At 69.6% G+C, this 55,433-nt stretch carries 58 protein-coding genes, 1 tRNA gene and 1 other RNA gene (1 of these 60 running past the window's edge); 14 read left to right on the top strand and 46 right to left on the bottom strand.

The genetic code is table 11. The annotated features are described in order from the left end of the window. Positions 1-655 carry the 5' portion of a hypothetical protein gene (locus tag ACIBGM_RS13120; protein ID WP_396385556.1) on the bottom strand. Its footprint begins 263 nt before the window's first position, so 655 of the gene's 918 nt are visible here — the first part of the coding sequence; its start codon is at positions 653-655; the stop codon falls past the left edge of the window. A gap of 85 nt (positions 656-740) precedes the next feature. Here ACIBGM_RS13120 and ACIBGM_RS13115 point away from each other — a divergent pair, with 85 nt between their 5' ends. Together ACIBGM_RS13115 and ACIBGM_RS13110 are read left to right on the top strand one after the other, a co-directional pair. Then, entirely contained in the window at positions 741-1,031 is a 291-nt protein-coding gene (locus tag ACIBGM_RS13115; protein WP_396385555.1) for a CocE/NonD family hydrolase, read from the top strand. Next, positions 1,022-1,636, top strand: a complete 615-nt coding sequence (locus tag ACIBGM_RS13110; protein WP_396385554.1) for a CocE/NonD family hydrolase C-terminal non-catalytic domain-containing protein — start codon at positions 1,022-1,024, stop codon at positions 1,634-1,636. Before ACIBGM_RS13115 ends, ACIBGM_RS13110 begins: the two co-directional genes overlap by 10 nt. 76 nt (positions 1,637-1,712) lie before the next feature. Here the strand turns inward: ACIBGM_RS13110 and ACIBGM_RS13105 are convergent, their stop codons facing one another. Genes ACIBGM_RS13105 through ACIBGM_RS13040 form a run of 14 tightly spaced genes read right to left on the bottom strand, consistent with a single transcriptional unit; the run spans position 1,713 to position 17,789 of the window. Continuing rightward, positions 1,713-2,885 carry a glycosyltransferase gene (locus ACIBGM_RS13105; RefSeq protein WP_396385553.1) on the bottom strand — a complete coding sequence of 391 codons (1,173 nt, stop codon included), beginning with the start codon at positions 2,883-2,885 and terminating at the stop codon, positions 1,713-1,715. Position 2,886: 1 nt separating this feature from the next. Then, positions 2,887-5,487 carry a glycosyltransferase family 4 protein gene (locus tag ACIBGM_RS13100; RefSeq protein WP_396385551.1) on the bottom strand — a complete coding sequence of 867 codons (2,601 nt, stop codon included), beginning with the start codon at positions 5,485-5,487 and terminating at the stop codon, positions 2,887-2,889. After that, positions 5,484-6,785 carry a nucleotide sugar dehydrogenase gene (locus ACIBGM_RS13095; protein ID WP_360519062.1) on the bottom strand — a complete coding sequence of 434 codons (1,302 nt, stop codon included), beginning with the start codon at positions 6,783-6,785 and terminating at the stop codon, positions 5,484-5,486. Before ACIBGM_RS13095 ends, ACIBGM_RS13100 begins: the two co-directional genes overlap by 4 nt. Before the next feature lie 25 nt (positions 6,786-6,810). Next, entirely contained in the window at positions 6,811-8,040 is a 1,230-nt protein-coding gene (locus tag ACIBGM_RS13090) for an acyltransferase family protein (RefSeq protein ID WP_396385549.1), read from the bottom strand. Positions 8,041-8,044: 4 nt separating this feature from the next. Further along, on the bottom strand, positions 8,045-9,103 hold the full coding sequence (gene wecB, locus ACIBGM_RS13085; protein WP_360519068.1) for a non-hydrolyzing UDP-N-acetylglucosamine 2-epimerase: 1,059 nt from the start codon (positions 9,101-9,103) through the stop codon (positions 8,045-8,047). Further along, positions 9,100-10,107, bottom strand: a complete 1,008-nt coding sequence (locus ACIBGM_RS13080; RefSeq protein WP_360519071.1) for a Gfo/Idh/MocA family oxidoreductase — start codon at positions 10,105-10,107, stop codon at positions 9,100-9,102. Before ACIBGM_RS13080 ends, wecB begins: the two co-directional genes overlap by 4 nt. A gap of 1 nt (position 10,108) precedes the next feature. Beyond that, positions 10,109-11,200, bottom strand: a complete 1,092-nt coding sequence (locus ACIBGM_RS13075; RefSeq protein WP_396385832.1) for a DegT/DnrJ/EryC1/StrS family aminotransferase — start codon at positions 11,198-11,200, stop codon at positions 10,109-10,111. Next, positions 11,197-11,808 (bottom strand): acyltransferase, encoded by a 612-nt coding sequence (locus tag ACIBGM_RS13070; protein WP_396351961.1) that lies wholly within the window; start codon positions 11,806-11,808, stop codon positions 11,197-11,199. The genes ACIBGM_RS13075 and ACIBGM_RS13070 overlap by 4 nt, the downstream gene beginning before the upstream one ends. Then, entirely contained in the window at positions 11,805-12,989 is a 1,185-nt protein-coding gene (locus ACIBGM_RS13065; protein ID WP_360519074.1) for a hypothetical protein, read from the bottom strand. Before ACIBGM_RS13065 ends, ACIBGM_RS13070 begins: the two co-directional genes overlap by 4 nt. Positions 12,990-12,993: 4 nt before the next feature. After that, positions 12,994-13,704 carry a hypothetical protein gene (locus ACIBGM_RS13060; RefSeq protein WP_360519077.1) on the bottom strand — a complete coding sequence of 237 codons (711 nt, stop codon included), beginning with the start codon at positions 13,702-13,704 and terminating at the stop codon, positions 12,994-12,996. Further along, on the bottom strand, positions 13,701-15,023 hold the full coding sequence (locus tag ACIBGM_RS13055) for a glycosyltransferase (RefSeq protein WP_360519080.1): 1,323 nt from the start codon (positions 15,021-15,023) through the stop codon (positions 13,701-13,703). Before ACIBGM_RS13055 ends, ACIBGM_RS13060 begins: the two co-directional genes overlap by 4 nt. Beyond that, entirely contained in the window at positions 15,020-16,114 is a 1,095-nt protein-coding gene (locus ACIBGM_RS13050; RefSeq protein WP_360519083.1) for a glycosyltransferase, read from the bottom strand. The genes ACIBGM_RS13055 and ACIBGM_RS13050 overlap by 4 nt, the downstream gene beginning before the upstream one ends. A gap of 3 nt (positions 16,115-16,117) precedes the next feature. Next, complete coding sequence (locus tag ACIBGM_RS13045) at positions 16,118-16,936, bottom strand: ABC transporter ATP-binding protein (protein ID WP_360519086.1); 819 nt, start codon at positions 16,934-16,936, stop codon at positions 16,118-16,120. Next, positions 16,923-17,789, bottom strand: a complete 867-nt coding sequence (locus ACIBGM_RS13040) for an ABC transporter permease (RefSeq protein ID WP_360519089.1) — start codon at positions 17,787-17,789, stop codon at positions 16,923-16,925. The genes ACIBGM_RS13045 and ACIBGM_RS13040 overlap by 14 nt, the downstream gene beginning before the upstream one ends. 1,302 nt (positions 17,790-19,091) lie before the next feature. Between ACIBGM_RS13040 and ACIBGM_RS13035 the strand changes: the two genes are divergently transcribed. Continuing rightward, on the top strand, positions 19,092-20,081 hold the full coding sequence (locus ACIBGM_RS13035; protein WP_396385548.1) for a helix-turn-helix domain-containing protein: 990 nt from the start codon (positions 19,092-19,094) through the stop codon (positions 20,079-20,081). 63 nt (positions 20,082-20,144) lie between these two features. Here ACIBGM_RS13035 and ACIBGM_RS13030 read toward each other — a convergent pair whose 3' ends face one another. Then, complete coding sequence (locus ACIBGM_RS13030; RefSeq protein WP_360519095.1) at positions 20,145-21,251, bottom strand: aspartate-semialdehyde dehydrogenase; 1,107 nt, start codon at positions 21,249-21,251, stop codon at positions 20,145-20,147. Continuing rightward, complete coding sequence (locus ACIBGM_RS13025) at positions 21,248-22,516, bottom strand: aspartate kinase (protein WP_360519098.1); 1,269 nt, start codon at positions 22,514-22,516, stop codon at positions 21,248-21,250. Before ACIBGM_RS13025 ends, ACIBGM_RS13030 begins: the two co-directional genes overlap by 4 nt. 239 nt (positions 22,517-22,755) lie before the next feature. Between ACIBGM_RS13025 and ACIBGM_RS13020 the strand changes: the two genes are divergently transcribed. Continuing rightward, a complete protein-coding gene (locus ACIBGM_RS13020) occupies positions 22,756-23,073 on the top strand; it encodes a metalloregulator ArsR/SmtB family transcription factor (protein ID WP_360519101.1) in 318 nt (105 codons plus the stop codon). A 55-nt stretch (positions 23,074-23,128) separates the two neighbouring features. Further along, positions 23,129-23,740 (top strand): dihydrofolate reductase family protein, encoded by a 612-nt coding sequence (locus ACIBGM_RS13015; protein ID WP_396385547.1) that lies wholly within the window; start codon positions 23,129-23,131, stop codon positions 23,738-23,740. On the opposite strand, the gene ACIBGM_RS13010 is transcribed toward ACIBGM_RS13015, so the two are convergent. Beyond that, positions 23,626-24,834, bottom strand: a complete 1,209-nt coding sequence (locus ACIBGM_RS13010; protein WP_396385546.1) for an MFS transporter — start codon at positions 24,832-24,834, stop codon at positions 23,626-23,628. The two genes, ACIBGM_RS13015 and ACIBGM_RS13010, sit on opposite strands and share 115 nt — an antisense overlap. An 80-nt stretch (positions 24,835-24,914) precedes the next feature. Here ACIBGM_RS13010 and dinB point away from each other — a divergent pair, with 80 nt between their 5' ends. After that, positions 24,915-26,114 (top strand): DNA polymerase IV, encoded by a 1,200-nt coding sequence (gene dinB, locus ACIBGM_RS13005; protein ID WP_396385544.1) that lies wholly within the window; start codon positions 24,915-24,917, stop codon positions 26,112-26,114. Here dinB and ACIBGM_RS13000 read toward each other — a convergent pair. From ACIBGM_RS13000 to ACIBGM_RS12965, 8 genes are all read right to left on the bottom strand, one after another. Next, positions 26,111-27,568 carry a serine/threonine-protein kinase gene (locus ACIBGM_RS13000; RefSeq protein WP_396385542.1) on the bottom strand — a complete coding sequence of 486 codons (1,458 nt, stop codon included), beginning with the start codon at positions 27,566-27,568 and terminating at the stop codon, positions 26,111-26,113. The genes dinB and ACIBGM_RS13000 overlap by 4 nt on opposite strands. 23 nt (positions 27,569-27,591) lie before the next feature. Further along, a complete protein-coding gene (locus ACIBGM_RS12995; protein ID WP_360519116.1) occupies positions 27,592-28,245 on the bottom strand; it encodes a hypothetical protein in 654 nt (217 codons plus the stop codon). Between the two features lie 18 nt (positions 28,246-28,263). Then, on the bottom strand, positions 28,264-28,782 hold the full coding sequence (locus tag ACIBGM_RS12990) for a hypothetical protein (protein WP_396385540.1): 519 nt from the start codon (positions 28,780-28,782) through the stop codon (positions 28,264-28,266). 88 nt (positions 28,783-28,870) lie between these two features. Next, the gene (locus tag ACIBGM_RS12985; RefSeq protein ID WP_360519122.1) at positions 28,871-29,515 is read right to left on the bottom strand and encodes a DUF5063 domain-containing protein; all 645 of its coding nucleotides are present in this window, start codon (positions 29,513-29,515) and stop codon (positions 28,871-28,873) included. Then, positions 29,508-30,107, bottom strand: coding sequence for a recombination mediator RecR (gene recR, locus ACIBGM_RS12980; protein WP_360519125.1), 600 nt, complete (start codon positions 30,105-30,107; stop codon positions 29,508-29,510). Before recR ends, ACIBGM_RS12985 begins: the two co-directional genes overlap by 8 nt. A gap of 1 nt (position 30,108) precedes the next feature. After that, a complete protein-coding gene (locus ACIBGM_RS12975) occupies positions 30,109-30,720 on the bottom strand; it encodes a YbaB/EbfC family nucleoid-associated protein (RefSeq protein ID WP_396385539.1) in 612 nt (203 codons plus the stop codon). Positions 30,721-30,919: 199 nt separating this feature from the next. After that, positions 30,920-31,534, bottom strand: coding sequence for a DUF2461 family protein (locus tag ACIBGM_RS12970; protein ID WP_396385538.1), 615 nt, complete (start codon positions 31,532-31,534; stop codon positions 30,920-30,922). A gap of 61 nt (positions 31,535-31,595) precedes the next feature. Then, positions 31,596-32,054 carry a carboxymuconolactone decarboxylase family protein gene (locus ACIBGM_RS12965; protein WP_396385537.1) on the bottom strand — a complete coding sequence of 153 codons (459 nt, stop codon included), beginning with the start codon at positions 32,052-32,054 and terminating at the stop codon, positions 31,596-31,598. A 106-nt stretch (positions 32,055-32,160) separates the two neighbouring features. Between ACIBGM_RS12965 and ACIBGM_RS12960 the strand changes: the two genes are divergently transcribed. Next, positions 32,161-33,045, top strand: a complete 885-nt coding sequence (locus ACIBGM_RS12960) for a sigma-70 family RNA polymerase sigma factor (RefSeq protein WP_396385536.1) — start codon at positions 32,161-32,163, stop codon at positions 33,043-33,045. Between the two features lie 255 nt (positions 33,046-33,300). Here the strand turns inward: ACIBGM_RS12960 and ACIBGM_RS12955 are convergent, their stop codons facing one another. Further along, positions 33,301-36,426, bottom strand: coding sequence for a DNA polymerase III subunit gamma and tau (locus ACIBGM_RS12955; protein WP_396385534.1), 3,126 nt, complete (start codon positions 36,424-36,426; stop codon positions 33,301-33,303). 365 nt (positions 36,427-36,791) lie between these two features. On the opposite strand from ACIBGM_RS12955, the gene ACIBGM_RS12950 reads away from it, so the two are divergent. After that, entirely contained in the window at positions 36,792-38,150 is a 1,359-nt protein-coding gene (locus tag ACIBGM_RS12950) for an aminoglycoside 6-adenylyltransferase (RefSeq protein ID WP_396385533.1), read from the top strand. Positions 38,151-38,339: 189 nt separating this feature from the next. Further along, positions 38,340-38,603, top strand: a complete 264-nt coding sequence (locus tag ACIBGM_RS12945; RefSeq protein ID WP_396385532.1) for a hypothetical protein — start codon at positions 38,340-38,342, stop codon at positions 38,601-38,603. A gap of 18 nt (positions 38,604-38,621) precedes the next feature. Here the strand turns inward: ACIBGM_RS12945 and ACIBGM_RS12940 are convergent, their stop codons facing one another. Continuing rightward, positions 38,622-40,250 carry a long-chain fatty acid--CoA ligase gene (locus ACIBGM_RS12940; RefSeq protein WP_396385531.1) on the bottom strand — a complete coding sequence of 543 codons (1,629 nt, stop codon included), beginning with the start codon at positions 40,248-40,250 and terminating at the stop codon, positions 38,622-38,624. Between the two features lie 122 nt (positions 40,251-40,372). Here ACIBGM_RS12940 and ACIBGM_RS12935 point away from each other — a divergent pair, with 122 nt between their 5' ends. From ACIBGM_RS12935 to ACIBGM_RS12925, 3 genes are read left to right on the top strand one after another with little or no spacing between them, the layout of a single operon-like run. Beyond that, positions 40,373-41,227, top strand: coding sequence for an N-acyl homoserine lactonase family protein (locus ACIBGM_RS12935; RefSeq protein ID WP_396385530.1), 855 nt, complete (start codon positions 40,373-40,375; stop codon positions 41,225-41,227). Then, a complete protein-coding gene (locus tag ACIBGM_RS12930) occupies positions 41,224-41,691 on the top strand; it encodes a winged helix DNA-binding protein (protein WP_360519153.1) in 468 nt (155 codons plus the stop codon). Before ACIBGM_RS12935 ends, ACIBGM_RS12930 begins: the two co-directional genes overlap by 4 nt. A gap of 1 nt (position 41,692) precedes the next feature. Next, positions 41,693-42,091: an SRPBCC family protein gene (locus tag ACIBGM_RS12925; protein WP_396385529.1), complete on the top strand. Its 399-nt coding sequence runs from the start codon at positions 41,693-41,695 to the stop codon at positions 42,089-42,091. 7 nt (positions 42,092-42,098) lie between these two features. Here the strand turns inward: ACIBGM_RS12925 and nadE are convergent, their stop codons facing one another. Both nadE and ffs read right to left on the bottom strand, forming a co-directional pair. Continuing rightward, positions 42,099-42,914: an ammonia-dependent NAD(+) synthetase gene (nadE, locus tag ACIBGM_RS12920; RefSeq protein ID WP_396385528.1), complete on the bottom strand. Its 816-nt coding sequence runs from the start codon at positions 42,912-42,914 to the stop codon at positions 42,099-42,101. A 39-nt stretch (positions 42,915-42,953) separates the two neighbouring features. Further along, an RNA gene (gene ffs / locus ACIBGM_RS12915) (signal recognition particle sRNA small type) lies at positions 42,954-43,050 on the bottom strand. A 57-nt stretch (positions 43,051-43,107) separates the two neighbouring features. Here ffs and ACIBGM_RS12910 point away from each other — a divergent pair. Beyond that, positions 43,108-43,926, top strand: coding sequence for a TIGR03620 family F420-dependent LLM class oxidoreductase (locus ACIBGM_RS12910; RefSeq protein ID WP_396385527.1), 819 nt, complete (start codon positions 43,108-43,110; stop codon positions 43,924-43,926). Between the two features lie 6 nt (positions 43,927-43,932). On the opposite strand, the gene ACIBGM_RS12905 is transcribed toward ACIBGM_RS12910, so the two are convergent. From ACIBGM_RS12905 to ACIBGM_RS12895, 3 genes are all read right to left on the bottom strand, one after another. Next, complete coding sequence (locus ACIBGM_RS12905) at positions 43,933-44,559, bottom strand: CatB-related O-acetyltransferase (protein WP_396385526.1); 627 nt, start codon at positions 44,557-44,559, stop codon at positions 43,933-43,935. A gap of 120 nt (positions 44,560-44,679) precedes the next feature. Next, on the bottom strand, positions 44,680-45,090 hold the full coding sequence (locus ACIBGM_RS12900) for a hypothetical protein (protein ID WP_396385525.1): 411 nt from the start codon (positions 45,088-45,090) through the stop codon (positions 44,680-44,682). After that, positions 45,087-45,611 carry an RNA polymerase sigma factor gene (locus ACIBGM_RS12895; protein ID WP_396385523.1) on the bottom strand — a complete coding sequence of 175 codons (525 nt, stop codon included), beginning with the start codon at positions 45,609-45,611 and terminating at the stop codon, positions 45,087-45,089. The genes ACIBGM_RS12900 and ACIBGM_RS12895 overlap by 4 nt, the downstream gene beginning before the upstream one ends. 93 nt (positions 45,612-45,704) lie before the next feature. On the opposite strand from ACIBGM_RS12895, the gene ACIBGM_RS12890 reads away from it, so the two are divergent. Then, positions 45,705-45,792, top strand: a tRNA-Ser gene (locus ACIBGM_RS12890). A 135-nt stretch (positions 45,793-45,927) separates the two neighbouring features. Here the strand turns inward: ACIBGM_RS12890 and ACIBGM_RS12885 are convergent. The 13 genes from ACIBGM_RS12885 to ACIBGM_RS12825 all read right to left on the bottom strand — a co-directional run bounded on the left by ACIBGM_RS12885 (position 45,928) and on the right by ACIBGM_RS12825 (position 55,300). Next, a complete protein-coding gene (locus ACIBGM_RS12885) occupies positions 45,928-47,223 on the bottom strand; it encodes a tyrosine-type recombinase/integrase (protein ID WP_396385522.1) in 1,296 nt (431 codons plus the stop codon). Positions 47,224-47,235: 12 nt separating this feature from the next. Continuing rightward, the gene (locus ACIBGM_RS12880; RefSeq protein ID WP_396385520.1) at positions 47,236-47,505 is read right to left on the bottom strand and encodes a helix-turn-helix domain-containing protein; all 270 of its coding nucleotides are present in this window, start codon (positions 47,503-47,505) and stop codon (positions 47,236-47,238) included. Continuing rightward, entirely contained in the window at positions 47,502-48,854 is a 1,353-nt protein-coding gene (locus tag ACIBGM_RS12875; protein WP_396385519.1) for a DUF3631 domain-containing protein, read from the bottom strand. The genes ACIBGM_RS12880 and ACIBGM_RS12875 overlap by 4 nt, the downstream gene beginning before the upstream one ends. Next, entirely contained in the window at positions 48,851-49,720 is an 870-nt protein-coding gene (locus ACIBGM_RS12870; protein ID WP_396385518.1) for a bifunctional DNA primase/polymerase, read from the bottom strand. The genes ACIBGM_RS12875 and ACIBGM_RS12870 overlap by 4 nt, the downstream gene beginning before the upstream one ends. Before the next feature lie 2 nt (positions 49,721-49,722). Then, on the bottom strand, positions 49,723-49,968 hold the full coding sequence (locus ACIBGM_RS12865) for a hypothetical protein (protein ID WP_396385517.1): 246 nt from the start codon (positions 49,966-49,968) through the stop codon (positions 49,723-49,725). A 24-nt stretch (positions 49,969-49,992) separates the two neighbouring features. Next, entirely contained in the window at positions 49,993-50,418 is a 426-nt protein-coding gene (locus tag ACIBGM_RS12860) for an RRQRL motif-containing zinc-binding protein (RefSeq protein WP_396385516.1), read from the bottom strand. Then, positions 50,418-50,684, bottom strand: coding sequence for a hypothetical protein (locus ACIBGM_RS12855; protein WP_396385515.1), 267 nt, complete (start codon positions 50,682-50,684; stop codon positions 50,418-50,420). The genes ACIBGM_RS12860 and ACIBGM_RS12855 overlap by 1 nt, the downstream gene beginning before the upstream one ends. Before the next feature lie 15 nt (positions 50,685-50,699). Continuing rightward, positions 50,700-50,960 (bottom strand): hypothetical protein, encoded by a 261-nt coding sequence (locus tag ACIBGM_RS12850; protein ID WP_396385514.1) that lies wholly within the window; start codon positions 50,958-50,960, stop codon positions 50,700-50,702. A 246-nt stretch (positions 50,961-51,206) separates the two neighbouring features. Further along, positions 51,207-53,459 carry a cell division protein FtsK gene (locus tag ACIBGM_RS12845; RefSeq protein WP_396385513.1) on the bottom strand — a complete coding sequence of 751 codons (2,253 nt, stop codon included), beginning with the start codon at positions 53,457-53,459 and terminating at the stop codon, positions 51,207-51,209. Positions 53,460-53,479: 20 nt separating this feature from the next. Further along, positions 53,480-54,436, bottom strand: a complete 957-nt coding sequence (locus ACIBGM_RS12840) for a hypothetical protein (protein WP_396385512.1) — start codon at positions 54,434-54,436, stop codon at positions 53,480-53,482. Then, positions 54,433-54,804, bottom strand: a complete 372-nt coding sequence (locus ACIBGM_RS12835; protein ID WP_396385510.1) for a hypothetical protein — start codon at positions 54,802-54,804, stop codon at positions 54,433-54,435. The genes ACIBGM_RS12840 and ACIBGM_RS12835 overlap by 4 nt, the downstream gene beginning before the upstream one ends. After that, entirely contained in the window at positions 54,801-55,055 is a 255-nt protein-coding gene (locus tag ACIBGM_RS12830; protein WP_396385509.1) for a hypothetical protein, read from the bottom strand. The genes ACIBGM_RS12835 and ACIBGM_RS12830 overlap by 4 nt, the downstream gene beginning before the upstream one ends. Beyond that, positions 55,052-55,300, bottom strand: coding sequence for a DUF6284 family protein (locus ACIBGM_RS12825; RefSeq protein WP_396385508.1), 249 nt, complete (start codon positions 55,298-55,300; stop codon positions 55,052-55,054). The genes ACIBGM_RS12830 and ACIBGM_RS12825 overlap by 4 nt, the downstream gene beginning before the upstream one ends. Between the last annotated feature and the right edge of the window lie 133 nt (positions 55,301-55,433).

The following is a 55,433-nucleotide window of genomic DNA, read 5'->3' as shown; positions in this document are numbered from 1 at the left end:
TCGGCGAGGTGACCGGGATCCGGATCGTGTAGAGCGCGCCGCCCTTGGTGTTCGCCAGGAAGGTGTCGTACCCCGGCCGCTTGCTGATCACGGCCATCGTCTTCACCGCCGAGAACCCGGGGTACGAGCCGGTGGCGCGCCAGCCGTTCTGGGTGACGTGCCAGCGGAACAGCACGCCGTCGGTGCGCAGCGCGTAGAACTCGGTCCGCGAGACGTCGCCCGATTCGATGGTGTCGTACGTCGCCCACTCGATCAGGCTGAACTTCGACCAGCCGCCGCCGATCCGTGTGTACTGCACGGGACCCTCGAGCTCGTTGAGCCCGTTGGTGAGGTAGCCGGCGCTGTACAACGAGTCCCCGATGATCACGTAGCCCGTGTTCACGCTGCCCGCGCCGGACTTCGGGTAGCTCTCCCAGTGACTAGTGAGCCGCACCTTGCCCGGGCTGAACGCGCCCGCCGTCGTGCCGCCGGTGTTGATGGACGGCGGCGCCGTCGCGGTGACCGTCCGGCCAGTGTGTCCGCCGGTAGCAGTCACACCGCCGACTCCCGCCGTACAGGCCTCAGTCGCACTCGTCCCCGTCGCCTGCGCCACCGGTGACGCCAGCCCCAGCGCCAGGACTGCCCCGCAGCTCGCACCCAGCATCCGTCGCCACATGTTCGGTTCTCCCTCGCTTCGCCCGTCTCGCTCACTCGATGCGCGGCGTGCCCGAGAAGTTGCGGCGCGAAGTTTTTCCCGTGCTGTGCACAGGAAGCCCGGCGAGGCGACCGCGGCCGGCGTCGACGTCCCGGTGATCATCCAGGCCTCGCCGTACTACGCGGGTGACAACAAGGCCTACTTCGACGGCAACGGCGTCCGGCAGGTGTTCGGCAGCTGGCTGGACAACTACTTCGTGCCGCGCGGGTACGCCGTCGCGTTCGTCGACATGCCGGGGACCTTCCGGTCGACCGGTTGCAGCGACGTCGGCGCGGACCTCGAGGTGCTCGGCACCAAGGCCGTGATCGACTGGCTGAACATCGGGCGGTGTTCCTGAGCGACGAGCTGGAGAAGGCTGTTCGGGTCACCAGGACCGGGAAGGTGTCGGTCCGGGTCAAGGTCAACAAGGTTGCCGCAGGCATCAAGGCGCGGTTGGTGGACTACGGTACGGCGACTCGCTACACCAACGTCACCAACGTGCCGAACACCTCGGTGTGCTGGGGTGACGGGAACGCCCTCGACACGGGCTGCTACGCCGACACGCAGGTCAACACGGCGGTGTCGGACACGTCCGTCGTGGTGCGGACGCTGGCCGACGTCGGGCACTACAAGTCCTTGTACACCAAGGAATCGCTGCGCTCGGACCAGTGGTACGACCTCAGCTTCGAGCTGAACGCCGACGACGTGGTGTTCGCCCCCGGCCACCGCCTCGGCCTGGTCCTCACGGTCGAACCCGACAACCCTTCCGTTCCCTTCACCGGAGCCACCATCACCCTCGACCCCACCCGCTCCTCCCTGACCCTCCCACTGACGGGCTACACAGCGGCGCTGCAGACCGCGGAAGCCCCGCAGTCCCGCATCCCATCCACCCGCCTGGCCCAACCCGAGCCGGAAAAGGACCCGGCCGAGCTGATGCGCCAAATGGTGGAAACCTCCCGCTAGCCGCCCGAACCATTTCATGGGATAACCCCTTGCCGTGTCCCTTCTCCCCTCGTATTCCCGGGGAGAAGGGACCATTTCAGGGGATATCCCGTGAAATGGGGAGGGAGGCGTAGGCGGTTACGAGGGTGGCTGCGTCCTTTGACCACTTGAGGTCTGTGGCGGCTGAGCGGACGCCGTCGGTGTAGGTGCTGTAGTTGTTGATCAGGTCTTGGACGGCGGTGGTCAGGGAAGCCGGATCCCCGGGTGTGTAGAGGGTGCCGAGTTTGTACTGGGTCACCACGGCACGGAGCTCGGGGAGATCCGCAGCGACCACGGGGACGCCGGCGCGGACGGCGTGGAAGAGTTTGTTGGGGAGCGCCAGACGGTGGTTCTCGCAGGTGTTGGTGAGGGTGACCAGCGAGATGCCGTACGAGCGGAGCGTGTCGTCGACCTCGTCGATCGAGCGCTCGGCAACCGTCTCCACCGGCCCGAGATCCAAGCGGTAGTTGGGATCCACCGACCCCATCAGCACAGTCCGGAACGGCGCCAGCTGACGCGCGGCCGCCACCACCGTCGGCAGATCACGCCCCGCCCCGACGCGACCGGCGTACAGCAATCCCTCCGGCCGGTCCGGCGCCGCCGGCACGTCGTCGGCCTGCGGGAACGTGTTCCGTACGACGCGAACGTCAGCCAGCCCGCGTTCGCGCAACCGCCGCGCAATCCCGTCCGACACCGTGATCACGAACCGCGCCTTCGACGCCAGCGAAACCTCGTACCGCCGCCCACGCGCCCGCCACAACGGCGTCGGCCGCCCAGGCAACGCCCGGTCGAACCACAGCTCGTGGGTGTCGTAAACCAGGTCGGCCGACCACTCAGCGGCAAACGAAGCAGCAAGCTCCAACGTGTTGAAGTCGTGCGCGTGCACCACGTCGAACGGGCCCGCGGCGGCCACTCGAGGTGCCGCCGCGGTTCGCCACTGCTTCTCGGTCCGGTCCCGATGCTCCGGCAGCAGCAGCCACCGGCCGAACCGCTGGACCAGCACCTTCGGCCCGTTCCGACCGTGCCCGACCGCCGGGCCGCCGTTGCTGCCCCGCAGACCGGCCGACCGGGAGACGGACTCGACCGTCACCCCCGGACCGACCTCGAAGCCTTCCGGAACATCGCGGCCGATCACGTGAATCTCGTGACCGGCCGCGACCAGAGCCGTTGCCTCCCGCAGGATCCGCGAGTCCCCGGCGATCGGGGACTGCGCGATCATCAGTACCCGCATGTCACTTTCCGCCGAGGAAGGGCAGCAGCACCTCCACGGACTTGCGCCCGTCGTGCAGCTCACGGACGTACTCCGGACCGGCGTCGGCGATCTTGCGGGCCGTGTCGCGCTCGGCGACCAGCCGCTCGATCACCTCGGACAGGTCGTCCGGGGTCGCCTCCGCGATCGGCAGGCCGGTCGGCAGCAGGTCGCGGACCGGGTCCGCGATGTGCCCGACGGTGACCCGCCCGGCCGCCATCGACTCGCAGGCGAAGACGCCGTACGAGCCGAGCAGCAGCTGGTCGACCACGATGTCGGCGTTGCGCACCATCTCCGCGAGTTCGGAGTGCGGGACGCCCTGCACCCGCTGGTACTTGATCAGGCCTCGCGCATCCAGGTCCGTGAGCACCGGGTCGACGTACACCGACCCCTTCAGCGCGCTGGCCGACGGCGCGTGCAGCACCACCGGCACCTCCCGCTCCAGCACCGGAGCGGTCGAGGCGAACTCCTCGAGGTCGACCGTCAGCGGCAGCCAGATGCCGTTGTCGACGAACTCCAGCAGGTCCGGCGTGGTGACGAAGATCGTCCCCTCGTAGCCCTCCAGGTGCGTCCGCATCAGGTCGTTCGCGGCCTGCAGGCGCGTGGTCAGCTCGTCGTCGGCGTTCCGGAACGGCGACCACTGGTACTGCGCCCGGTGCTGCGCCGGATCGCGGATCTCCGAGCCGTGGAAGACCAGACCGTGCTTGATGCCCGCCTGGTCCAGCATCGGTACGTCGTTCGTCCACATCTGCCCGCGCTGCTGCCCGAACATCGGCCGGCCGGCCTCGAACAGCACGTGGGTGACCTCGCGCAACGCGTACGCCGTCAGCTCCAGCTGCCAGCGCAGGTCGGACCGGTACTGGCGGTAGGTGCCGGTCCGGTGCACGCGGAAGTCGAACGCGCCGCTGCCCGTGGTCAGCGACTCGGCCTTGAGGTTCGGCACCTCACGCTCGAGCGCGGTCGCCCACAGCCACGCCTGGCCGGCGCTGTTGACCGGGCCGAGCAGCAGCCGGCGCTCCTTCTTGATCGCCCGGCCGCCCGGCTGGACGACCTCGAGCTGCTGCCCGACGAGCTCGCCGTACAGGCCGCGCAGCTTGTTCGCCTGGCCGGACCAGGAGACCTCCTGCTGGTACACCGGGTCGGCGACGCGCTCGCGGTAGGTGTCGAGGTCGCCGAGGACCGTGCGCACCTTCGACGCCAGGTCGTGCGCGTCGGCCGCGACGAAGACCTCGCCGATCCGGATCCGGTCGACGAACTCCTTCATGCTCGGCATGTTGCTGACCACCACCGGCAGCCCGGCGAAGGCGTACTCGAACAGCTTGTTCGGCAGCGCCATCTCGTGGCTCGGGTAGCGCAGGATCGGGATCAGGCCGACGTCCGCGGTCCGCAGGAAGGCGACCACCTCGTCCGGCTTCACCGGGTCGAGGCAGTGCAGCCGGTCCTGCACCTCGAGGGTCGCAGCCTGAGCCTGCAGCGCCCGTACGGCGTCGGTCGCGACACCCGGCACGCACACGACGGCCAGGTGCGCGTCCGGCAGGTCCACCAGCGCCTGGACGGCGGTCTCGATCCCGCGGGCCCGGGTGACACCGCCGCTGTAGACCAGCAGCGGGACCTCCGGGCGCAGGCCGATCCGGCTGCGGATGTCGGACACCTCGACCGACACGTCCGCCGGGTTCGGCGTGTTCATGATCACCGCGGGCTCGTGATCGAGGTCGTGGTCCTTCTGCAGCGTCCGCGCGATCGCCGGGCTGACCGTGATCACCCGGTCCGCGTCGCGGATGTACTCGGCCTCGTGGTTGGCCCAGGCCGCGATCGACCGGCGCGTGCGAGCGCCGTACCGGGACAGGCCGGCGACGTACTCGTGCGCGTCGTAGACGACCTTCAGGTGCTTGCCGCGCAGCTTGGCCCGGCCGGCGGCACGGGTGGCGACACCGATCACGTGCATGTCGTGCGCATGCACGACGTCCGGCTCGAGTCGATCGATCAAGTCACCGAAGGCGATCTCGAGGTCCAGCGCCTCGGGGTGCAGCTTGCGCCACGGCGCCGGCCACCCGAGCCGGTGGATCACGCCGTCGTACGCGCGCCAGCCGAACTTGAACGGCACGTCGGCCTTGTTCCCCACGCCCTTGCGGACCCAGGTCGCCTTCTTCGCGGCCTGCCACCTGGACCGCCGCAGCAGCCGGGTGGCCACGCCGGCCTTGAACTTCAGTGGATTGCCCTGGCCCGCCTTGGCCCGCGCGATGGCGTGCCCGGAGTCGGACTTGAGCTCCTTCAGCTCGGCCTGGATCCGCTGGCTGCGGGCGACGTACGTCGACCGGTTCTTGTACCCCACCAAGGGCGGCCGCCAGTCCCGGCGGGCCTTGCGGCTCCGCTTCCGCTCCTCCCGGAGGCTGAACGGAACCGCCACCCGGACGATCAGCGCGCCGTCGAGCATCTCCCTCGACGGCAGGCCGCTGGCCGAGACCCCGAGCACAGTCACCTCTGCTCCGGTCTCGGCCAGTGCTGCGGCCTCCTTGCGGACCCGACTGTCGTTGGTGACGTCGTTTGCGACCATCATCACGACCCGCAGGCCGGCATGTGTCACTGGCTGACCGACCTTCCGATCACGATCCGGCGGACGCCGGCCCAGCGCGCTGGGTCGGTGCGGTCACGGCCGTCCACGAGCACCTGCACGCCCGGCAGCTCGGCCGGGGTCAGCTGCGCGTACTCGGGGTGGTCCGCCTGCAGCACAGCCGCGTCCACCGGCGCGCCCAGCGCGTACGGCGTGAAGCCGAGCTGCCGGAGCTCCTCGTCGGTGTACAGCGGGTCGTGCACGGACACCTCCGCACCACGGGCCTTCAGCGCCTCCACGGCCGGGAAGACCCCGGAGAACGCGGTCTCCTTGACACCACCACGGTACGCCGCGCCGAGCACGACCACCTTGGCTCCGGCCAGGTCGCCGTACGCGCCCTCGAGCAGGCCGACGGTGTAGTCGGGCATGCCGAGGTTCGCCTCGCGGGCGGCCCGGACCACGGTGGCGTCCGGGTCGGTCCACAGGTAGAGCCGCGGGTAGACCGGGATGCAGTGGCCGCCGACCGCGATACCGGGCCGGTGGATGTGGCTGTACGGCTGCGAGTTCGACGCCTCGATCACCTGGTGCACGTCGATGCCGTGCTCACCGGCGAACCGGGCGAACTGGTTGGCCAGCCCGATGTTCACGTCGCGGTAGGTGGTCTCGGCCAGCTTCGCCAGCTCGGCCGCCTCGGCCGACCCCAGGTCCCAGACGCCGTTGCCGCGCTCCAGGTCGGGGCGGTCGTCGAAGTCCAGCACCGCCTCGTAGAACGCGGTGGCGCGCTTGGCGCCCTCCTCGGACAGGCCGCCGACCAGCTTCGGGTACTTGCGCAGGTCCGCGAAGACGCGGCCGGTCAGCACCCGCTCCGGCGAGAACACCAGGTGGAAGTCCTGGCCCTCGGTCAGGCCGGAGACCTCTTCCAGCAGCGGCTTCCACCGGTTCCGGGTGGTGCCGACCGGCAGGGTGGTCTCGTAGCTGACCAGGGTGCCCGGGCTCAGGTGCTCTGCCAGCGACCGGGTGGCGCTCTCCATCCAGCCGAACTCCGGCTCGCCGGTCTTCTCGTCGACGAACAGCGGCACCACCAGTACGACGGCGTCGCTGCCGGGGATCGCGTCGGCGTAGTCCGTCGTCGCCCGCAGGCGGCCGTCGGCCACGGTCTCGGCGAGCAACTCGGCCAGGTGCGCCTCACCCGGGAACGGCTCCTGCCCGGCGTTCACCTGCTCGACCGTCTTCGGGTTGATGTCGACGCCGACGACCTGATGGCCCTTGGCCGCGAACTGGACCGCCAACGGCAGCCCGATCTTGCCTAAGGCAACAACACTGACACGCACAGGAACTCCACTAGGTAGTGATTCTTCATCGGGGGCCTCGGAGCTTCCGTTCCAGCGGGTGCTCGACGAACTTGTAGAGCAGCCACGAGGCGAAGATCGAGAGGACAAGGACACCGGCGTACCAGGTCAGGTTGGACCAGCCGATCGGCCCGGCCACACCGTGGTACTCCTTGATCGCGTACAGGATGGTGGCGTGCACCAGGTAGAACGCGTACGACCACTGGCCGAGCGCGACCAGCGGCTTGCTGCGCAGCCAGGACCGGCCACCGCGGGTGTCCCGGGAGGCGACGGCGAGGATCAGGAAGCCGTACAGCAGGGTCAGGACTTCCTTCTGGCACAGGCTCATGGTGGTCGCGAACGGGACCTGGGTCGGGTGCAGACCGGAGTAGTACAGCGTGTACAGACCGGCGGAGGTGACGAGGAAGGCGAACCAGACCGGGATCCGCGGCTTCCAGCCGGTCCGCAGCGCGATCGCCAGGCCGATCCCGAACAGGAACGCGACCGAGTGCAGGATCGGCTGCGGTAGCACCGGCACGAGGTCCTTGTAGTGGAACAGCGCCAGTCGGTAGGCCCCGCCGAGGACGATCACCGCGACGCACAGGATCAGGCCGCCGGCCACCTTGAGCTTCTTCGTGGCCCGCCAGACGAACGGGAAGTACGCGTAGAAGAACGCCTCGACCGACAGCGTCCAGCCGGCCGGGTTGCCGCCGTACAGCACGACCGGGTTGTTCGACCAGCCCTGCAGCAGCAGGCCCGACAGCACCAGCACGGTGATCGAGACCGGCTTGATCCAGGACATCCCCTCCGGCGGGTCGAACCGGTAGAAGACGAAGATCGCCGCGATCAGGGTGAGGAAGTACAGCGGGAAGATCCGGGCGAACCGGCGCCGGTAGAAGGTGCGGATCTTCGTCCCCGGCTGGGCCGACCAGGTCAGCACGAAACCGGACAGCACGAAGAAGAACGTGACCCCGGACGTCCCGTACTTCAGGAACCTGTGGATCGGCAGCGGGGCCAGCTGGGTCATGTGGTGCGCGAACACGAAGAACGCCGCCCACCAGCGCAGGCCGGTCAGCGACTCCACCCGCGGCAGCCGCTTGCGGGGCTCGGTCGGCGGCGGCCCGGACTCACCCGGGAAGCCACTGACCGGAGCACCCGGAGGCGGCGCGGCCGTGTCGGTGGTGGTAATGGCCGAAGCCGCCGGCCCCGGAGAGCCCGGGGTGGGCGGCTGGCTCTGTTCTTCGGCGGCTTTGGTCACGTAGTTACTCCGTGAGTGCGGCGACGACACGCTCGGCGGCGTGTCCGTCTCCGTAGGGCATGGGGCGGTCGGCTGCCGGCGCCGGCCGGGCGGCCAGCTCGGGCAGCTTGCTCACGTCGGACGTAAGGACGTTCCAGCCGTCCTCCAGGGTCTCGACCCACTCGGTCTCGGTGCGCAGCGTGGTGCAGACCCGGCCGAGCAGGAAAGCCTCCTTCTGCAGGCCGCCGGAGTCGGTCACCACACCGGACGAGCCGAGCACGGCCGCGACCATGTCCGGGTACGCCAGCGGCTCCCGGACGTGCAGCGAACCGTCCGGACGCTCCAGCTTGATGCCGTGCTCCGCGCACTTCGCGACCAGCCGCGGGTGCGCCAGCAGCAGCACCGGGTAGCCGGCGTCGGCGAGACCGTCGACGATCGCGGCCAGCCGGGCCGGGTCGTCGGTGTTCTCGGCCCGGTGGATCGTCGACACGACGTACTCGCCGCGCTTCAGGCCTTCCGGCAGCTGGAACGAGTCGTCCGTCACCGCGTCGCGGACCCGGAAGCACACGTCGGTCATGACGTCGCCGACCAGGCGGGCGCGGTCCTTCAGGCCCTCGTTGGCCAGGTGGTCCATCGCCACCTGGGTCGGAGCCAGCAGGATGTCGGCCGCGTGGTCGGTCAGGACCCGGTTGTGCTCCTCCGGCATCCGCCGGTTGAACGACCGCAGCCCGGCCTCCAGGTGCGCCACCGGCAGGTGCATCTTCACCGCCGACAGCGTCCCGGCCAGCGTCGAGTTGGTGTCGCCGTACACGAGCACCCAGTCGGGCTTGTGCTCGTCCAGTACGGCGTCCATCGCGGACAGCATCGAGCCGGTCTGGACCCCGTGGCTGCCGGACCCGACACCCAGGTGGACGTCCGGGTCCGGGATCCGCAGGTCGGCGAAGAACACGTCGGACATGTTCTTGTCGTAGTGCTGGCCGGTGTGCACGATCACGTGCTGGTGCTCGGTGGCGGCGAATGCCTCCGCCACCGGCGCCAGCTTGACGAACTGCGGTCGTGCCCCGACGACGCTCAGGACCTTCATGACTCGGCGGGCTCCCCGGCGACCTTGATGGTGCGGTCCTCACCAGCGGACTGGATCACGGCCTCGGCCACCCGGACGGTGGTCAGGCCCTGCTGCAGCGTGACGATGTCGGCCTCCTTGCCCAGCACGGCGTCGCGGAACGCCTCGTGCTCGGTGCGCAGCGGCTCCGGCTTGCTGATCGCGTACCGGATCATGTCGCCCTCGCTGACACCGCGGAAGTGCGCGACGTCGTCCCAGGCGGTCTGCACGGTGCCGTTGGCGTGGAAGGACAGGTCGGCCAGCAGCGTGTCGGCGATGAACGCGCCCTTCTCGCCGGTGACGACGGTGAGCCGCTCCTTCATCGGGGACAGCCAGTTGACCAGGTGGCTGGTCACGGTGCCGTCGGCGAGCTTGCCGGTCACCGCGATCAGGTCCTCGTACTGCCGACCGGACTTGTGCGCGCTCTGCGCGGACACCGTGACGAACGGCGACTGGGTCACCCAGGCGGTCAGGTCGATGTCGTGGGTGGCCAGGTCGAGCACCACGCCGACGTCGGCGATCCGGGCCGGGAACGGGCCCTGGCGGCGGGTCGTGATCTGGTAGATGTCGCCCAGCTCACCGGCCTCCAGCCGCACCCGCAGCGCCTGCAGCGCCGGGTTGTACCGCTCGATGTGACCGACCGCGCCGATCACACCGGCCGCCTCGAACGCCTTGGCGATCTCGGTCGCCTCGGCCGAGGAGCCGGCCAGCGGCTTCTCGATCATCGCGTGCACGCCGGCCTCGGCCAGCGCCTTGGCGATCTCGGCGTGGTACTGGGTCGGCACCGCGACCATGCAGTAGTCGATGCCCTCGGCGATCAGCTGCTCGATGTTCTCGTGCACCGGACGGCCGGCGGCGACGTTGAACTTGTCACCGCCCGGGTCCGCGACGGCGACCAGGTCGACGCCCTCGAGGGACGCCAGGACGCGGGCGTGGTGACGCCCCATCATGCCCAGGCCGATCAGGCCCGCTCGCAGGTTCGCCATCTCACGCACCAGCCTTCGCCACGGTGTTCACCGCGGCCACGATCCGGTTCAGGTCTTCCTCGGACAGCGAGGGGTGGACCGGCAGCGAGAGCACCTCGGCCGCGGCCTTCTCGGTCTCCGGCAGGTCCAGCTCACGCCGGAACGAGGGCAGCCGGTGGTTCGGGATCGGGTAGTAGACGCCGCAGCCGACACCGTGCTCGTTGCGCAGCGCGTCGGCGAAGCCGTCGCGGTCCTCGGTCACCCGGATCGTGTACTGGTGGTACACGTGGGTCGCCTCGGCGGCCACCGCCGGGACGGCGACACCCTGCAGGTTCGCGTCCAGGAAGGCCGCGTTCTCCTGCCGCTGCTTGGTCCAGCCGGCCAGCTTGGTCAGCTGCACCCGGCCGATCGCGGCGTGCAGGTCGGTCATCCGGTTGTTCAGGCCGACCAGCTCGTTCTCGTACTGCTTGAGCATGCCCTGGTTGCGCAGCAGCCGCATCCGGCGCTCGATGTCGGCGTTCGCCACCGAGTTCATGCCGCCCTCACCGGACGTCATGTTCTTGGTCGGGTACAGGCTGAACATCGCGAACTCGCCGAAGGTACCGACCTGCGCGCCGTTCCAGGTCGCGCCGTGCGCCTGCGCGGCGTCCTCGTAGATCTGGATGCCGTGCTTGTCGGCGAGCGCCTGCAGCGCGGTCATGTTCGCCGGGTGGCCGAACAGGTGCACCGGCATGACGGCCTTGGTCTTCTCGGTGATCGCGGCCTCGACCGCGGCCGGGTCCAGGCAGAAGTACGTCGGCTCGACGTCGGCGAACACCGGGGTGGCGCCGGTCAGCGCGACGCTGTTCGCGGTCGCGGCGAAGGTGAAGGACGGGACGATGACCTCGTCACCGGGGCCGACACCCGCGGCCAGCAGACCGAGGTGGAGACCCGACGTGCCGGAGTTCGTCGCGACGCACGCACGGCCGGAGACCAGCGCTGCGCCGAACTCCTGCTCGAACGCCGCCACCTCGGGGCCCTGGGCCAGCATCCCGGACTGCATGACCCGGTCGACGGCTTCGCGCTCCTCCTTCCCGATGATCGGCTTCGCGGCCGGAATCGGCTGCACCATCAGTTCTCCTCCATGTCTTCACCGGCCGGCCGCAGCCGCCCGTCGGTTTCGATGTACATCTCGCCCGTGTTCGGGCACTTCCACTCGCCGTCACCGACGGCGAGCAGCGGAACGCCGGCCTTGCCGACCCACTTGATGCGGCGGGCCGGTACGCCGGCGACCAGCGCGAAGTCTGGCACGTCCTTGGTCACCACCGCACCCGCGGCGACGGTGGCCCAGCGGCCGATGGTGACCGGCGCCACGCAGACGCTGCGCGCCCCGATCGAGCAGCCTTCCTTCATCGTCACGCCGACCGGCTCCCAGTCGTGGCCGCTCTTCGGCGACCCGTCCGGGTTGACCGCGCGCGGGAAGTAGTCGTTGGTGAGCACCACGGCCGGGCCGATGAACACGCCGTCCTCGAGCACGGCCGGCTCGTAGACCAGGGCGTAGTTCTGGATCTTGCAGTTGTCGCCCATCCGGACCCCGGTCCCGACGTAGGCGCCACGGCCGACGATGCAGTTCTTCCCCAGCACCGCGTTCTCGCGGATCTGGGCCAGGTGCCAGACCGACGAACCGTCGCCGATCTGGGCGCGGTCGTCGACGTCGGCGGACGGCGCGATGCGGGACGTCACAGGATCTCCTTCGTACTGAGCCAGCTGGTGAGTGCTTCGGCCGAGCGGCGTCCGTCGTGCAGCTCCGCCACGAAGGCGGGTCCGGCGGCCGCCCGCTCGGCGGCGGCGTCACGATCGGCGATCAGGCCGGTGAGAACATCACCCAGAGTGTCGGGATCCGCCTCCACGATCGGCACCTCTCGCCCAGTCAGAGTACGCACCCGTTGGCGCACACTTTCACCGACGTACGAGACGACGATCCGCCCGGCGGCGAGCGCTTCGGCAGCCGCCACGCCGTACAGGCCAATTCTGAGCTGGTCTACAACGATGTCAGCGTCGCCGATGACCCCCGGCATCCCGCTGTGCGGCACACCGGTGATCCGCCGGTACTCCAGCACCCCGCTGTCGTGCAGCTCGGTCAGCACGGCGTCGATCCGGTCGGTGCCCTTGAGCTGCGCGTTCGACGGAACGTGGACGACGACCGGACGCTCGCCGCTGAACAACGGCCGCGCCGCCTGCGCCCACGGCGCCGGGTCGATCGCGACCGGCAACCACTGCGCGTCGGGTACGTCGTCCAGCAGGTCGACCGTGGACACGAAGACCGGCAGGCCCAGGCTCTCGACGAGCTCGGCGTGCCGGCGGGCCTGCGTCTCCAGGCGCTCGGTCAGGTCGTCACCGGGGGCGAACGGCGACCAGCGCTCGCGCTTCGCGTGCCGGCTGGGCAGCCGGATGTCGGAGCCGTGGAACAGCAGACCGACGTTCACGCCGGCTGCCAGCAGCGCGGCGATGTCGGCGGAGGCGTCCGGGAAGCCGCGGGCGCCGAAGATCGGGCGCAGCGACTCCACCAGGACGTGGGTGTGCGAGCCGACGTACTGCTCCTGGGCGCGCTGCCAGCGGGGCTGGCCGAACCACGCGAGCGCGACGCCGTAGTCGGTGGCGAACTGGAACTGGCCCTTGCGGTGCAGGGCGAACGAGACGGCGCCGACCTCGGGCAGGGTCTTGGCAGCCTGTGCCCAGGCGTAGCCCTGCCCGGCGGAGTTGGTCGGTCCGACCAGCATCCGCACTGGGGTCGTCGCCACCGGCGGGAACGCCGGCAGCTGCGCGTACGAGTACCGCAAGCCGCGCAGGCGCCGCCGGACCGCTCCCGCGGTCCGGGCGAGTGGCGCCGGCAGGTGCTCTCGGATCGAACGCGACGCCGTCATCGAATCACCCATTACCTGCCGGTGCCTTCAGCATGTCCAGCTCGCGGCGGGCGGCCGGGATGCCGAGCACCACTGGGGTGCTCGCCTTCCGCTGGCCGAGGTTCCAGCCGGCCCAGATCGCACCGGCGTCCAGGGCGACCACGACGTCGGCCTTCTCGATCGTCGTCATCACGTCCCGGCGACTCAGCACCCGGGCCCAGTAGGTCTTCCCCAGATCGCTGCTGGCCCGCTGCCCTCGCAGGAACTTCACCGGCGCCGACGTCTTGATTGCCTTAGGCAACATCCGCCCGGCGACCTTCTTCCCCTTCCGCGCCCGCCACTGCACAGCCTTGACGACCCGCTTCATTCCAGTGGGCCTGGGCTTCGGAGTGGGCGCAGGTGCGGGACCGGCGTCGGTGACTGCGGCGGCTGCAGGAGCAACCTGAGCTTCGTCCGCGGTGACAGCTTCCGGTTCGGCGACCGCCTCGGGGGCGATGACCGCGTCGGGGGCTTCTTCCGTCGGATCGGCGACCGGCTCGGGCTCGGGCGCGGGAGCGGCGGGCATGCGGCCGGGGCCGATGAGGGTGAAGGAGTTGACCTTGTCGGCCACCCAGCCACCCGGTGCGACCCAGCCGACCACGTCGAGGACGACGTTCGGGTCGCCGAGGTCCTCCTTGACGGTGTCGAAGTACGCCGGAGGCAGCCGGCGGGTGCTCAGCAGTACGACGTTCTTCACGCCCGGACTCCCTTCACGGCGGCGGCCAGCGACTCGATCCGCGGGTCCAGCTGCAGGTCCCGCCGGTAGGACGCGCCGAACTCGCGCGCCTTGGCCCGGATTCCCTCGTCGGCCGTCCGGGCCGCGTGCGCGGCCTCGGTCAGCGCGGCCGCGATCGCCTCCGGCGTCACCTCGGCCACCGGGAACCACAACGGGTGCCCGCGCAGCACGTCGGACGCCGCGTTCTCCGGGTCGTGCACGGACACGACCGGCAGCCCGGTCGCGAGGTACTCGAACACCTTGCCGCTGGTCACGTACCGGCCCTTGCCGAGCATCAGCAGCTGGACGTCGAACTCGTCGTACGCCTTGGCGATCTCGGCCTTGCCGACCGGGCCCTCGTAGCTGACCCCGTCGTCCTTGGCGTTGTTGATGGTCGCCAGCATGTCGGCCCGCGGCTGGGCGTAGTACCCGAGGTAGCCGTGGATCTTCGCCTTCGCGCCGGCCAGCTCCTCCGACGACGAGCGGGCGATCTGCCAGCCCTCGACGAACTCGGCCAGCGGCACCTTCGGCGACACCGTGCCGACGTACCCGAACACCAGCGGGCGGTCGGTGACCGGCCCGCGGTCGTTGGTGTCCGGCACCAGGTCCGGGTCGAAGCCGTTGGCGACGGTGTGCATCCTGGCGGCGTGCGCCGGGTAGAGCTGCTCGTGCCAGTCCTTGATCGGGTCGTTCACGAACCAGACCTCGCGGGCGGACTCGACCAGCTTCTTCTCCCACTTGGCCGCGCGGCTGTTCGGCTCGTGCAGCCGGTCACCGGTGAAGACGTCCAGCAGCCAGGCGTCGCGGTAGTCCATCACGTACGGCACGCCGTGCTTCTGGTGCAGCCGGTACGCGGCGGTGAACGCGACGTGCGGGTTCGCGGTGGCGACGGTCAGGTCGACCTTGTGGGCGGCGTGGATCCGCTCCGCGGCCTTCTCGATGATCGAGCGCCACGGTCCGTATCCGGTCTCCGGGAACGGGATCTGGTCCTGCTTGGTGCGCCACTTGCTCCACAGCTTCGGGTTCGCGGCCCGGCGCTTGGACCACTTGCGCAGGTCGGCTTCCAGGATCGGCCACTCGAACGGGACCCGGACGACCTCGACGGACGGGTCGACCCGCTCCTCGAGGGTCAGGTCGGCGCCGGTGAACCGGTGGAAGGTCTCCCGTTCGGCCGTCAGCACGGTCACCTTCCAGCCGAGCGCGGCGAACCGGTTGGCCGTGGCCAGGGCCCGGTAGACACCGCCGCCCCGGCAGGGCGGGAAGCCCCAGGCGACGTACAGCAGGTGTGGGCGGTCGGTCATGTACTTCCTCTTACCAAGTCGAGAATCGCGTCGGCCAGTTCGTCGTACGGCGTGGTCGTGGGCAGATGGTCCGCCGCCCACTGAAGCGCGTGGTCGCGCAGTTTCTCCAGCTCACCCGGATCCGCGGACCAGCGCCGCAGCGTCTCGGCCGCCTCCGTCACCGAGTCCACCAGGACTCCGCCACCGGACTCCTCGATCACCTTGGACTGCCGGGGCAGCCGGGTGGACAGCACGGGAAGACCGCTGGCGAGGTACTCGTAGATCTTGGACGGCATCGCCTCCACGAAGGCCGGAGTCGGCTGCAGCATGGCCAGGCCAGCCCAGGCGCCCTGCGTGAGCCGCCACGAGTCGGCCGGCGGCTGGCGTCCGTGCAACCGGACCCGGCCGGCCAGGTCGGACTGGCCGATCCGGGCTTCGAGCTGGTCCCGGTCCGAGGGTGCGACCGGGCCGATCAGGTCGAGTGACCAGTCCGCCGCCGCGGCGACGGTCTCGACCATGTCGAACAGGCCACGGCTGGCCCGCAGGTCCCCGACGTACACGGCCCGTGGCGCGCCGGACGGCGGCGTCGGGGCCAGGAACGGCACGTAGGGGAAGTTCTGGACGACGATCCGCCGCTTGGCCTCGTGCGGCGCGAGGTGCGAGTCGGCGACCACGGTCAGGTCGGCCCGGGCGGCCAGCTTGGAGCTGGCCCGGACGATCAGCCGGGCCGGCAACCCGGCCGGGCCCTTCGCCCAGGCGCGGTCGGCGAGCAGCCGACCGTAGTCCTCGTGCACGTCGGCGACCATCTTGCGGCGGCGCACGGCGGTGACGAGCCGGGTGACCGGGATCATGTCCGGGTCGACCGTCATCACCACCTTCGCGCTGGTCCGCCACGGCAGCACCGCCGTCCGGGCCAGCCGCTGGACCAGGTTGCCGCGCGGACCGGCGTGCACGACCGCGCCGGCCGGTCCGGCCTCGGCTTCACCCAGGCCCCAGAGCTCGACGCTGAGCTGCCGGCGCTGCAGCGCCGCGGTGATCTTGTGCAGGCGCGCGTCCGCCACGTCGTGACCGGTCGTGATGATCCCCACGTCCGGCGCCGTGCTGCGTGCCATCGGTCAGAGGTCCTCGAGCGAGACGGATTCCGCTTCGCCGACCTGCAGGAACTTGGTGTACGCCGCGATCACCTCGTCCGGTTGCCCCCGCATCATCAGCTTGCCCTTGTGCAGCCAGATGCAGTCGTTGCAGAGCTCGCGGACGCTGCTCATCGCGTGGCTGACCAGGAACATGGTCCGGCTGTTGGTGACCAGGTCCTGCATCTTGGCCGCGGCCTTGGTCTTGAACTTGGCGTCACCGGCGGACAGCGCCTCGTCGATCAGCAGGATGTCCGGGTCCATGTGCACCGCGACGGAGAACGCCAGCCGGCTGAACATGCCGGACGAGTACGTCCGCATCGGCATCTCCATGAAGTCACCGAGCTCGGCGAACTCGGCGATCTCCTCGTACCGGGCCTGGATCTCCTTGCGGCTCAGGCCGGCCGCCAGGCCGCCCAGCACGACGTTCTCCCGGCCGGACAGCGCCGCGTTGAAGCCGACACCGAGCGACAGCAGGGTGGAGACCCGGCCGTGCACCTCGATCCGGCCGGTGGTCGGCGGCAGGATGCCGGCCACCGCACGCATCAGCGTCGACTTGCCGGCGCCGTTCGCGCCGATGATGCCGATGGTGGTGCCGTGGTCGACGTCGAAGGACACGTTCTGAACGGCCTTGACCTCGCGGACCGCCCGCTCGCCGCGGCCGAACCGGACCAGCGCGCTCTTGAAGGTCGGCACTCGCTCGAACGTGGTCCGGTAGGTGATGGACACGTCCTGGACCTTCACGGCCGGCATGCCCGACGGGGTCTTCTGCATCGGCTTCTTCTCGGTCTCAGAGACGGACAACGAACTCACGCTCCCTCGACATGAAGAACAACGAGCCGATCACGAACGCCGCGATCGCCCAGAAACCGGCGCCGGCCCACATCTCCCAGTTCGGGATGTCGCTGCGGACCAGCAGGTCGGTCCACCCGCCGATCAGCGAGTAGAGCGGGTTGTACTGGATGAAGCCCTTGAACTTCTCCGGCGCCTGCTCGGCGAACCAGAGGACCGGGGACAGGTACAGCCAGATCCGGACGAAGTACGGCAGGAAACTCGTGGTGTCGCGGAAGTACACCTGCAGGGCGGCGAAGATCATGCCCATCCCGGCCGCGAAGATCGTCAGGAAGGCCAGGAAGACCGGAGCCAGCAGCATCTGCCAGCCCAGCGGCTGGCGCATCAGCAGGTGGATCACCAGATACACGCCCAGCGTCGGCAGGAACCGGAAGAACGCCGTCCGGACCGCCGACAGCGGCAGCAGCATCCGCGGGAACGACTGGTTCATCAGCAGCTTGCCGCCGCCGACCACGCTGGCCGCACCGGCGGTCATCGCACCGGAGAAGTAGTAGAAGGCGAACAGCCCGCCGCACATGTGGGCGAACCGCTCCGAGGCGTCGACCTTCGAGCTACCGCCGGCGATGATGTCGACCAGCAGGTAGTACACCGCCGCCAGCAGCAGCGGGTTCAGGACCAGCCACACCTGACCGAAGAAGGTGTTGGTGTTGGCCGCCCGGATGTTCGTCCGGGACATCTCCGCCGCGAACTCCCGGCGCTGCCACAGCGCCTTGAAGTAGGGACGCAGCTTCGGCAGGCCGACCTTGTGCGGTTCGTACACGTGCACCGACGGGTTGAACTCCTCGTCGACGCTTGTCGCGTTCATTCAGGCGACGCCTCTCTCTGCCCGGTATCCGACTGGGGCTCGGCGGCTGCCGCCCGGTACGACGGCGGGCCACGCAGACCGGGAAGCAGAGTAGCGGATCGGCGTCAATACCGACGACACAGTGGTCCTCCATAGTGAGCAACGACGTACAGACGGCTACCAAACGTCGAGCCCTGCACCGAAGCACCGACTGACGGCTCCGTCGCGGTCGCCCATCGCCGATCGTTATCTGGAATATACATTTGACGCCCTCGGACGGCCAAAACGCCTTCCACAGCACGAAAAATCGCGGTCAAATCGCGGCTGCGGCCGGGACGGTGTTCAGAGGTACGACGTCCGCCGTACGCCGGAAGTTCGCAGGCCCCGGAGTGACGTGTCCCACCGCGATTGTGAAGCCGGTGAGCTGTGCGGGCTGCTGTTACCGGTGGGGCCCCAGGGGGTGCTTCCTGGCCGGGGCGAGCCGGGCGGGGCACGTCAGGTCCCCGCTCCCCATGGACAGCCTCACCATCCACGGAGTTCCGCTCAGCACCTCCCTGGGGTCCACCCTGGATCCGGGGGCCTGCCCGCCATGGGCGGAAGCGGGCCGGGCACACGCCGGATCGACGGGCACGATGACCAGGGCGGCGGTCATCGCACCATGGGCCTGTCCCCACATCCCCTGCAGTCGCGAGCAGGTGCTCGGCGGTGTGGCTCGGCGTGCTGGGGCGAAGGTCTCGATGCGGAGCATCGTGGCCTTTGCACCAGTGCGGCGAGGTGCGCCGCCGAGTGCCGCGCAGCACGCAGGGGATGTGGGGACAGGCCCAAGACCGACCGAGGAAGGCAGGTGCGGGTTCGCACCGGGGGCGGCAGCGCCGAAGCGAGCGGCGGCGGGATGCAGAACCGGTCGCATCGGACTCTCCTCCTCATCGGCCTCACGATGGAGATGCACAGTTTGTACACCCTCCAGCACAGCCGGTGATGGCACGGAAGTGCGAGGGCACCGATGCGCCGGGATCGAGACCCAACCGAAACGGGCTCCGCTGACGTGACAGCGAACTCGGGCCAGAATTGGAACAGCAGCCCGGCGGCGCTCAGGTGGTCCGTCGCCGGGCTGCTGGACCTCAATTCTCGCTCACGACTGCGAAGAAGTGGTGGCCAGATGGTGACACGGCACAACAATGCTGACAGGACAACAAACATCGCTGGGTGCGTACAAGTCGCCACGGACAGTGCGTACCTCGCTGACTGTACGGTAACCGCTATCGCCCTACCCTGGAACGGCGGTAGCGGACAGTGACAGCACTCGGAAGGGAGGGGAGGGTTGTGAGCACAACCGACACGGAGCGTGCCGACCACCTGCGCGTCCTCGGGCTCAGCGACGACGAGATCAAGGTCTACCAGCACCTGCTGCGGACCGGCCCGTCGTCGATCACCGAACTGGACGACGCGGTGCCCGACCGCCAGGCCACCATCGACGCGACCCTCGGCGGGCTGGTCCAGGCCGGGCTCGCCCGACGGTCCGGCTCGGACCACTCCCGCTACCTCCCGGTGCCCCCGGACGCCGGTCTCGAGGCGATGACGCTGCGCCGCGAGTCCGAGCTCAAGCAGGCCCGGATCGAGGTCCTGAATGCGTACGACGAGTTCCGCCGGACCGTGCACAACGAGTCCACCACGCACCTGATCGAGGTCGTCACCGGGAACGCGATCGTCGAGCGGATCCGGCAGATCAAGGGCGGCGCCCAGCGCGAGATCCTGGCCATCGACTCCCCGCCGTACTACATCGGCGGCCCGAACCAGGAGGAGATCGACCACCTCAAGCGCGGCGTCTCCTACCGGGTCGTGTACTCCCCGGAGTCGGTCGAGGTGCCCGGCTACCTGACCGAGAACATCCTGCCGTGCGTGGAGGCCGGTGAGCAGGCCCGGGTGCTGCCCGACGTGCCGGCCAAGCTGACCATCATCGACGGCTCGATCGCGTTCGTGTCGATGTCGGTGCGCGACACCGACGTGAACCGGTCGCTGCTGATCATCCGGCCGAGCAGCCTGCTGACCGCGCTGATCGGCATGTTCGAGCTGTGCTGGCGCAACGCGCTGCCGCTGCACGCCTCGGTCGGCGCGGAGGACGACCGGCTGGAGCCGATCGAGCGCCGCCTGCTGGCGTTGCTCGCGACCGGCGCCGCGGACGACACGATCGCGCGCACGCTCGGCATCAGCCGCCGTACCTTCTTCCGCTACCTCGAGCGGCTGATGAACCGCACCGGCGCCAGCACCCGCTTCCAGCTCGCCCTGCACGCGGCCCGGGAGAACTGGCTGTAAACCCGTTGCTCAACACAACAAAGGGTCCCCGGCAAACGCCGGGAACCCTTTGTTCCAACGATTTCAGGACGCTGCGGCGGTGAACTCCTTCGCGACGACCTCGGCGATCTGCGCGGTGTTCAGGGCCGCGCCCTTGCGCAGGTTGTCGCCGCAGACGAACAGCTCGAGGGCGTTCGGGTCGTCCAGGGACTTGCGGATCCGGCCGACCCAGGTCGGGTCGGTGCCGACCACGTCGGCCGGCGTCGGGAACTCACCCTCGGCCGGGTTGTCGAACAGCAGCACGCCCGGCGCGTCCCGCAGTACCTCACGGGCCTCGTCGGCGTTCACCTCGTGCGCGAACCGGGCGTGCACCGACAGCGAGTGGGTGGTGATCACCGGCACCCGGACGCAGGTCGCGGACACCTTCAGGTCGGGCAGGCCGAGGATCTTGCGCGACTCGTTGCGGACCTTCAGCTCCTCCGACGACCAGCCCTCGTCCTTCAGCGAGCCGGCCCACGGTACGACGTTCAGCGCCAGCGGAGCCGGGAACGGGCCGAGCGCGTTGCCGATCACTCGCCGTACGTCGCCCGGCGTGGTGCCCAGGTCGCGATTGCCGGCCACCTTCATCAGCTGGTCGTAGAGCGCGTCGATACCGTCCTGCCCGGCGCCGGAGGCGGCCTGGTACGACGCCACGACCAGCTGCTCGAGCTCGTAGCGGTGGTGCAGCGCGCCCATCGCCACGATCATCGACAGCGTCGTGCAGTTCGGGTTCGAGATGATGCCCTTCGGCCGGTTCCGGGCCGCCTCGGCGTTCACCTCGGGCACCACCAGCGGCACGTCGTCGTCCATCCGGAACGCGCCGGAGTTGTCCACCACCACGGCGCCCTTGGCGGCCGCGATCGGGGCCCAGTGCGCGGACACCTCGTCCGGTACGTCGAACATCGCCACGTCGATGCCGTCGAAGGCCGCCTCGCTGATCGCGACGACCTCGACCTCCTCGCCGCGGACCTTGAGTTTCTTGCCTGCGGAGCGCTCGGACGCGATCAGCCGGATCTCTCCCCACACGTTCTCGCGGGTGGAGAGCAGGGCCAGCATCACCGTGCCGACGGCGCCGGTGGCGCCGACCACCGCCAGCGCGGGCAGGCCCGTCCGGTCCTCGGTCTGGTTGTCCAAAGCGCTCACAGGGGTCACCGTCCAGTTCCTCCGTACACGACAGCTTGGGTGTGCTCGTCGTCCAGGTCGAATGCAGTGTGCGCCGCGGTCACGGCGGCGTCCACCAGGTTCTCGTCCACCACCACCGAGATCCGGATCTCCGAGGTGGAGATCATCTCGATGTTCACGCCGGCGTCGGCGAGGGCGGAGAAGAATTTCGCGGACACGCCCGGGTGCGAGCGCATTCCGACACCGACCACCGAGACCTTACCGATCTGGTCGTCGTACAGCAGCTGCTCGTAGCCGACCTCGTCCTTCATCCGGGCCAGCGCGGACATCGCCCGGGCGCCGTCGGCACGCGGCAGCGTGAACGAGATGTCGGTGCGGTTGGTGGCGACCGCCGACACGTTCTGCACGATCATGTCGATGTTGGTCTCGGCGCCGGCGACCGTCTCGAAGATCCGGGCGGCCTCACCGGGCTTGTCGGGCACACCGACGACCGTGATCTTGGCCTCGCCGCGGTCGTGGGCCACGCCGGAGATGATCGCCTGTTCCATCTGATTCAGTTCCTTCGCATCGACGACCCAGGTGCCTTCCTTCTGCGAGAAGGAGGAGCGCACATGGACAGGGACGTTGTAGCGCCGCGCGTACTCCACGCAGCGCAGGTGCAGCACCTTGGCGCCGCAGGCGGCCATCTCGAGCATCTCCTCGTAGGAGATCTTCGGGATCTGCTTCGCGGCCGGCACGATCCGCGGGTCCGCGGTGAAGATGCCGTCCACGTCGGTGTAGATCTCGCAGTAGTCCGCCTCCAGCGCGGCGGCCAGCGCGACCGCGGTGGTGTCGGAGGCGCCGCGGCCCATCGTGGTGATGTCCTTGGTGTCCTGGGCGACGCCCTGGAACCCGGCCACGATCGCGATGTGGCCCTCGCCGAGGGCCTCCTCGATCCGGCCCGGCGTGATGTCGATGATGCGCGCGTTGCCGTGCGCCGAGGTGGTGATCACGCCGGCCTGCGACCCGGTGAACGAGCGGCCCTCGTAGCCCAGGTTCGCGATCGCCATCGCCAGCAGGGCGGCCGAGATCCGCTCACCCGAGGTGAGCAGCATGTCGAGCTCGCGCGGCGGCGGCAGCGGGGAGACCTGCTGGGCCAGGTCCATCAGTTCATCGGTGGTGTCGCCCATGGCCGAAATGACCACCACGACGTCGTTCCCGGCCTTCTTCGTCGCGACGATCCGTTGGGCCACGCGCTTGATGCTCTCGGCATCGGCGACCGAAGAACCGCCGTACTTGTGCACGACGCGTCCCACAGGTGTCTCCTCAAACCACTGGTTGCGGTACGCCGTGCGGCGTTGCACCAGGCGTAGTCTCGGGCCCTCATTCTAGCCGTGACTCGTTCGTTGCCTACCCGTTGACCAGCACCCGGGCCGCCCGTCCGGCCGATCGCCGGGGCGCCGGAAGGTTCCACGGCGACGCTCCGGAGCCGCCGGAAAGCGTCCGGCCGGCACCGGGCCTTGTTCATATAAGTCATCACTGAAATACTCGGCCCGTGCACGCGTTCGACATCCTCGGCGACCCGGTCCGGCGCCGGATCCTGGAACTGCTGGCCGACGGCGAACTGCCGGCCGGCAGTATCGCCGCCACCATCGGCGACGAGTTCGGGATCAGCCAGCCGGCCGTCTCCCAGCACCTCAAGGTGCTGCGGGACAACGGCTTCGCCACCGTCACGATCGACGGCACCCGGCGGCTGTACGCCGTCGACCCCGGCCCGCTGCGCGAGATCGACGGCTGGCTGGACCGCTACCGCAAGTTCTGGATCAACCGCTTGGACGCCCTGGAGACCGAGATCCACCGCGGCCGCCGCTGAACCTTCGGGTCGGCCGGTGCATCTGGGTAGGTAAGGAGACCCAGAGGAGTGGTGGATGCGCAACATCGTGGCCCGGTTGTGGATGTCGGAGGACGGCATCGTGGACCGGCCGGAGTACTGGCTTGCGGAACCGGCTCTCGATCGGCTGGCGACAGGCGCCGAGACGGTGTTGCTCGGGCGGAACACGTTCGAGCAGTACGCCGCGTCGGTGGCGCGCTTCCACGATGCCGCCGTACCGCTGGATCGGGTGCGCAAACTGGTGATCGCGTCCCGGCCGGTGATCGCGCGGCCGCACACCGAGGTGTTGCAAGGTGACCCGCACCGGGTGCTGCGGGCGCTGAAGCAGGTGCCTGGCGCCGACCTGCACGTGGTGGGCAGCGTCCGACTGGTCCGGTCGCTACTGCGCTGGCGGTTGATCGACGAGGTGTCCTTGCTCATCCAACCGGTCCAGGCCGGCTTCGGCTCGCCGCTGTTCCCGGACCGTCGTGCGCTGCGACTGATCTCGATGTGCGCGGGCGACTCCGGCGTACTGGAGGCGAACTACCGCGTCGACTACGCGGCGACCGCGACTTCCTCCAGGTCTGCCTCGGCCGGCCGGTGGGGCGGGACGTGGAGCACCGACAGCGTCGCCAGCAGCGCGAGCACGGCCATCAGGACCCACGCGTAGCGGACGCCGAAGGCCTCGACCACGGCGCCGGCGACGGCTGAACCGACCGCGGAGCCGATCATGCCGCCGCTGATCATCCAGCCGAAGATCTCGGTCCGTGCCGAGGCCGGAGTCATCACCCCCAGCCGTTCGTAGATCGCTCCGACGGTCGGAGCGATCAGGCAGCCGGCCGCGAACAGCATCAGCGCCAACGCGACCACTGATGACGTGGCGAAGACACAGCCGGTGACGAGCACGGTCATAGCGAGCATCCGGCGCCAGACGTACGAGTTGCGCCGGCCGGGCAGTGCTCCGCCGACCAGACCGCCGATCAGGCTGCCGAGCGCGGCGACCGTCTCGAGTACGCCGGCGATCAGCCGGTTGCCGTGTTCATCGGCGAACGCGACGATGCCGAGCGACATCGATGCGAAGCCCGTCACCAGACAGGCGAAGGCAAGGAGCAGCCCGAACCGGTGGCGGTGGAACACCAACTGGCGAGCGGTCGGGCGGGGCTGGTCGCTCTCCTCGTGGTGCGCGCCCGGCCGCTGCTTGAGGCCGAACCACCAGATGGCTGCCGCAGCGGTCACGGCACACGCCAGCAGACCGGCACGCGGGCTAGCGAAGCTGACGATCACCGCGCCGACCATCGGGCCGACGACGAACAGGAGCTCCTGCGCGGTCGCGTCCAGCGCGTAGATCGCCCGCAGCCGCGCACCCTGGACCAGCCGCGGCCAGCTGGCCCGCAGCGCTGAGGTGACCGGCGCGACGAACATCCCGGCCAGAGCGGCTGCGATCGGCAGCGCCCGGTACCAGCTGTCCGGCAGCAGGGCGACGACGGCCATCAGGACGCCCCATGCCATCCCGGTGCCGATCAGCACCCAGCGCGCGCCCTTGCGGTCGGCTCTGCGCGACCACACGACACTGGCGATCGCCGTACCGATGGAGTAGGCGCCGGCCACCACACCGGCCCAGCCGAAGTTGCCGGCGGCATCCTTGGCCAGGTAGGCCAGCGGGACCATCGTCGCCATCACCGGCATCCGCGCGATCAGGGCCGACGCCAGCAATGCCATCACACCGTGGGTCTTCCAGAGATCGCGGTACGCCGTCAGGTCCATAGGGCGCATTCTGTCCTGACAAACCGGTTCGCCGCCTCGGGAATTCTCCCTATCCGGACAGCCTGCGGGTATGCGAACATATGTTCGTGTCGAACGGTACGGCGAGCATCCTGCATGCCGACCTGGACGCGTTCTACGCGTCGGTCGAGCAGCGGGACGACCCGCGCCTGCGCGGCCGCCCGGTGATCGTCGGCGCCGGCGTCGTGCTGGCCTGCAGCTACGAGGCGAAGGCGTACGGCGTCCGGACCGCGATGAACGGTGGGCAGGCGCTCCGCCGGTGCCCTGGCGCGATCGTGGTCGACCCGCGGATGTCGGCGTACTCCGAGGCCAGCAAGGCCGTCTTCCGGGTCTTCGAGAACACCACACCGCTGGTGGAAGGGCTGTCGATCGACGAGGCGTTCCTCGACGTCGGCGGGCTGCGGAAGATCTCCGGGACGCCGCTCGAGATCGCGCAGCGGCTGCGGGCGGACGTGATGTCGCAGGTCGGGCTGCCGATCACGGTCGGGGTGGCGCGGACGAAGTTCCTGGCGAAGGTGGCCAGCGGGGTCGCGAAGCCGAACGGGCTGCTGGAGGTGCAGCCGGAGCGGGAGCTGGAGTTCCTGCATCCGCTGGATGTCGAGCGGCTCTGGGGCGTGGGTGAGGTGACCGCGGAGAAGCTGCGGACCCGCGGACTGACCAAGGTCGGCGACGTCGCGATGTTGCCCGAGGCCGCGCTGGTGGCGATGCTCGGGCGCGCGTCGGGGCGACATCTGCATGCGCTGGCACACAACCGCGACCCGCGGCCGATCGAGGTCGGCCGTCGGCGGCGGTCGATCGGCTCGCAACGGGCGCTGGGCCGGTCGCCCAAGTCGCCGGCGACGCTGGACGCCGTGCTGGCCGGGCTGGTCGATCGGGTGACACGGCGGATGCGGACGGCGGGGCGGGCCGGGCGGACCGTCACGCTGCGGCTGCGGTTCGACGACTTCAGCCGGGCGACCCGGTCACATACGTTGCCCCAGGCAACCGATCAGACGCGGGCGATCCTGGTCACCGCGCGGGCGTTGCTCTCGGCCGCCCGGCCGCTGATCACCGCGCAGGGGATCACGATGATCGGCATCTCGGTGGGGAATCTGGAGAACGAAGCGGCCCTGCAGTTGGCCCTGCCGTTCGACAAGGCGTCGAACGACGAGCTCGACTCGGCCCTCGACTCGGTCAAGGACAAGTTCGGCACGAACGCGATCACCCGCGGCATCCTGCTCGGCCGGGACCAGGGTCTGACGGTGCCGATGTTGCCCGACTAATAGGAATTGTCGTGGAGGCGGCCGGCGTACCAGTTGAGGGCGGCTTGGAGCTCGTTGACTTGGTGGGCGCGGTGTTTGGGGGTGCGTTCGTGGGCGACGGGGTAGAGCTTCAGGCCGCCGTGGTGGCGGAGTCGTGGGGTCGGGAGGGCGGATTGGTGTGCGGCGTCCAGCCAGGCGATCAGCCAGGGGCGTTTCAGGTCGCCGACCAGGCGGAGGCGGGTCACGGCTGACCAAGGTACGGCGGCTTGCTGGTAGCCGCGTTCGAGGGAGAGGCCTTCTGGGGTCAGGCGGAGGACGACGCGACGTCTGAGGACCAGGCGCCAGTGCCGGATCGCGAAGTACAGGCTGATCGCGGACACCGTGACGCCGATGACGGCCGAGACTGGGTCTTGCGCCGAGGACTCCTTCGGCCAGAACCCGGCAGCGAGCAGCGTGGTGAGCACGGCGATGATCACCGGCCGCGTCCTGCTGGTAGCGAAGGTAGCCCCACTCCGCCCCGCGGCGGGCTGGCCGGCCGCATGCTCCACGTGCGCCTGCCGCCCTCCCACCTGCTGGACCGGCGCCTCCTGCGCTCCCGCATGCTGCGCCGGCTCCGGCGAGGCGGTCGGGGTTGGGAGGAGTTTGGTGGGGGTGGGTGGGACTAGTAATGCGGTGTTGGCTGGGGAGCCTGCGGTGTGGAGGAGTTCCTGGGGGGTTGGACGGTGGGCGGGGTCTCTTGCCAGGCAACGCCGTACGAGATCCTGGAGTGGATCGGGCAGCGGTGGGATGTGCGGCTGCTCGTTGACGATCCGGTGCAGCAGCGACGCCGGGTTGCCGGTCGCGAACGGACCACGACCGGACGCCGCGAACACCAGTACGGCGCCCAGCGCAAACATGTCGCTCGCCGGCCCGATCGCCGTACCCGTGATCTGCTCAGGCGACAGGTAACCCGGCGTACCGATCACCACCCCGGTCGCCGTCAGGCTCGCGTCCTCCAGCGCCCGCGCGATGCCGAAGTCGATCACCCGCGGCCCGTTGCCGGTAAGCACGATGTTCGACGGCTTGAGGTCGCGATGGATCAGCCCACACGCGTGGATGGCGACCAGCGCCTCGGCCAGCCCACCCGCGAGTGACCGGACCCCGCCCGGCATCAACGGACCGGACGTGTCGATCGCCTTCTGCAGCGTCGGTCCCGGCAGATACTCGGTCGCGAGCCACGGGCGCTCCGCGTCCGGGTCTGCGTCGAGGACCGCCGCCGTGAACGCGCCACTGACCCGGCGAGCAGCCTCGATCTCCCGGGCGAACCGGGCCCGGAACCCGTCGTCACCGGCGAGCTCGTCGCGGACCACCTTGACCGCGACCAGCCGGCCGCCGGGCGACCGCGCCAGGTACACCGCACCCATCGCGCCACGGCCGAGCCGGGACTCGATCGCGAACGACCCGATCGTCGCCGGATCCCCAGGGTGTGTTGTCATCGGGGAGTCAGGCTAACCCGGGTTCAGGAGCGCGGGTAGCCGATCTCGGCGATCCCTTCGGCGAGGTCCTGCAGCCGGCGCCGGCGGTTGAGCGACGTGACGACGTACTCGGTGAGCGGCATCAGCGCGTACACGTGCCGGATCGGCTCGAGGTCGAGCGCCACCTCGTAGTAGTCCTCGGCGAACGTCAGGTATGCCTCGGGCCGGCCATCCGCGAGCACCTCGAACAGCTCGTCGGCGCCGTCCTTCTCGACCCCTTCGACCGGACCACAGCGCCACTCGGTGTCGGCCGCCGTACGCCAGAACGCGACCGTCGCCCGTGGCGCCCCCATCGGCTCCCAGAAAGCCTTGTCGTCCCGCGCCCCGTGGAACACCTCCGGCACCCCGTCGACGAGCCCCGGCCAGGCCCGCATCCCGTTCACGTACGGCGACATCGGCGACTCGTGGTCGAACCCGTACCCGAACGCCCCGTCCGCCGAGAACACGATCGAGTACTCGTCCCCCGACCCGTCCCGCATCAACGCAGCCTCTTCACGGTCCGACCACCGCGCATCGAACGAGAAGTAGTTCAGGTCGTCGACGTCGTTCAGGACAAGATCCAGCACCGCCAACGCCCGGCTGACCCGCTTCACGGTCGGCAGATCAGGCATCCGCGCCAGCAGCTCGTAAACAGACACGACCCCATCCAACCGCCCTCAGACGACCTCGTCGACCCAACGCCGCCCATACCCGATGATCGCCGCGCGGAGCTCACGCAACTTCTGACCGCGCCGCACCACCGACTGCCCGTGCCCGACCGGGAAGAGCAGGTAGGCCCCATCCCGCCGCCGCGCTGCCGGCACGCCACTCGGCTCCTGGCCGGGATCGAACCAAGCCACCACCCACGGCCGCCGGAGGTCTCCGTCGATGCGGATCTGGCCGACCGCGTGCCACGGCACACTCAGCTCGTGACCGCTTCGCTTGACGGTCAACCCCGCCGGTGTCAGCCGCAGCTCAGCTGGCCGCCGGAGGACGAGCCGCCAGCTGCGCACGGCCGTGACCAGGCAGACCAAGCCCACCAGGTTCAGGAACAGCGCGACCTCGAACGTCTCCCGGTCGTACGAGAACCCGCGGGGCAGCAGCGCGTAGGCAAGCAAGGCGGTGATCACCCCGACGACGACCGGGCGTCTCCGGGTGGTGGTGAAGGATGCACCGGCATCCATTTGTTCGTGCACACAGGCCTCCTGACTGCGATGGGGTCCTCAACGTAGTTGTTGAGGACCCCATCGCGGGCCGGTCAGGCGCTTGCCTGTGGATAACTCGTCAGCGGCGTTGGACAGCCTCTTCGGCGACCTCGACGAGCTCACGGTCGGTGGCCTCGGTCTCGGCGTCGTGGGCCGGCTCGAGGCGGTCGTGCGCGATCAGCGACTGGATGGCCCGCAGTACGGCGCTCGCCGCCGCTCCCCACGTGGACACGTAGGAGAACTGCCACCACCACAGCGCCTCGATGATCCGGCCGTCCTCGTAGTGCGCGAGGCCGTGCACGAGGTCGGTGGCGATCGCGGTGAGGTCGTCGGACAGCCGGTTCACGGTGATCTCGGGCGGCGCGGCGTACGGGTCGAAGACCTCGGCGTACTCGTCCAGGCCCTCGAACAGGACCGCCAGCCGGTCCCGCATCGCGTCCAGGTCCGGGTCCGGGCCGGCGTCGCTCTCGAAGCGCTCCTCCGGCACGAAGTCCTCGAACGCGCCGAGCCGGCCGCCGGCCAGCAGCAGCTGGCTCACCTCGAGCAGCAGGTACGGCAGCGAGGCGAGCCCCTCGTCGACACCGTCCTCGTCCGGCTGCGCCGCGATGTCGCGGACCGAGATCAGGAAACTTCGCACCTGGTCGGCGATCTGCTCGGCGAACTCGGTCAGGTCCTCGTTGTCGGTGCCCAACGCGCGTTCCGCAATATCTGTTGGTTCAGTCATCGATCGATCGTCGCCCTTCAAACGCCCGTCCGAGGGTGACCTCGTCGGCGTACTCGAGATCACCGCCTACTGGAAGTCCACTAGCCAAACGGGTGACGCGCAACCCCATGGGCCGGAGCAACCGGCTCAGGTAGGTGGCGGTCGCCTCACCCTCGAGGTTCGGGTCGGTGGCCAAGATGATCTCGGTCACCTCGCCACTGGCCAGCCGCTGCATCAGCTCCTTGATCCGGAGCTCGTCCGGCCCGATCCCCTCGATCGGCGAGATCGCCCCGCCGAGCACGTGGTAGCGGCCGCGGAACTCGCGGGTCCGCTCGATCGCGACCACGTCCTTGGCCTCCTCGACCACGCAGATCAGGGCCAGGTCGCGGCGCGGGTCACGGCAGATCCGGCACTGCACGTCCTCCGCGACATTGCCGCAGATCTCGCAGAACTTGACCTTCTCCTTCACCTGCACGAGCACGTGCGCCAGCCGTCGTACGTCGGTCTCGTCGGCGGCCAGCAGGTGGAACGCGATGCGCTGTGCGGACTTCGGACCGACGCCGGGCAACCGGCCGAGCTCGTCGATGAGGTCCTGTACGGCCCCCTCGTACACGTCAGCCCGAGTCCCGACCGGAAGGCCCGGCCCCGCCACCCGGGTTCGCGAACCCGATCCCACCAGAGCCCTCGGCACCGGAGCCTTCCCCGGCGCCGGCGGTGAAGCCGCTCGCGCTCGGCCCGCTCGCGCTCGGCCCGCCGGTGCTGGAGGTGCCCGGACCGGGGGTGTCATCGTCCGGGGCGTCGTCGGCGCTCGTCGTATTTCCGCTCGTGATGCCCGGGGCGCCCGGCAGCGTGAAGCCGGCCGGCGCCGAGGATCCACCGCCGAAGCCGGGTCCCTCGGACCCGAATCCGGGAATCCCGCCGGCCAGCGGGCCCATCGCCTGCGCGGCGGCCTGCTTCGCGTTCTCCGAGGCGTCCCGCACGGCGGCGACGACCAGGTCGGCCAGCGTCTCGGTGTCGTCGGGGTCGACGGCCTCCGGCTTGATGTTCAGGCTGAGCAGCTCGCCGGTCCCGGACACCAGCGCGGTCACCAGCCCGCCACCGGCCGAGCCCTCGATCTCCTGGCTCTCCAGGTTGGCCTGGGCTTCCATCAGCTGGTTCTGCATCGCCTGCGCCTGCGCGAGCAGGTCGGACATGTCGAAGCCGCCAGCACCGCCACCGTCGAACACCGCGATCTCCTCGTCGAGCCGCTACCTGTTACCGAGCCTCAACCCTATCCGGTCCCCCGGACAACCCCACCCACCCGCCAGAAACCGACCAGTCTCCCCAGCTTGTCCACACTCCTGTGAACAAAGTTATCCACAACCCTGTGGATCCTGTGGAAGCCCCTCCCCGCCGTCCGGCGCCGCGTGTGGGTGGAGTTGTGGACTAGGGCTGTTCCCAGCCGGACGGGGCGATGTAGTCCGTGTACCAGGTGGTCAGTTCCACGAGCGGCCGCAGCGACTTGCGGATCTGCTTGACGTCGGTCGTGTCGAGAGGCTTCTCGGCGTAGACGGCGCGGCGGCGGAGCAGGTCGGCGCGGGGGTGATCCGGTGCGAACTGGGCCGGCACACGGCGGCCGATCGGACCGATGACGTCGTACCCGTTGCGGCCGAGTCGCTTGACAACCGCGTCGAGCTCGCTGCCGCTGGGCTCCGCGTCGACCATCTGCCGGAACAGCGTCACCTGATCACCGGCCGGGCTCGCCGAGCCCCCGCCGAGCGTGAACCCGTCCAGGTCGAACGTGAACGTGATTCGGATCCGCCGCGCGATCCACCACGTCGCGCGCGACTGCTGCCACCCCGCCGCGTGGTCGGACAGCCCGCTCAGCCAGAACGTGCCGAACTCGCCCGTCCCGTTGAGCTCGTCGCAGAGCTGCTGCAACGGCCCGCGGACATGACGCTCCAGGTCGTCCCGATGCGTCTCCAACTGCGCCGGCCCCGGATCCCCTTCGAGATCGACCAGTACGTCGAACGCCGCATCCGTCCACCCTTGAAACGCCATACCCCGCAATCTCCCACCGCCCACCGACAGTCCATCGCTACTTCCAGTGGACTCTCGGCGCTCAGGGCTGCTGCCAGCTGGGCTGGTCGGCCCGCTCGCGGATGGTGACGTTGATGCGGTTGAAGAGGTTGAGCGTGCCGATCATCAGGAGAATCGCGGACAGCTGCCGCTCGTCGTAGTGCTCCGCCGCGGCGGCCCACACGGCATCCGGGACGCCCTCGTCCGAGCGGTCCGCCAAGCGCGTCACCACCTCGGTCAGCTCCAGCGCAGCTCGCTCGGCCGGGGTGAAGTACGGCGCGTGCCGCCAGGCCGCAACCACGGCCAGACGCTCGTCCGTCTCACCCGCCTTCTTCGCTTCCTGGACGTGCCCGAGCGCGCAGGCGCTGCAGCCGTTGATCTGGCTGGCGCGCAGTCCGATCAGCTCCAGCGTCGTCCGCGGCACGCCTCCGGAATTGGTGGCCTTGAGCAAGTACTGGATGCCTTTCATCCCGTCCGGCAGCACGAACGCGGGGTTCTTCATCCGCAGGTCCATCGTCGTTTCCTCCAGCAGAACAAGGCGCCGTTGTCACATCGGCGCGGTTTCACGGGTCAGTGCAATGACCCCACGCGACGAAGGAACGTGACCGATGACCCAAGGCGAGCTTCCGGAACCGCTGCCCGACGACCAGCTGCTGATGCTTCGATTCGAGGACCACCGTGAGCATCTGCGTGCGGTCGCGCACCGGATCCTCGGCTCGGCGAGCGAGGCGGACGACGCCGTACAGGAGACCTGGCTGCGGCTTCATCGCACGGACGCGTCCACGGTGGAGAACCTCGGCGGCTGGCTGACGACGGTGGTCGGGCGCATCTGCCTCAACATGCTGCGCGACCGGGGCAGGCTGCGTGAGGAACCGCTGCCGTCTCAGTCTGTTGGGCTTGCGGCTGAGGCGGATCCGGAGGCCGAGGCGGTGCTGGCGGATTCGGTGGGCGTTGCGTTGGTCGCCGTACTGGAGACGCTTGCGCCGGCTGAGCGACTGGCGTTCGTTCTGCACGATCTGTTCGAGGTGCCGTTCGACGACGTCGCGCCTATCGTCGGCCGCACCCCGACGGCGACCCGTCAGCTGGCCAGCCGCGCTCGACGCCGCATCCGAGGTGCGCCGCCAGCTCCTGCGGCGGCCGATCGGGCCATTGTTCATGCGTTCCTGGCTGCGGCTCGGGGCGGCGATCTCGAGACGTTGGTCCGACTGCTGGATCCGGACGTGGTGGTTCACACGTACGGCGCGCTTCGGCCGGCCGGCGTCCTCCAGGGCCCGCAGGCGGTAGCCGATGGCGCCGCAACCTTCGCCCAACTGGCCGAAATCACTCGACCGGCGCTCCTCAACGGCGCCCTCGGCGCGGTAGCCCTCACCCAGGGCGCACCAACATCGGCCGTACTCTTCACGATCGCCGCCGGCCACGTCGCAGCCCTCGACATCCTCACCGACCACACCCTCCTGACCGGCGTGTCAATCACCTACCTCGACGAGACCTAGCCGAGCCGTACCCGCGACCGGTCGTGGACCCCGCCGTCAGACGCGCCTCTGCGGCCTCCCAGCTCTCGACCACGACCTCACCGATGGTTGCTGCGCTCCAGGGTCATGGTCTGCGCACCGACGGCGTCGCCCAGCAGATCGGTACGACGACCACACACCCCAACAGGACCTAGTCGTTCGGCTCCTCGGCCACGATCAGCGCACCGCGGGCCTCGCTGAGCAGGTCGGCGTGGCGATCACGTACCTCGACGGGGCCTAGTTGTTGGGTTCCTCGGTGATGATTTGGGCGCCGAGGGTGTCGCGGAGGAGGTCGGTGTGGGAGCGGGAGTCGTCTTCCAGCACCACGTCGTCCTCGCCGATCGCGTCCGCCTCCTCCTCAGGCGTCAACGGGACCTCCGGAGCAACCGACGCCGCAGCCGCCCGCCGAGCCTGCTCAGCAGCCACCGCCGCCTCCGCCGCCCGCCGCTTACTCCCCGCCGTCTCCCGCGCAGCCGCGCTGTCCGGCGTGGCTGACGTTGCTGGTACGGCCGGTCGACCTGCGTCTGAGGTTGGCCGCCGGACCGGGCCGTCCTCCCACGGGTCAGGCTCCGGCGGTACCTCGTACTCGTCCGGCGGCTCCTGTACTGCGATGGCCGCACCCGCCCCGTCAGACCACTGACCCGCCCGTGCCGACCCAGATCCGCCCGCCCCCGGACCACCGCCGGCCCGGTCAGGCCCCGACGCCGAAACACCGCCGGCACCTCGTGCCGACGTACCGCCCGACTGGTCTGCGGACAGCCCCTGCGCGGCGCCGCCACCTGGTCCGCTCGCCGCCGGACCGTGCCCACCCGAGCCGGCCGCTTGGGTGCCCGCAGGTCCACCCGCCGCCGGCCCACCGGCCGAAGTCACGTTCGCTCCAGCACCAGCCGCGGGGCCTCCCGCTGCCGCAACACCAGCCCCGGCGCCGCTCGCCTCTGGCCCGCCCCAACCGGCACCGCTCGTCCCTGGCCCGGTCGAACTGGCATCACCCGGTCCTACTCCACCCCGTCCTGTTGGACCGCCGCCGAGGGCGTTAGCCGCGCCACCTGCTCCGGGACCCGCTAGGCCCGTCCCGCTGGCACCTTGCCCGCCGGATCCGCCGTCACCCCAGCCGCCCGCCGTGCCGGCAGCGCCGCCGCCTGTGCCGCCCGCATGGCTGCCGGGTGCTCCGACGCCCGGACCGCCGCCGTGAGGTCCACCGCCCGCGGTACCGCCGTCGGCCGCACCGCCTCCGGGACCGGCGCCCTGGGGACCAACGCCCGGACCGCCAGCTTCCGAACCACCGCCGGGGCCGTGTAGGCCGGCGCTTGGGCCGCCAGCCTGCGCATCACCGCCGGGGCCGCCCTGTGGACCGCCGCTCGGGGCACCGCCTTGCGCTCCGCCGCCGGGGACGCCGTGCGGGCTGCCGCCGGGAGCGCCCTGTGGGGCGCCGCCTTGGGGGCCGGTGGGGCGGGGGGCGGCTTGGCCGCCGGTGGGGCCTGGGTCGGTGGAGGGGTCTACTACGGCTTCTACGCGGCGGTTGAGGCCGATGGTGTCGATCATGGCCTGGCGGAGGATCTCGTCGCTGCCGGAGCGGGCGAAGCTGTCGCGGGCGCCGGAGTTCACCAGGCCTAGGGTCAGGGTCTGGTCGTCGATAGCGACGACCTGTGCGTTCTGGCTGAGCATGATCCAGGCGAAGCGGCGCTTGCTCTTCACCGCCTCGAGGACCTCAGGCCACAAGCGCCGGATGTCCGCCAATCCCACAGCCCCCGCAGACGGAGCCGCCGCCGCACCGACCGCCGGCACCCCACCGCCAGCCCCAGCCGAACCGGTGCCACCTACCGGAGCAGCCGCACTGCCCGCAGCTGGGGCGGACGAAGCGCCCGGAGCGGGTGACGTGCTCGGAGGGGGCGACGCGGGGGCGGGTTGCGATGAAGGTGCGGGTGCAGAGGGTGCGTCTGACCAGGAGCCTGTTCGTGCCGAGGCGGCATCTGCTGGTCGCGCGGCATCTGCGACGCCGCGGTCGCCGCTCGGACCCGCCGTACCACTCCCGCTGGCCGCAGCGTTGCCTTGAGCCCCAGCGGTTGCCGCCACGCCTTCGGCGCTCGGCGCCTCAGCAGCGCCGCCGGCCGCGGCTCGGGCTGCGGCTCGGCTCGTGGCGGCATCTGGGCCTGGGGCCGGGGCGTATTCGGCTGGTTGGGTGCCGGCGGGGGCTCCGATGGTGAGGCGGCGTTCCATGCGGTCGAGTCGGGCCTGGATGCCGTTGGTGGAGTCGTCGGCGCCCGGCAGCAGCACCTTGGCGCAGATGAGCTCCAGCTGCAGCCGAGGCGCCGTCGCCCCGCGCATCTCCAGCAGACCGGCCGCGACGATGTCCGCCGCACGCGTCAGCTCTGCCGCCCCGATCCCGGCGGCCTGCGTCTGCAGTCGCTCGCCCTGGTCCTCAGCAGCCTCGATCAGACCGGACAGGATGGCATTCGGTACGGCGGACAGCACCACAAGATCACGCAGCCGCCGCAAGAGGTCCTCGGCGAACCGCTTCGGGTCCTGGCCGGTCTCGATGACCTTCTCGATCGTCTCGAACACGGCTTTGCTGTCGTGCGCCGCGAATCCGTCCACGCACGCGTCGAGCAGTGAGTCCGGCGTGAACCCGAGCAGCGCGACGGCCAGCTCGTACGTGACGCCGTCCGGTCCCGCGCCACCGATCAGCTGGTCGAGCACACTCAGCGAGTCCCGGACCGACCCGGCGCCGGCCCGCACGACCAGCGGCAGCGCGGCCGGCTCGATCGCGACGCCCTCGGACTCGCACAGCGAGGCCATGTAGTCGCCGAGCACCTTCGGCGGGACCAGTCGGAACGGGTAGTGGTGGGTCCGGGACCGGATCGTCCCGATCACCTTGTCCGGCTCGGTCGTGGCGAAGATGAACTTCAGGTGCGGCGGCGGCTCCTCGACCAGCTTCAGCAGGGCGTTGAAGCCCTGCGTGGTCACCATATGCGCCTCGTCGATGATGTAGATCTTGTAGCGGCTCTCCACCGGCGCGAAGAACGCCCGCTCACGCAGGTCCCGCGCGTCGTCGACACCACCGTGCGAGGCCGCATCGATCTCGATCACGTCGATGCTGCCGGGGCCGCCGCGGGCCAGGTCGGTGCACGACTTGCACACCCCGCAGGGCTCGGCGATCGGGCCCTTCTCGCAGTTGATCGCGCGGGCCAGGATCCGGGCGCTGGTGGTCTTGCCACACCCGCGCGGGCCGGAGAACAGGTAGGCGTGGTTGACCCGGTTGTTGCTCAACGCGTTGCGCAGCGGGGCGGTGACATGGTCCTGCCCGATCACCTCGGCGAACGTCTCCGGGCGATACCGGCGGTACAACGCAAGGGGTGCTTCCACGCCCGCAACCCTAGCGCCGCTCGCCGACAAATCCTCCCCGCGCCCGGTCAGGTACAACTTTGCCCCCGGCCCAGGAGTCGTACCCGTACGACGAAACATCCAGGGGACCATGACAGGACAAGGTTTCGACATACGGCGTCGCACGCGCCGTCGCGCGTCATCAGCGCCGCCGCTGCCGCCACGCTGCTTGCGGGCACAGCCGTCTCGAGCTCGGCAAGTACGACGGACGCCCGCCGACCCTCTGCCGCCACAGCGGCCGCATGCCAGATTGATGCCGGCTCAGTAACCGCTGGCGGCAACCACAGGTCACCGACCGGCCGTACGAGGTCCTCCTGGACCGGATCGGCGGCGGCTGGGACCCGTTCGTGGCGCTCAGCAGTTCACAGCGGGTCGCATCGGACCCCGCCGGCGCCACCGAGCGACTGTACGCGCTGCGCGAAGATGGCACGCTGTACCGCTGGACGATCGAGAACCGTCCCACTCAAGGCGCGGTCTACCGGGCGGCGTCGTACCCGGGCTTCGGCGCTGTGAAGGCGATGGCACTGCTCAGCCGGACTAGCACCTACGACACGCTGCTGATGACGACCCGTGGCGGGGCGCTCTACACCGTGCGGATCCCGTTGACGTCGCCGATGCGCCCGGTGGTGAAGGTGGTCCGCAGCTCCACGTGGCAAGGCTTCGAGTCGCTGATCGGCAGCCGCTGCGGTCAGTCTGGGACGCTGCTGCTCGGCATCGACAAGGGCACCGGCGCGGGTTACCTGTACTCCGTCGGCCACGCCGCCGGGACCGCAACCGTCATCCGCGGACCCGGCAAGGTGCCCGGCACGTTCGGCGATCCGGTCGACTTCCGGTTGGGCCGATTACCACGGGCTGCCGTTGTACGGCGAGTAAGTACGCTGGCGCGGGTGACGATCGGAGACGACAGGCAGCAGCAGGTCATCGAGCGCGCCCGCGCCGTACTCCCCGCCGACGAACGTATTCTCGCCGTCTACCTGATCGGCAGCTACGGCACCGGCCAGGCAGACAGGTTCAGCGACGTCGACGTCCACCTGGTCGTTGCCGACGACACCATGGACTGGTTCGCGGAGCACTGGGCCGACGTACTGCGGTCCATCACCGGACCGACCGTTCTCGTCGACCAGATCCCGGGGCTGGTGGGCGCCGGTCTCGCGATCACGCTCGACTGGTTGCACGTCGACCTCGTCATCCATCCGCTGGCTGCTTTCGATCGCTTCCAGTACGACGGAGTCCGGGTGCTGTTCGACCGGGACGGCACGCTGTTCCCCGATGGCGACCAGCCGGCGACGGGCGGTCGTCCTGGTACGCCGTACTGGCCCGAGCAGACCGTGAATCTGTTCTTCTACTTCCTCGGCAACCTCGTCACAGTGCTCGGGCGCGACGAGCGCATCGTGGCCAACCAGGGCGTCGGTGTCCTCCGCGACCAGCTCATCGCGCTGATGCTGGCTGAGCGAGGAGTACGCCGTACCAGTGGAGCGAAACGCCTCAACGCGTTGCTGTCCAAGGAGCAGCGCGCTGTCCTCGAAGCAATCCCGGCCGCTGGCACCGATCGGGCCGACATCCTCGACGCCAATCGGTACATCGTGCGCGACTTCATCCGCCGCGGGTGCGCGCTGGCCGAGCAGACCGGCGAGCGCTGGCCGGCGGAGCTCGTCCAGGCAACGCTCGACCATCTGCAGCGGCACTTCGGCGCGGACTTCGCCTGAGATCTATGCGAATCGCATGCAATTGGCCGTATGGAGTCTGCCCTGGAAGTAGCAGTCAACCGATGGCACGCGCACTGGGTCGGGCGATCGGGGATCCGGCTCGTGCCGAGGTCGTGGCATCCGGTCAGTGAGCGGCTCATGGTGGTCGAACAGGACGCTACGTGGCCCGGGAGCACGTCCCCTACCCTGGTGGCGACGCTGTTCAGAGTCACCGGCGAGCAGGTCTCGGCAGCGCTTCGGCTTCCGGATCTCAAGTCGGCGCTCGAACTGGCCTACACCCGACGCTGCCACGTCACCGTCACCCAAGCCGGCCTCGACATGCTTGACCACGCGCACCAGTGGCAGGAGGAGGTGTTCGACCACCTGACCACCGGTTGGACCATCCGCCAACGCACCACCTTTCACCAGGCGATGCAATCCCTCCTCAACCGCTCGCACACCCTCCCGCTCTGACCCGGGCGGGCGCAGGCGCTACTCCTCCAGGTGGTAGTCGGCGAACCGCGTGCGCAGGTCCTTCTTGGAGAACTTGCCGACAGAGGTCTTGGGGACCTCCTCGATGAACTCGACGGCATCGGGGAGCCACCACTTGGCCACCCGCGGGCGCAGGTACTCCAGGATCTCTTCGGCCGTGGCGGTTTCGCCTTCGGCGAGAACGACGCAGGCCAGCGGGCGCTCGTCCCACTTCGGGTGCGGCACACCGATCACAGCGGCCTCCTTGACCGCCGGGTGGGCCATCAGCAGGTTCTCCAGCTCGACCGAGCTGATCCACTCACCACCGGACTTCACCAGGTCCTTGGTGCGGTCCACCAGTCGCACCGAGCCGAACTGGTCGATCGCCGCCACGTCGCCGGTCTTCATCCAGCCGTCTTCCGTGCTCAGCTGGACCCCCGCGTCGGGCCGGTAGTAGTCCGCCGCGATCCACGGCCCACGCACCTGCAGCTCACCCGTCGCCTCGTCGTCCCACGGCAACGGCGTGATCGACCCGGGCTCGACGATTCGCACCTCGACACCGGGCAGCGGCTGCCCTTGCCGAGCCCGCAACCGCGCCTTCTGGTCCTCGGGCAACTCCTCGTACCGAGCCGGCACGTGCGCCGCCGTCGCCACCGGGCTGGTCTCGGTCATCCCCCACGCCTGCAGAATCGGTCGCCCGAGCTTCTCCCGGAACGCCTCCGACAAGGCCATCGGTACGGCGGACCCGCCACAAGGCACCCGCCGCAGCTTCGGCAACTCGACCCCGTCCAGCAGCGGCAACAACCCCTGCCAGATCGTCGGCACGCCGGCCGCCAGCGTCACCTCCTGCTCCTGCAAGAGTTTGAGAATCCCCTGCGGACTCATGTCCGGCCCCGGGAACACCAGCGAGGCACCGGCCATGGGCGCCGCGTGCGCAAGCCCCCACGCGTTCGCGTGGAACATCGGCACGACTGGCATCACCGTGTCCGTCTCCGTCAGGCCGATCCCGGCGTTGGTCAGTACGCCGATGGAGTGCAGCCAGGTGGATCGGTGTGAGTACACCACGCCCTTCGGATGTCCCGTCGTACCGCTCGTGTAGCACATCGCGGCCGCCTGGTTCTCGTCGTCGACGTGGAACTCGACCGGGTCCGCAGCGGCCAGCAACTCCTCGTAGTCGTGGAACCGGGGATCGTCGGGCACCTCCGCCCGGGGCGCGCCGGCCGGCAGGTCGTCCATCACGACGACATGTCTGACCAGCGGCAGCCGATCGAGCAGCGGCAGGAAGAGCCCGAGCAGCGAACGGTCGACGAAGACGACCTCGTCCTCCGCGTGGTTCGCGATGTAGACGACCTGGTCGGGGAAGAGCCTGATGTTCAGCGTGTGCAGGACCCGGCCGGTGCAGGGCGCACCGAAGTACAGCTCGAGGTGCCGCCCCGAGTTCCACGCGAAGGTCGCCACCCGGCCGTCCGCGCTGATCCCGAGGGCTTTCAGCACGCCGCCCAGTCGCCTGGTCCGCGCGGCCCACTCGGCGTACGTCAGTCTCGACGGCGCCGGACCGCCGGTGTAGACGATCTTGTCCGGGTAGAACTGCTCAGCCCGGCGAAAGATGGCGTCCAGGGACAGCTGGTAGTTCTGCATCAGACCCTTCATGCCGACACTCTGCCAGCCGCGACGACGCCTTGACCATGACCTCATCCGGACTTTCTCACGCACTCTTCACGCATTCTGGACAGACAGATGACACGACATACATGTCGTGTAATGTATTACCCATGACGACCATCTCCCGAGTGTCCGTGGTGCGCACCGGCACCGTTCAGATCCGGCCCGAGCACGTCGGGCCGACCAAGAAGAACACCTACGTCTGGCTGGCAACCTCGCGACAATGGACGGCCCCGCGCCCGATCAACGCGTACGTCGTCGAGCACTCCGAGGGCCTGGTGCTGTTCGACACCGGCCAGGACCGTGCGTCGGTCACCGACGCCGGCTACTTCCCCGGCGGCCTGAACGGCCTGGTCTACGACCGGCTGGCGAAGTTCGAGATCGGGCCGGAGCAGACGCTGACGCGGCAACTCGCGGCGAACGGGTACGACATCCGCGACGTCCACACCGCGGTCCTGTCACATCTCCACCAGGACCACATCGGCGGGCTGCCCGAACTGACGCGGGCCCGCATCGTGATCAGCGAGCCAGAGTGGAGGTCGATGCGCCGGCCGCTGGCGGCCGCCCGCGGCTTCCTCCGCCGGCACATCGAACTGCCCGGCCTGCGATGGGAACTCGTCCGGCCGGAGCCCCTCGGTGACCCGAGTGTGTCGCCGTTCAGCAGCGGGCACGACCTGTTCGGCGACGGCAGCCTGGTCCTGCTGCCGACGCCCGGCCACACCCCTGGCTCACTGTCCTTGCTGGTACGGCGTCCGGACGCACCTCCGCTGCTGATGGTCGGAGATCTCACCTACGACGCCGAACTGCTGGCGGCGGGCGACATCCCTGGGGTCGGCTCCCGCCCGGCCCTGCGCCAAACCGTTGCCCAGGTCAATGAATTGCGCGCGGCCCACCCCGGCCTCGTCGTTCTGGCCGCACACGATCCAGCCGCGACGTCGGCGCTGGCGACGGCAGGGGCACGATGAGAGCCGCGGAGGAGCTGCGGTACCTGATCCTCGCCATCCAGCGCGAAGGGAACCGGTTGCTGGCCGCCGAACTGCGGGAGATCGGGGTGACCCCCTCGCAAGCCGAGGTGCTGCGCGTCCTCCGCGACCACGGCCCGCTGACCCTCAACGCTCTCGGCGGTCTGCTGGTCTGCGAGACCGGCAACAGCCCGAGCCGGCTGGTCGACCGGCTGGTGACCCAAGGACTGATCCAGCGCGACACCGATCCAGTGGACCGCCGCTACCTCACTCTCAGCCTCACCGCCGAAGGTCGAAAGGTCAGCCGGCGGATCGTCGCCGCGGAGAATGTTCTGCACGAAGCGATCGACGAGCGCATCGCCGGTCAGCCTGTCGACCAAACCATCGAAACCCTCCGCGCGCTGGCCGCCGCATTCCCCGCCGGCGAGGCCCTCGCTCGCCGCCGCGCGGCCGTCAAGGACAGCTGACATGGAGCAAGCGACCATGGTCATCCCGGCCACCCCGAACCGGATCCGCGCCGTACTCCTCGACCCCCGCGCGCTGCCCTTGTGGAACGAGGCCTTCCTCAGCGTCGACGGGCCGGCCCAGCCCGCAGTGGGACAGCGTTACGCCCTCCGTGTCCGGCCGGGCCTCAGCGGTCGGCTGGAGTACGCGGTGATCGAGGCCGACCGGATCGAGTTGCGGTGGGAGGTCCCGGGCTTCCGCGAGTCCGGGACCTGGACCATCGGCGAGTCCGGACTGGTCGGACACGACTTCACGCAGGCCGGACCGCTCGCGACCCTCCTACGGACCGCCTACCGCGGTATCGCAGCCGTCCGATTGGACCGCCTGGCCGACCGTGTTCGTCAGCTACCGCAGGTCGGCTGAGGCCGGATCAGACCGCGAGGGGTACGGCGCGTTTGTGGGCGGTGCGGCGGTGGGTGGCGATGATCGTGGCCGCGGCCTTCTCGCTGACTTCGCGGCCCTCGAGGAAGTCGTCGATCTCGTCGTACGTGACGCCGAGGGCGACCTCGTCCGGGAGGCCGGGCTTGTTGGTCTCCAGGTCGGCGGTCGGGACCTTGCCGGTGAGCTCGTCCGACGCACCCAGGCGGGTGGCGATCGCGCGGACCCGGCGCTTGGTCAGTCCCGACAACGGCGTGAGGTCGCAGGCGCCGTCGCCGTACTTGGTGTAGAAGCCCATCACCGCCTCCGCGGCGTGGTCGGTGCCGACGACGAGCCCACCGCGGGCGCCGGCGACCAAGTACTGCGCGATCATCCGCTGCCGGGCCTTGATGTTGCCGGTGTGGAAGTCCTCGCGCTCGCCGAGACCCGCGTGCCGGACCGACTCGACCAGCGCGTCCGTGGCCGGCTTCACGTCCACCGAGAGCGTGTCGTCCGGCTTGATGAACTCCAGCGAGCGCTGTGCGTCCGCCTCGTCCACCTGGACGCCGTACGGGAGCCGCATCGCGACGAACGTCGCCTGACCGCCCTCGGCCCGGACCCGCTCGACCGCGAGCTGGCAGAGGCGTCCCGCCGTAGCGGAGTCGACGCCGCCGCTGATGCCCAGCACGTACGACGTCGCGCCGGTCCGCCGGAGCTGGTCGGCGAGGAACTCGATCCGGCGCTCGATCTCGGTGTCCGCGTCGAACGATGCGGGGACGCCGAGCTCGGCGATGATCAGTTCCTGCAGGTAGCGGCGTTCCGCGCTCATCGGGCTCCTCGAATGTCTGGGGTTCCGGACCAGCCTAGACATGAGGATTCCCCGCGCACCCGGAAGAGCTCACTTACCCTTGCTGCCTTCCGGCCCTGGGGGAGTTGGGCGAGATACCGCCACGCGGGGAACCAGCCAGAAGTGTACGTGATGCCCGCGTGCGGTCCGAAATCGAGCGGCCTACGCTGGTTACGTGACGAATCATCAATTCGGTCCGTTCGGGATCACCACAGGCCTGACCAGCAGCCCCGAGTCGGTGGCCGCCGCCGCTGCGGCCGAGGAGCTCGGCTATCCCGCGATCTGGTTGTCCGGCGGCCCGCTGCCCGGGCTCCAGACCATCGTCGACCTGGTCGGTGCGACCTCGTCGATCAAGTTCGTCAGCGGCATCCTCTCGGTCGACGAGTACGGCGCCGAGGACGTCAGTACGACGTACGCCGCGCTGGAAGCGTCCGCGCCGGGCCGGTTCACGGTGGGCCTCGGTGGTGCGCGCGGGCCCAAGCCGATCGCGACACTCAACGCCTACCTCGACACGCTGGACGCCGTACCGGAAGAGCGCCGGCTGCTCGCCGCGCTCGGGCCGCGGATGCTCGGGCTGGCCCGGGACCGGTCGGCCGGTGCGTACCCGTTCCTGATCGCGCCGTCGTACTCCGCCGAGGCGCGGAAGGTGCTCGGCCCGGACAAGCTGCTCGCGGTCAGCCATCTGGTCGTCGTGGAGACCGACGCGGAGCGGGCGCGGGCGATCGCGCGCAACACGATCGGCTTCTTCCCACGACTGCCTGGGTACGCCGCCTCACTCGAGCGGCAGGGGTTCAGTGCGAAGGAGCAGGCCGAGCTGCCGGATCACATGGTCGACGCACTGGCCGCGTGGGGTACGCCGGCGGACATCAAGGCCAAGCTGAGCGAGCATCTGGACGCCGGCGCCGACCATGTGGCCGTCAACGTCATCACTGGCGTCACTGGACCGCAGCCGGTCGAGCAGTGGCGCGCACTGGCGAGCACACTACTGGGGTAGCCCGCATCACGCCTCGAGGTCGTCGATGGTGCCGGACATGATGGCGCGGACCTTCGCGGTGACTCGCTCGACGGGCCAGTCCCACCAGGCGATCCTCAGCAGGCGCTCAACGTCGCCTGCCGGGAATCTGGTGCGGATCAGCTTCGCCGGGTTGCCGCCGACGATCCCGTACGGCGGTACGTCGTCCACCACGACCGCACCGGACGCGATGATCGCGCCGTCCCCGATCGTCACGCCGGGCATCACCAGGCTGCGGTACCCGAACCAGACGTCGTTCCCGACCACCGTGTCGCCGCGGCCCGGCAGCCCGGTGATCAGGTCGAAGTGCTCCGCCCAGCCGCCGCCCATGATCGGGAACGGGAACGTCGACGGTCCGTCCATCCGGTGGTTGGCGCCGTTCATGATGAACGTCGTGCCCTCACCGAGCGCGCAGTACTTGCCGATGCGGAGCCGCTCGGGGCCGTAGTGATACAGCACGTTCCTGGTCTCGAACGCGGACGGGTCGTCGGGGTCGTCGTAGTACGAGTAGTCGCCGACCTCGATCAGCGGCGACTTGACCACGCCCTTCAGCAACACCACCCGTTCGACGTCGGGCATCGGGCGTACGACGTTCGGGTCCGGCGCTGCGTCCATCCCGCCGACCCTAGATGAGCAGGCCGATCACCAGCAGCAGAATTAGCGCCGCCGCGACCACGACGGCTCCACGCTTCGTGCCGAACCGTCGCAGCGCAATCGCCAAGGGACCGATCGGTTTCATCCTCGTTGCTCCAATCGCCTTCTGGTGTGCCAGGTGAATGTCAGGAATCCGAGCGCCGCGATCGCGATCGGCAGGCCGAGCAGGCCGCGGCCGGCGAGCGCCAGCCCCACCGCGAGCAGGACAGCGAAGCCGGCCGCGATCCAGCCGGCGATGACGCGATCCCGCGCGAAGAGGTGGCCGCGGCGGCGGAGCGCGCGGGCCGCTCCGAGCATGGTCAGCAGTCCGGTGAGGACGATGGCGGCGAAACCGACCTGTGCCCGGACCGGGAGGCCGTCCTCGGTCAACCAGAGGATCGTGACGAGCGTGACCACCGCCGCCGCGCCGGTCAGTTGCACCAGGGACCGGATCCGTCGCCGCAACGACAGGGCGTCCTGCAGTCCCGCGATCGTCTGCTCTGCCGAGATCACGACTCCGCTCCTTCCCGCAGCATCCGCCGCGCTCGGTGGAGGCGGGACTTCACCGTTCCGACAGGTACGCCGAGCACGTCGGCGCACTCCTCGAGACTCAGGTCCTCTAGGTGAAACAGCACCAGCACCTCCCGCTCGACCACAGGCACCCGATCGACCAGCCGCCGTACGTCGACTCTGTCGACCACCTGCTCCGCCGGGTCCGGCTCGTCGTCCGTCTGCCGCGGTTGGTCGACGTACGGCGTCTTGACGGCGTACTGGCCCCGGAGTTGGTTGACGACGCTGCGGCGGGCGATGGTGAACAGCCAGGCGGCGAACCGCTCCGGCTCCCTCAACCGCGGCAGCCCCCGCACGACCGCCAGCCATACCTCCTGCGACACGTCATCGGCCACGTCGTCCCGGCCGAGCATGCGCCGTACGTAGCCCCACACCGGCTCGTGCCACCCCCGCACCAGCTCGGCCACCGCCTCCCGGTCCCCCACCTGCGCCCGCACCACCACCGCCACCCACTCCCGCTCCACGCTCACCTCCTACAAGCACAGTCGCGCGACGGCCCCACCAGGTTCACGCCCCGATTTCAGGTTCCCGAGCCGTCTCGCGTATCCTCTCCGCTTGGAGGATTCGCCTAGAGGCCTAGGGCGCACGCTTGGAAAGCGTGTTGGGGGCAACCCCTCACGAGTTCGAATCTCGTATCCTCCGCCACTCCCCCAGAGTGAAGAATCCGCAGGTCAGAGCGTGGTTCCAACCTCCGGAGGGACGAACTACAGAGGGGCCGGACGCTCAGCGTCCGGCCCCTCTTCTCGTCCCAGGGTCTCAACGAGGGTCTCAACAGCCCACTCAGGCAGGCACGAGAACCCCACCGGCCGCCTCGTCCGGGTCGTCGTCCTCCCCCGCCTCGGTGGCCGCCCACAGCAGTCCGCCGACACGTTCGGCAATGTCCATTCGGACCGGCGCAGTGACGTGCTGGTACCGCTTGACCATCGATGACGAGGACCAACCCATCACGTCCATGACGGCCCGCTCGGGTACGCCGAGCAGCAGCAGGACCGTCGCGGCCGTGTGCCGGGCATCGTGTAGTCGGCCGTCACGAATCCCGGCAGCAGCCAGCATCGCCTTCCACTCCCGGTAGTCCATGTTCGGGCTGAGCGCCTCTCCGGTTCGCTTGGCGAACACCCAGCCCTCGTCCTTCCAGAGCTGGCGCGCACGCGTCCTCTCGGCGGCCTGCTCCTTCCAATGCTGCTGTAGAACCTTCGTCAGCTCCTTCGGTAGGCCGATCGTCCGGCGACCGGCCCGCGATTTCGTCGGCGCTGTGTCCGGCCTGGCCTTCTGGCGCTTCGGACAGAATCCGGGTTTGCGGCCGCACGGTTTCTCGTCGCAGCCGTGCTTGTACTTCGGCCGATTCAGGCTCCGTCGCACCCGCAGAACTCCGGTCTTCATGTCGATGTCCGACCACCTCAGCCCGAGCGCCTCGCCCTGGCGCAGTCCGAGCGCCAAGGCGATTGCCCACCGCGCACTGTTCCGATGCTTGTTCGCCTCAGCCAAGATCGCCTTGATCTCGTCCACGGTGTACGGCTCGATCTCGTCCTCTTCCTCCAGGTCGAGGCGCGGCGGAATCGCCAGCTCGGCAGGGTTATCCGCGGTCAGCGCACCGCGCTTCTCGGCTTCTCCCAGCGCTCTCCGAATGGTCCGGTGCGCCTGGTGAGCTGTGCCGGCGCTCGATCCGTTGTCCTGCATCTTCGTGTAGAAGCGTTCCAGGTGCTCAGGCAGCAGCTTGTTCAGCTTGTGTGCTCCGAGGCCGGGAATGAGATGGACCCGCACGGCGACTTCATAGGCGTCGTACGCGCCATCCCGCAGCGTCGGCCTAGCGATCGTCAACCAATGCGTAAGCCATTCTGCAACCGTCCACTTCTTCGGTCCGGCCCGGCGAACCTTGCCGCTGTCGCGCTGCTTCTCCAGCTCCTTTACGCGTGCCACCACGTCTTCTTTGCGCCTGCGCTTCACGTGTGGCCGGTCAGGCGTCCCATCGTCCTTTACGCCCATGGTGACGCGGCCGTGCCAGTAACCATCCGAACCGAGGTAGATCGACGACCGGCCGTCAGGATTCTTGTGGCGCTTCGCCTTCTCTTCGCTCATTCGGTCTCCCTCCTAGGCGGCCTGTCGGTTGTCTCGGGCAGCAGCCCGGAGACGATCGATGTATTCGGTGATGCACTCCGCTGGGATCCGCCGCAGGCGACCAAGCGGGATCGATTCGAGTTCGCCCGACTTCAGCAGAGCGAACACGGTTGTCCGCCCGATGCCGAGCTGCTGCGCGGTCTGCTCCACGGTCAGCAATAGCGGCGCGGCGGTGGTGATCGAGTCTTCAGCGATGCTCATCGGGAAGAGATCTCCTTCGGTCAGTCGGTCGCGTTCGCTCATGCGCAGTTGGGGTGTGTCTGGCTGCCGTCGTCGTACGACAGGGGCTGTCGGCAACGGATGCAGGTGGCTTGTGCGGGTTCGTGCGGGTGATCCGTCCCATCCGTCCCAACCGTCCCCGCCCAGGTCAGAGCGGGGACGGATGGATCGTTGGGACGGTTCGATCCGTCCCACGGGACCGATCCGTCCCCGGCGTGACCTGCGATGGGACGGTTGGGACGGTTCGTGACGGTTCCCCCCGCAGAGCCGGTTTCGGCCGGTTCGGGGCAGTACCTTGACCAGGCGTCGGCGAAGTCGTCGCGGGCGTATCCCTTGGACTGGGTGCCGTCTTGCCAGCGCCGATTCTTGGGGGTGATGTCGTACTCGCGCAGCAGCGCGGCCAACCGCCGCACGGTGAGCCCACCGGGAGCGGGCACCTCCTGCCAGGGTGATTCGTCGTCGGCCCGCAGCCGCTGGACGATCACGGCTGACGGCAGCGCGTGGGCTTCCCCGAACGCGGTTCGGCAGTCGATCAGCAGCCGCACCGACTGGGACACCTCGGTGGAGTCGTGCAGCTCAGCCAGCAGCAGCAGCGCGGCCTGACGGGCGTCGGCTGGCCAGCGCCCACCGGCGAGGTCGGCCAGGGCGATCAGGGGTTCCCAGGTGTCGGCCGCGCGATCTTCCAGCGGCATCGCCGGGGCCGCGTTGGTCAGATCGTCAAGGTGCGCGGTGACCCACGCGTGGAGTCGGTCGCGCAGGTCGGCCAGCACCGGCCCGTCCCGCCGTACCCGGTACGGCTGGACGGTCTCACCGGCCGCGCGGCGGCGCATCCGGATCACCGCGGCCCGGTCCTCGATCGTGTCCGGCATGGTCCCGATCCCTGCGAGCGCGGCCATGGCGAACGTCTCGATCCGCTCCACGTTGCGGCTACCGGCGTCGTAGCGCAGTGTCGGACGGCCCCGCTGGTGACCGGCGTTGAGCAGTCCGCGCAGGTCCTCGTTGTCGCCCGCCTTCGGGCCAAAGATCGTGTCGGCCTCGTCGATCAGCAGCGTCGGCGGATCACTCGGTGCCATGCCGATGGACCGGTAGACCGCTGACGGGGATGCGTTGGTGGTCATCAGCGGCCGGTGGACCATGCCGTCGGCCATGTCCAGCAGCCGCGACTTCCCGCACCGCTTCTCCGGTGCACGGATCACCAGCCGGGGGGCGCAGTTCCAGGCCGGGACGGCGTGGGTGGCGGCGATCCACAGCACGACGGCGGTCAAGGCGGCGTCGCTGGGCAGTACGACGTAGCGCGTGATGGTTGCGGCCACGTCGTCGAGCAGCTCGGCACCGTCGACCAGGTCGAGTGTGGTGTCGGTGGGGGTGGTCATGCGGCGATCCCTTCGTCACGGAAGCCACCGGTGATGGCGGCTCGGATGTCGCGGGCGGTTTGCTCGGCTTGCTGCCCCACGTCGGTCAGTGCGGCGATGGCGTCGGCGTGGTTGATCGCACCGGCAGCGACCATCCGCGCGACACCTCGGGCGGCGCCGTAGAGGGTCGTTCTTCGGCGTCCCTCGGGGGCGTTGCGGACGGCGTCCAGGTGCGCGGTGAGCAGGCGTTCGGGGTGGGAGATGCCCCTCGTCTCGGTGGTGGTGATTTGGCCGGCGCACGGCGTCTCGGGCTCTGGTGGGGGCAGGCAAGTGGTGACCAGAGCGGGGGGCATCTCCACCGGTTCGGCAGGACCGGTGCCCCACTCGTACGGGTTCCGGGTGCGGTGGTGGATCGACGGCGGCAGCACGACGTACCCGCCGTCTGCCTTGATGTCGATCCCGGCCCGCTTCGGCATCGGCCGCGACTGCATCTCCCGGCCGGGGTGCCGGTAGTACAGATGCACGCCACCAGATCCGGAGCGGACCCACAGCGTGCGCGGCACCAACTCGTGCGCCACCAGCTCAGCCAGGCTTTGGCTGCCACCGTGCGCGGGGTCCACGTCGACCACCAGCAGCCCAGACGCTGCGCCAGTGCGGACGGCGAGCTGCCCACCCGGCACGGTGGCCACGATCGCGGCGACGCGGGCCAGGTCGGTGCTGGCCGCGTAGAACCCATGGCAGGTCAGATGCCCACACGTCGCCGGGTCGTGCGCGTTCTTCGGGCAGTCGTCGCAGTTGGCGACGGGCCGTTTGGAGCGACCGAGCATGAACACCGGCCAGCCACCTTCGGCGGCGGCCAGGGCGGCGGTCAGGACGGGGGTCGTCATGGTCACTTCCCCAGCCATTGGCCGCCCTTGGTGGCCTTCTTCCACCGCCGGATCGGGACGCAGCCGCGCGAGCTGGTGCCGTCGTCGTGGCGGACCTTGATCCAGTGACATTTGTTGGTGGTCTGGCCGGATCGGCTGGTGGTGATGCCCTTGTCGGTGACGGTCCCGGCCTCCGGGACACCCGGGTTGCAGCCGGTCGCGACGGCCAGGACGACGACGGCGAGCGCGGCGGTGGTGAGGCGGTGCATGGGTGGGTTCTCCTCGAGGTGGCGTCAGGCAGCGTGGGGGTAGGTCGCGGCGGTGATGCAGTCGTTGCATCGGCCGTCTGAGGTCGGGATGCAGTAGTCGGTGACGGCCTGGCAGAGCTGGCAGGTCCGGCGGGCTTCCATCGCCTTGTCCAGGGCGTTGAGTTGGGCCGGTGACGCGACGCGGGACGGGCGGGCGAGGTCGAGCCGGTACAGCCACGCCCAGCGCTTGCCGTTGCGCCAGACCAGCAGCGCGTACGGCTCCTGCCCACCCGGGCACATCCGCATCGCCCGGAGCTGGCGTCGGGTGGCGAGCCCTGCAGGGGCCCACCGAAACCGGAACACCGGGGTCCCGTGCAGGTCCCAGCCGAGAGCCTGTGTGCCGTTCCACAAGGTGATCCAGCGCGACGCGGCCGGGTGCAGGCTGGCGCGGTCGATCGCCTGCGCGGGCATCAGCGACGCCACCAACGGCGCTTGCGGTCGGCGCGGTCGAACCGTTCCCGCGCGGCCAGGGCTTCGGCGGTCTCGTTGTCGGTCGAGTACCGGTTCAGCTCGTCCAGCGCGGCGCGGTACTCCTCGCGCGGCGTCAACGGACGATCCTTCTCGTCGTCGCGTTCGGCGGCGGACTTGGCGTGGTGGAGGTTGGCGAGCTGGTCTCGGAACTCGTCGGATGGGCCGGGGGTGGTGGTCTTGCGGCGTGGCTTGCGTGGAGTGGCCATGGTGGTGTCCTCCGGTCAGCGGTTGCTGTGGTGGTCGAGCAGGCGGCGGCCGATCCGGGTCCGGCGGCCGGTGCCGTTGCAGCGCGGGCAGTTGCGGAAGGCCTTGCGGTTCGGGGAGCCGGACTTGCCGGTGCCGTGGCAGCGCGGGCAGTTGGCGTAGGGCCAGATCCGGCAGCCGAGCAGGTAGCCGACCCCGAGCACGACGGCGACGGCGGCCAGCAGGAGGACGGATGCGGTGGCGACGAGCGCGGCCAGTGGCGGGAGGGACTGAAGCATCTCTGTCACTTTCTGTAGTCGAATCAGGGTGTGACGGGCCGGGGCGGGCACCTGGTGGTGTCCGTCCGGCGTGAGGGGTCGGGACGGTTAGCTGCCGATGAGCGGGTTAGGTCTGTAACTCACCGGCCCAGCGGGGGCTAATGTGGCTCTGACCTGCGGAAAGTTAGCGAGTGAGGCGAGTTAACCCGGGGCCGGAAACCGCTAGTCAGAGCCCGATTCGCGCGGTCTCCGGGCCCGGGCGGTGAGCTAACTTGCGAGCTGGCCGGCGTCGTCGCCGTCCTCGTCAGCGTCGACTGCGTTCTGCTCCCGCCGTACGATGGCGTCACGGACGGTAGCGGGGTCGATGGGGTAGCGGTTCCCGGTCGAGGGGACCTTGATGCCGTGCTCAGCGTGTAGGGTCTCGCGCAGCGCCTTGCCGGTCAGCGACTGATACGGGCTCCAGGTCGGGGCGAGTCGCTTGAGCAGCGCGGGCACGTCCGCACTCGGCACCGGCTCGTCGCCGAGGACTTCGTCCAGGTCGGCCAGCAGGTCCCGGGTCTCGATCTGCACCGGCCGGGAGTCCGGGACGGTCTTGCCGAGCTTGGCGATCGCGTCCAGGGACCGCTTGATCAACGGGGTGACCTGGTCGTTGCCCTTGGCCACGTCGAGGTAGTACCACTGCAGGATCTCCGACCGCTCGCCGGTGAAGCCCTTCACGACCGCGGTGCCCTTGTCGGTGCCGGGGATCAGCTCGGTGGCCCGGTGGCCGGCTGCGTACGCACCCTGCCCGAGCAGCGCGTCGTTGGCGACGTGGTCACCGACCGCGAACGCGATCCCGTTGGAGCAGTTCCGGGTCACGTCCCGCGGCATCGAGTCCCGCGTCGGGGCCTGCGTCGAGACGATCATGTGGATGCCGCGCTTGCGGCCGAGTTTCACGATCTCCACCAGCAGCTTGGAGATCTCCTTGCCGTAGGTGTCGTCGGTGATCGCCACGTGTGCCTCTTCCAGCAGGCACACCAGCGGATGCAAACCCACACCCGCGGAGGCGAGTTCACGAGTCACCGCCGGGACCTCATACCTGATCAGCAGCTCGCCGCGCCGCTGGACCTCTTCATGAACGTTCACGAGCTGGTCCCGGATCGCTTTCATGGAATCGTCATCCGCACCCATCACATAGGACGAGCAGCGCAGCTTGAAGACCTCGAAGTCGAAGTTCGTGTCCGGCACCCAGATCCGCAGCTCAGCGGTCGGGTCCAGCGCGCACCCGGCCATGATCGCCCGCGCCGCCGACGACTTGCCCTGACCCGGCATGCCACCGGTCATCGTGTTGCGCTCCATGATCGGCGCGAGCAGCGCGTCACCGCGCAGCGTCTTCCCGGCCGGGACGCCCTTGAACACGTCCACCAGCCCACCACCGAGTAGCGGGTACTCCCCTGCGCCCTCAGCCAGCGCGCCCTTATCCGCGATCCACACATCCAAGATCCCGGCCTCCGACCCGGTGGTCGGCCACACCTCCTTGGCCGCGCGGTGTAGCCCGGTCGCGAGGTCGCCACGGCGGCGGGCGATCTTCTCCGCCGTCACACCGGCAGGCAGCCGGACGACCGCGTGCGTGCCGCGCCCGTCCACCCGCGCGGGGGTGATGAACTGCAGCTTCAACCCGGATTTCAGGTACTGCGTGATGGCAGGGATCCGCAGCGCCTCCAGCGCCTTGGCGATCGTGGTCTCATCGATCGCCACATCCCACGCCGCATCAGCGGTGGTGACCAGCCACGACGGCGGCTCCGCGCGGCGCTTGCCCTCGCGCCAGGCGGCCAGCACGATCAGGAACGGTGCCGCGATCGACACCCCGGACCAGATCAGGGCACCGGCCGCGATCAGGAACCCGATCAGCGCGAAGAACCCGAGCCACACCCCCGTGAACGACCCGTTGCCGGTGGCCTTGGTCAGGATCGCGATCAGCAGCACCAGGAACGGCACCCCAACCACCGTGGCCACACCGACCTTCAGCACACCCCAGGCCAGCTTGGGCAGGTCCATCAGGCGGCGGTGACGGCGTTCGGTGGCCATCTCCTTGCGGTCGATCCACTCCTTCAACTCCTCCCGATCCCCGACCGCCTCAGCAGCCTTGATCTGACGCCGGTAGACACCCATGGTCGAGGCATCCCACGCCCGCTTCGCCCACGACTCCACACCCTGCACGACCGTGAACCCCTCGCGCAGCAACACCTTCCCGGCCGACTTCGTCTTGTCGTGCGTGCCGACCTTGACCACGACCCGGGTCGCGACCTGCGTACCGGTCACCGCACGCCGCACCAGCGCGCCACGGCTCGCCAACCGGCGATCCAGCTCGACCGACTCCTCATCGGTCAGAACCTCGCCCTCGACGACCTCAGCCTCGACCACCTCTGCCGCGTCATCGTCGATGCGCTCGGCTGACTCGTGGATGATGCCCTGCGCAACGTCCTGCGTGGCCTCGTCGGTGGGCTCGTCGTCGGTGTGAAGCTTGTGCACGTTATCCATGCCTGCTCGCTCCTATCGGGTCAGGCCGCAACCCGGACGGTCTCGCCCGGTGCGTCCGTGTCATCAGTGCTCGTGTGAGGGGTGGTGGTCAGCTCGGCGCGGACAGCCGCGGCGACCTTCGCTGACAGGCCGGTTGAGCAACCGGTCGTGTGCCGCGCCCAGGCCGGGGTGATGTCGTCGGCCGACGTACCCGGCTCGACCGCCGCCAGGGCCTCGGTCACGTAGTCGGCCAGCAGCTTGCGGCCAGCCTTGGCGGGCCTCCTGCGTCCCTGTGACCGCTTCGACTTGATCGAGGTCTCCGGTGCCTTCTCGATCGCCTCAGCGGCTGTCTGCGGTGTCTCGGCCGCGGTGGGCAGCTCGGCGGCGGCCGGGGCGGCATCGAGGCGGTGAGATGCCCCCTCCGGATCAGCCAGCGCGGCGGCTCGCTCGGCCCGGAGTACGGCTTCGGTCAGCCGGTCCCGCAACACCGGCGCGGTCTCAGCAGCGCAGAACACCAGCAGCGGCGGCACCGAATGCAGCACGATCCCCGCCACATCCAACGCCACGAACGAATGCCACGTGTTCATCGCGTAGGTCGCGGCGAACGCGAACCGCTTGGTCCGGCCGATCCACCGCGTGTGGTCGCTCACCTGATACCGCGCGGTGATCTGCTCCGCGCGCAGGACCGCGATCAGCACCAGCGACACCATCGGGTCCAGCAGCCACGCGGCGAACCACGGCAGCGACCACGGCGCAGCGCCCTGCGCGGCGAAAGCCTGAACGTTGACCATCGTGAACGCCAAACCCAGCACGATCCCGACCCACATGCACCGGTCGACCTGCGTGCGCACGGCCTCGACTCGCAATGCCACGACATCCGGGTGCGTCGACAGCGCCCGCACCTGCGACGCCTCCGCGGCCGCCGTCCGCAGCTTGTCCACACTGTTGGGTGTGCCGGTTGCCGGCGCTTTCTCCGGGGACTGCGTGACGGTGCTCATCGGTCGCCCTCCTTGTCCAGGCGGAAGCCCTGCCAGGTGATGGCGAGCTGGGCGGCGGCAGCGCACTCAGCGGCTCGGTTGGCGTGAATCGCGGTCTCCGTCAGCGCGGCGGCCGCCATCGCGATGCTCTCGGCCGGGTCACGGGTGTCGTCGTACACGTCGTACTCGGTCAGCGACCGGCGCAGCCCGCTGCTGAGCTGCGCCGAAAGCTGGGCAACCTCGGCTTGTAACTGGCGCAGCGATCCCAGCAGCGCGTACGCGACCGGGGCCGGGACAGTGGTCGTGATGGTGGCGTGGTTCAGCGAACGGATCGCCTCATAGGCCGCGTCGGCGGACTTGATCATCGCGTCCATGCGGTCGGGGTTCACCACTCCACCCCCTGACCGGCCATCGCCTTACGGGCGTCGGCCAGAAACCCGGCCAGCACCCACAGCTCGCCGTACGCGGTCGCGGCTTCCGCCGACACCGGCTTACCGGCCGGGGGCATCTCACCGCTCAGCACGAACCGCGACAGGTGCTCGAACCGCGCCGCCAGCTCGTCCCCCACCGCGTCGGCGCTGTCGATCCCGAGCCGATCGGCCCAAGACTCCTCCAGGCTCAACACACGGCGGCGGCTCACGCGGCACCGTCCGCGACGTACTCACGGTCAGCCAGCTCCAGACCGACATCCAACACACGCCGCTCCGCACGGCGTACCCGCCGCGTCTCCAGAACCGACGCGAACGGACCCGCGTTGATGAACGCGATCTGCGCGTCCAACAGGTCCAGCTCGGCCGCAATGAGCGGCCACTCCCGCTCAATCGCGGCCAGGTCCGCAGGGGTCGGGTCCTCGCCACCGACAGCCGCGAGATGGATGATGCTCATGGGTTGTGCTCCTCTTCAGACGACTAGTACGACCCAGGCGTGGCGGGGGGGGGCCCCCCCCCCCCGCCCCCCCGGGGGGGGGGGGGGGCGGGGGGGCCCCGTTTTCGGGATGCGAATGGATAATAGTGGTGGG

It is taken from the genome of Kribbella sp. NPDC050470, from assembly GCF_044458365.1.
Lineage (GTDB): Bacteria > Actinomycetota > Actinomycetes > Propionibacteriales > Kribbellaceae > Kribbella.
This window is presented reverse-complemented; position numbering and strand designations above follow the sequence as displayed.

What these genes read in the sequence shown, in the direction of transcription:
- ACIBGM_RS13105 (WP_396385553.1), bottom strand. Translation starts at nt 2,885, where the DNA reads ATGCGGGTACTGATGATCGCGCAGTCCCCGATCGCCGGGGACTCGCGG.
- wecB (WP_360519068.1), bottom strand. Translation starts at nt 9,103, where the DNA reads ATGAAGGTCCTGAGCGTCGTCGGGGCACGACCGCAGTTCGTCAAGCTG.
- ACIBGM_RS13080 (WP_360519071.1), bottom strand. Translation starts at nt 10,107, where the DNA reads ATGGCGAACCTGCGAGCGGGCCTGATCGGCCTGGGCATGATGGGGCGT.
- ACIBGM_RS13065 (WP_360519074.1), bottom strand. Translation starts at nt 12,989, where the DNA reads ATGACGGCGTCGCGTTCGATCCGAGAGCACCTGCCGGCGCCACTCGCC.
- ACIBGM_RS13055 (WP_360519080.1), bottom strand. Translation starts at nt 15,023, where the DNA reads ATGACCGACCGCCCACACCTGCTGTACGTCGCCTGGGGCTTCCCGCCC.
- ACIBGM_RS13050 (WP_360519083.1), bottom strand. Translation starts at nt 16,114, where the DNA reads ATGGCACGCAGCACGGCGCCGGACGTGGGGATCATCACGACCGGTCAC.
- ACIBGM_RS13040 (WP_360519089.1), bottom strand. Translation starts at nt 17,789, where the DNA reads ATGAACGCGACAAGCGTCGACGAGGAGTTCAACCCGTCGGTGCACGTG.
- ACIBGM_RS13015 (WP_396385547.1), top strand. Translation starts at nt 23,129, where the DNA reads ATGCGCAACATCGTGGCCCGGTTGTGGATGTCGGAGGACGGCATCGTG.
- ACIBGM_RS13010 (WP_396385546.1), bottom strand. Translation starts at nt 24,834, where the DNA reads ATGGACCTGACGGCGTACCGCGATCTCTGGAAGACCCACGGTGTGATG.
- dinB (WP_396385544.1), top strand. Translation starts at nt 24,915, where the DNA reads ATGTTCGTGTCGAACGGTACGGCGAGCATCCTGCATGCCGACCTGGAC.
- ACIBGM_RS13000 (WP_396385542.1), bottom strand. Translation starts at nt 27,568, where the DNA reads ATGACAACACACCCTGGGGATCCGGCGACGATCGGGTCGTTCGCGATC.
- ACIBGM_RS12985 (WP_360519122.1), bottom strand. Translation starts at nt 29,515, where the DNA reads ATGACTGAACCAACAGATATTGCGGAACGCGCGTTGGGCACCGACAAC.
- ACIBGM_RS12970 (WP_396385538.1), bottom strand. Translation starts at nt 31,534, where the DNA reads ATGGCGTTTCAAGGGTGGACGGATGCGGCGTTCGACGTACTGGTCGAT.
- ACIBGM_RS12965 (WP_396385537.1), bottom strand. Translation starts at nt 32,054, where the DNA reads ATGAAGAACCCCGCGTTCGTGCTGCCGGACGGGATGAAAGGCATCCAG.
- ACIBGM_RS12960 (WP_396385536.1), top strand. Translation starts at nt 32,161, where the DNA reads ATGACCCAAGGCGAGCTTCCGGAACCGCTGCCCGACGACCAGCTGCTG.
- ACIBGM_RS12940 (WP_396385531.1), bottom strand. Translation starts at nt 40,250, where the DNA reads ATGAAGGGTCTGATGCAGAACTACCAGCTGTCCCTGGACGCCATCTTT.
- ACIBGM_RS12935 (WP_396385530.1), top strand. Translation starts at nt 40,373, where the DNA reads ATGACGACCATCTCCCGAGTGTCCGTGGTGCGCACCGGCACCGTTCAG.
- ACIBGM_RS12930 (WP_360519153.1), top strand. Translation starts at nt 41,224, where the DNA reads ATGAGAGCCGCGGAGGAGCTGCGGTACCTGATCCTCGCCATCCAGCGC.
- ACIBGM_RS12925 (WP_396385529.1), top strand. Translation starts at nt 41,693, where the DNA reads ATGGAGCAAGCGACCATGGTCATCCCGGCCACCCCGAACCGGATCCGC.
- nadE (WP_396385528.1), bottom strand. Translation starts at nt 42,914, where the DNA reads ATGAGCGCGGAACGCCGCTACCTGCAGGAACTGATCATCGCCGAGCTC.
- ACIBGM_RS12905 (WP_396385526.1), bottom strand. Translation starts at nt 44,559, where the DNA reads ATGGACGCAGCGCCGGACCCGAACGTCGTACGCCCGATGCCCGACGTC.
- ACIBGM_RS12885 (WP_396385522.1), bottom strand. Translation starts at nt 47,223, where the DNA reads ATGAGCGAAGAGAAGGCGAAGCGCCACAAGAATCCTGACGGCCGGTCG.
- ACIBGM_RS12880 (WP_396385520.1), bottom strand. Translation starts at nt 47,505, where the DNA reads ATGAGCGAACGCGACCGACTGACCGAAGGAGATCTCTTCCCGATGAGC.
- ACIBGM_RS12875 (WP_396385519.1), bottom strand. Translation starts at nt 48,854, where the DNA reads ATGACCACCCCCACCGACACCACACTCGACCTGGTCGACGGTGCCGAG.
- ACIBGM_RS12870 (WP_396385518.1), bottom strand. Translation starts at nt 49,720, where the DNA reads ATGACGACCCCCGTCCTGACCGCCGCCCTGGCCGCCGCCGAAGGTGGC.
- ACIBGM_RS12865 (WP_396385517.1), bottom strand. Translation starts at nt 49,968, where the DNA reads ATGCACCGCCTCACCACCGCCGCGCTCGCCGTCGTCGTCCTGGCCGTC.
- ACIBGM_RS12860 (WP_396385516.1), bottom strand. Translation starts at nt 50,418, where the DNA reads ATGCCCGCGCAGGCGATCGACCGCGCCAGCCTGCACCCGGCCGCGTCG.
- ACIBGM_RS12855 (WP_396385515.1), bottom strand. Translation starts at nt 50,684, where the DNA reads ATGGCCACTCCACGCAAGCCACGCCGCAAGACCACCACCCCCGGCCCA.
- ACIBGM_RS12850 (WP_396385514.1), bottom strand. Translation starts at nt 50,960, where the DNA reads ATGCTTCAGTCCCTCCCGCCACTGGCCGCGCTCGTCGCCACCGCATCC.
- ACIBGM_RS12845 (WP_396385513.1), bottom strand. Translation starts at nt 53,459, where the DNA reads ATGGATAACGTGCACAAGCTTCACACCGACGACGAGCCCACCGACGAG.
- ACIBGM_RS12840 (WP_396385512.1), bottom strand. Translation starts at nt 54,436, where the DNA reads ATGAGCACCGTCACGCAGTCCCCGGAGAAAGCGCCGGCAACCGGCACA.
- ACIBGM_RS12825 (WP_396385508.1), bottom strand. Translation starts at nt 55,300, where the DNA reads ATGAGCATCATCCATCTCGCGGCTGTCGGTGGCGAGGACCCGACCCCT.